Source organism: Actinoplanes sp. NPDC049598, assembly GCF_040675435.1.
In the GTDB taxonomy this organism is placed as follows: domain Bacteria; phylum Actinomycetota; class Actinomycetes; order Mycobacteriales; family Micromonosporaceae; genus Actinoplanes.
The window spans coordinates 420,358-476,542 of sequence record NZ_JBFAOX010000003.1 but is presented as its reverse complement, the minus strand read 5'-3'; the positions used below and the strand labels follow the sequence as shown (position 1 = coordinate 476,542).

Here is a 56,185-nt window from a genome sequence, read left to right as displayed (position 1 = left end):
CGGACCAGCTCGGCGTGCCGCTCGGCCATCATCTCCACCGCGCGGCGGCGCTTGGCGGCGTCGGCCAGCACGGCCATGCGCTCGCGCTCCAGCTCCTCGGCCTCGGCCACCATCCGCTGCGCCCCCATGAGCGAGGCGGCCAGCGACTGGCGGGCCACGATCGAGGCGACGATCGAGCGGGCGGTGCCCTCGGTCGGCGCCTCCGCCCCGACCAGATCGAGGTGGCGGCGCTTGACCAGAGCCTGCGCATCACGGATCTCGGCCCGCGACTGGTTCACGGCGCCCCGGGCGACATCCTCCTGCGCCTTGCGGGCACGCAGAACGGGCGAGAGTCGAAAGAATCGGTTCAAAGTCGCCTCCCTGGCACACGGGCGGGTAGCGCCCTCACTACACCGGTCGGCCCGCCCACCGTTTCGCTGAGCCCCTGCACCCGACTCGCAACCGTGGCAGGCACGCCGTTTCGTCGTGCCGTCGCACCCGTCCGCCGGCACCCGGCTTGCAACCGTAGATCCCGCCGGGCCTCCGGCCTCGCGTTATCCACAGACCCTCCCGTTGTCCACAGGCCGCCGGCGGCGGCCCACGAAGTTCGCAAGGATGGCCTCGTTGGGTGCGGCCCCGTTGGAAGCCGTATTCAAGGGAACGTTGCGCCACCCCTGCCTGCAGGAGGTTGACAATGGTCGAGGACATTGCGGATGGCCCGGTGCCGGGTGATGCCGCGTACGGCGAAGAGAGCCCGTTACAGACAGCGACGCAAGCAGCGCCACGATGCCGCATGGGCGGCAGAGCCGGCCGCTGGAGCCGCCCGTTCAGCGCGGAATCTGTCACAGAACGAGCGGGTCATGATCGCCGACTGGCTCCTGGCCGGGGTGTCGCAGGCCGTCATCGCCGGCGAGCTGGGCCGGCCCCGGTGCACCGCAGCAGATCAGCCGCCGGCCTGAAATCACCGGAAGGTGGTCGCCTGCCTCGGGCGGCCGCGGCGGTCACGTTGCGGCGGCTTGGATGAGGGCGTGCAGCTGGGCCCAGGCCTGTTCGGCGGTTACGCGTTCGTCCAGGCCCTGGCGGAGGAAGGCGTTGATGTGGGGCCAGATGGCGGTGGCGCGGTCGGCGTCCGGGTTGGTGCCGGGCACGTAGGCGCCGATCTCGACCAGTTCGCGGATGTCGCGGTGGGCGGCCATGAGACGGCGGAGCTCGGTCGCGTCGGATTTCTGCTGGGGGGTGGTGATTTTGTTGGCGACGCGGGAGATCGAGTCGAGGGCCTGGATGCTGGGGAAGTGGCCGGCGGTGGCGAGCTTGCGGTCGAGGACGATGTGGCCGTCGAGGATCGAGCGGGCGGCGTCGGCGATGGGCTCGTTGTGGTCGTCGCCTTCGACGAGGACGGTGTAGAGGCCGGTGATGCTGCCCCGGGCGCCGGGCCCGGCCCGTTCGAGCAGCGAGGCCAGCATCGCGAAGACCGACGGGGGATATCCGCGGGTGGCCGGCGGCTCGCCGACGGAGAGACCGACCTCGCGCTGGGCCATGGCCGCTCGGGTCACGCTGTCCATCATCAGCAGGACGTCGGCGCCCTCGTCGCGGTAGTACTCGGCGATCCGGGTGGCCACCGCGCCGGCCCGCAGCCGTACGAGCGGTGGCGTGTCCGAGGTCGCGATCACCACGACCGACCGGGCCAGGCCCTCCGGTCCGAGGTCGTGCTCGATGAACTCGCGGACCTCGCGGCCGCGCTCACCGACCAGGGCGACCACGTTGAGCTGGGCCGACGTGCCTCGCGTGATCATGCTCATCAGGGTCGACTTGCCGACGCCGGAGCCGGCGAAGATGCCGATGCGCTGGCCGCGGCCGCACGGCACGAGCGTGTCCAGGACCCGTACGCCCAGGGGCATGGGCGCGTCGACCAGCTGGCGCTCCATCGCCGAGGGGGGCGCCGCGTCGATGCTGACGAGTTGTCCGCGCAGCGGCGGGCCGCCGTCCATCGGGCGGCCCAGCCCGTCCAGGATCCGGCCTTGCAGGTCGGGGCCGACCGCGACGCGCAGCGGGCCGCCGGTGCTGAGCACGGGGGTGCCTGTGCCGAGACCGGCGATCGGTCCCAGCGGCAAGCAGGACAGCTTCTCGCCGTCGAGCGCGGCGACCTCGGCGAAGATCGCGTCCGGCCCTTCGCCCATCTGGACGAGGTCGCCGACCCGGGCGTCGATGCCGGCCACGGTGACCCGCAGGCCGACCGCGCCGACCACCTTGCCGCGGGTGAGCGGCCGGGCCGCCTCGAGCGCCGCGCCCAGGCGGTGCCGGAAGACGTCGGTCATGGTGCCTCCTCTAGATGCGGAGCGCTTCCCGGGCGCGGTCGACGGCGGCGGCGATCGTCGCGTCGACGGAGCCCATGCCGGTCTCGGCGACCGCGTCCCCGGGGCGCAGCCCGCTGTCGGCCCGCAGGCTCACGCTGCGCCCCTCGTACTCGAAGTCGGCCGCGCCGTCGCCGACCAGGGTCTGGTAGTCGTCCGGGTGCAGGCTCACCACCAGCCGGCCGGCCTCGGGCGCGGCGGCCATGGCCCGGCGCAGCGCGTCCATGCCGCGGCCCTCGGGGTCGCTCACGACCCGGCCCACGATCGCCTCGGCCAGTTCGAAGGCGTGCGCGAGCAGCACCTCCTGGAGCTCGGCGAAGGTCGGCATGAGCTGGTTCTCGAGGTCGGTGACGGCCCGGCCGAGCGCGTTCACGGCCTGGGCCAGGGCGGTCGCCCGGCGCTGCTCGTAGGCTTGCGCGCTGGCCTGGGCCCGGGCCGTCATGGCCTCGGCCTCGGCGGCCGCCTCGCGCTGGCCCTGGGCCCAGCCCTCGGCGTACCCGGCGGTGCGGGCCTGCTGCTTGGCCCGCTCGATGGCCTCGCTGTCGGCCGGCAGCCCGGTGCGCAGGTCGACCGAGAAGCGGGCGGCCGCGGCCGAGTCGGCCATCGAGCCCCGCAGGACGGGGCGGCCCTCAGGCGATGAGCTCATCGGCCTCGCCGCCGCGCTGAACCTCGATCTGACCGGAGTCCTCGAGCGAGCGGATGACCGACACGATCTTGGCCTGGGCCTCCTCGACCATCTTGACCTTGACCGGGCCGAGCAGGTCGATCTCCTCGAGCAGGTTCTCGCGGCCGCGTTCGGACAGGTTCTTGGTGACCTTCTCGCGGACCGTCTCGGGCACGCCCTTGAGGGCCGTGGCCAGGTCGGCCGGCTCCACCTGGCGCAGCACCAGCTGGATGGCGCGGTCCTCGAGGTTGACGATGTCCTCGAACATGAACATCCGGCGCCGGATCTCCTCGGCCAGCTCGGGGCTGCGGGCGTCCAGGGCCTCCAGGATGAGCCGCTCGGTCGTGCGGTCGGCCCGGTTGATGATGTCGACCAGCGGCTGCAGGCCGCCGACGGTGGAGAGCTCGTCCGGCTGGAGCACGGTCGACAGCTTGCGCTGCAGGGCCTGCTCGACCTGGCGGATGATTTCCGGAGAGGTACGGTCCATGACCGCGATCCGGTGCGCGACCTCGGTCTGCACCTCCAGCGAGAGACCGGCCAGGATCGACGAGGCGAGCGCCGAGGGGATGTGCGCGAGCACCAGCGCGATCGTCTGCGGGTGCTCGTACTGCACGTACGAGAGCAGCTGCCGGGGGTCGGCGTGGCTGAGGAAGTTGAAGGGGATGTCGTTCATCGAGGCTTCGAGGCGATCCAGTATCAACGCGGCGCGCTCCTTGCCCAGCGAGGCCTCGAGCAGCTCGCGGGCGTAGTCCATGCCGCCCGACCCGGCGTACCGGGTGGTGGCCATGGCGTAGAACTCGTCCATCACGTCGTCGACCTGGGTCGGGTCGAGCTTGCCGAGCCGAGCGATCTCGGCCGAGATCATCTCGACCTCTTTCTCGGACATCTGGGCCATGATCTGTGCGGATTGTTCCTTGCCGAACTGGACCAGCATTATGGCGGCCTTGCGCACGCCCGTCATCGACATGGTGGTGAGCGCCGGTGTGGGTGTGGTCAACGCGTACTCCCTCGGGGCGTCGGCAGAAAAAGCGGCGGCCGGCGTTCACCGACCGCCGCTGAAAGGCGTCAGTGCGTCGCGTCCGCGGCCAGCCAGCCGCGGAGAAGCACCGCCATCTCGTCAGGTTGATCCTTGACCATCTGCTCGATCTCCCGCTGGCGTTCCTCGCGAGCCTGCACGTTCGTGTCGTCCATGGCGGTTCCCGCCTCCAGCATCTGAGCGGGGATGGCCTGGTTGAGCTCGGCGAGGCGCTGGGCCTCCAGCGCGGCCTGCATGTCCTCCAGGTGCTTGCGCTCCTCAGGGGTGAGCCCGCGGCGCTTCTTGCTCTTGCGGCTGAACCGCCAGGCCAGGAAGAGCAGGGCCACGACGATCGCGCCGAGCGCCCCGGTCTTGATCAGCGACATCTGCTTGGCGTCCTGCGCGGCCGTGGTCGAGGCGCTCAGGGCGTTCTGCGCGGCCTGGGCGGCGCTGGTGTCGAACGGCATGGCGCTGACCGCGATGGTGTCGCCGCGGGTGGCGTCGATGCCGGCGGCCGCGCTGACCAGCTGCTGCACCTGGGCCGGGTCGACGCTGGTGGCGACGCTGCTGTCCAGCAGGACGGCCACGTTGAGCTTGCTGATGCTGCCCGGAGCGCTCTTGCGGGTCTCCTGGGTCTCGTTGATCGCGTTGTTCTTGACCGCCGTGCTGTTCTCGTACTGCCCGGCGTCGCTGCCGCTGCCCCCGGTGGTGCAGCCCGGTCCGGCGACGTTGTCCGGGCCGAGGACGCCGCCGGCGCAGTTCTGCTGCCCGTTGTAGGCCTCACGGCTGTTGCTCTCGGAGAGCGCCGGCACCGACGGGTCGGCGTTGTAGGTCTTGGACTGCGTCTGGGTCTGGTCGAAGTCGAGCTCGGCCGTGGTCGTCACGACGGCGTGCCCGGGACCGACCACGCTCTCCACGAGTTTCTGCAGGGAGCTGTTCATCCGGTTCTGGAAGGCGACGGTCTGGGCCTCGGTGCCGCTGTCACCGCCGGTGCCGATGGCCGCACCGCCACCGGTCGAGAGGATCTTGCCGTCGGCGCCGGCCACGGTGATCTGGGTCGGGTCGAGGCCCTCGACGCTGGACGCCACGAGGTGCACGATCGATTGCACCTGGTCGCTGCTCAGCGGCTGGGTCGAGCTCGACGCGACCAGCACGGAGGCGGTCGGCACGTCCTGGTTGTCGGCGAAGACGTCCTTCTGCGGGATGACCAGGTGCACGGTGGCCGCCTCGACACCCTCGATCGACTTGATCGTGGTGGAGAGCTCACCCTCCAGCGCCCGCTGGTAGTTCGTCTTCTGCATGAAGTCGCTGGTGGTGATGCCCTGCTCGTCGAGCAGGGCGTAGCCGGTGCCGGCGTCGCCGGGCAGCCCCTCGCTGCTCAGCGACAGCCGCAACTCGTTGACCTGGTCCTGCGGCACGAGCACGGTCTGGCCGTCGTTGGCCAGCTCGTACTTGGTGCCGGACTTCTGCAGCGATTCGACGATCGCGCTGGCGTCCTTGTTCGACAGGTTGTTGAAGAGGATCGAGTAGTTCGGCTTCGACGCCCACGTGGCGAAGAAGTACGCACCGACGATGAGCGCGATGACTGCCGCGATCGTGACGGCCTTCTGTCCCGGGGTGAAGGACCGGAACGTGTCCGTGACGCGGCGAACCGGAGCGGGAAGGCGGTCGGTCATGTCAGGCCTGCATCCTCATGATCTCTTGGAACGCTTCCACGGCCTTGTTCCGCACGGCCAGCGTCAGCTGCAGCCCGAGCTGCGCCTCGTTGGCGGCCATGGTGTACTGCGCCGGGTCCTGCAGCTCGCCGGTGGCGGCCTTGGTCGCGAGGTCGGCCGCGTTGTTCTGGCTGGCCTGCACGCTCTCCAGGCCGCGGGAGAGCATGCTGGCGAAGCTCTCGTTGGGGCCCTGGGCCTCGGCCGAGCGGGTGGTGCCGGCGGCCAGCGACTCGGCGCCGCTGATGCCGTTGACCGCGTCGAGACCGGCGACGCTGGTGAAGCCCCCGATCGGGTTGATCGCGGAAGTCATGGCCTACCTCACTTCCCCAGGTTGATCGCCGCTTGGTAGGAGTCCTTGGCCCGGTCCACCACGGACAGGTTGGCCTGGTAGGCGCGCTGCGCCATCATCATCTGGGCCATCTGCGAGCCGAGGTCGATGTCCGGCTTGCGGACGTAGCCCTGCGCGTCGGCGAGCGGGTTGTCCGGCTCGTGCACGAGGACGCCCTCGGCGCTGCCGAACTGCACCCCGCCGACCTGGGCGCCGTTGCCGTCCTGGGCCTCCTGGGCCACGACGTAGCGCGCCTGGAACGCGTTCTCCGAGGTCCGGCTGACGTTGTTCATGTTCGCGATGTTGTCCGACACCGCGTCCAGCCATTTGCGGTAGACGGTGACGCCGGTGCCGGCGACACCGAGGGCGTTGAAGGTGCTCATGATCAGGCTCCCTTGATGGCGTCGCGCAGCATCGAGTACTTGGTGTCCAGCGCCCGCATGGTCAGCTGGTAGCGCATGGTCGTGTCGATGTGGGAGAGGGTCTCCTCATCGAGGTTGACGTTGCTGCCGTTGAGCCGGGTCGGCTCGAGCGAGTTCTGCGTGCTCGGCGCGACACCCAGCGGTGACATGCCCTTGGCGACTGCGCTGCGCAGCGCATCTTCGAATTCGACCTTACGGGCCCGGTAGCCGGGGGTCTCGATGTTCGCGATGTTGTTGGCGATGGCGCTCTGCCGCTGCGCGAGGCCCGCGACCGCGACCTTCAGGGAATTCGTGGAGACGTCGTCGAACACAGCAGCTCCTTGGTGGGTGTTCAAGGTGCCGTTCCGTGGCGGTCCGGGGAGCAATCCGTTGCTCGTACCATGCAGTTCGGCCTGACCGGCGATCCGCTGAGCGCGAAACGGTTGCTGACTGGTTGCACGCAAAAACGTCCCGGGAACCCCGCATAGGGGGTCCCGGGACGCTCGTGGGCAAAACTCTGCGTTTTTACATGGCCCGATCGACGTAGACCGGGCGTTTGACCGCCTCGCCGGTCTCGATCCGGGCCGTCACGGCGATCTGCTGACGGTTGGCGGTCAGCCGCCGGGCGATCTCCTGAGCGGCCTTGAGCTGCCTGGTCAGGATCTCGTCGGCCCGCGGCTTGAGCTCCAGGGGCAGCGCGCCGAGCTCGGTCGGCGGCTTCCACAGGCTGGCCGGTGCGGTCTCGGCGTGGCGGTGCTCGTCGTCGAGCATCGCCTCGACCGCGGCCACGTCGAGCTCCAGCTCGTCGAGGGCCGCGCTCCAGGCGCCCGCCCAGCCCTCAGGCTTCTCGGCGACGCTCAAGGCTCAGCCCGTGACCGCCGAGGCGGCGGCCTCTCGCCAGGCGTCGCGCAGCGGCTCCAGGAAGCCCCGTACGGCCGCGACCCGGCCGGCGTCCTTGGCGATGTTCGCCCCGATCAGCTCGGTCAGCACGTAGCCGTAGAGGTTGGCCAGGCCGGGCGCGCCCGACCAGGCCTCGACGTCGAGGCTGACCTGCAGCTCGATCACGATCTCCTGGGCGTGGGTGATCTTCTCGTGGGCGACCTCGAGCTCGCCGGCCCCCAGCGCCTCCTCGCCCTGCATGAGGTCGAGGATGAGACGGTCGTAGAGCATCATCAGCAGCTTGGCGGGCGAGGCGGTGTTGATCGAGTCCTGCAGGTAGCGGTCACGCAGATTCGGCTGGGGCATGATTCTCCTCGGTCAGGCGCGAATGGGTCAGAGGCCGGAGAGCTGCCCGGCGAGCCAGGTCGACTGCTGCTTCATCTTGCCGAGGGACACCTCGAGGTCGGAGTACGTCTTCTGGAGCGAGGCCTTGCGCGCCTCCAGGCGGAGGTCCCAGTTCTCGATCTGGCTGGTGAGGCTGTCGATCTCGTTCTTACGGCCGGTGACGATCTGGGTGACGTTCTTGGTCTGGTCGACCGACATCTCCCGCATCTGGTCGCCGAAGGCGATGGCCGCGGCCTGGAACTGCTGCGGGTTCTCGTCGTAGTTGGCCTTGAACTTCGTCGGGTCGAACTTGAGCTGGCCGGTCTTGTCGAGCTCGATGCCGAGCTTCGACAGCGAGATGTTGAGCGTCTTGTCGACGCCCGGGTTGGTGGTCTCGTTGTAGACCGGGTTGTCGTAGGAGATACCGAGGCTGATCTTGCTGAGGAACGCCTGTGACATGTTGCGGACCATGAAGTCGCCGGTGAGCGGCGAGCCCTTCTTGGTCGCGGGGTCGTACGCCGTCTGGGTCTTGATCTCGCCGAGCGTGCCGTTGACCGCGTCGACCAGGGCCTGCATCTTGGCCGACATGCCGCTGATGTCGGAGTCGGCGCTGATCGTGACGTCGGATTCCAGCTTCGACACGGTGATCGAGACGCCCGGCATCAGCGTGGTGAAGGTGTTGGTCTTGCTGGTGACGCTGTAACCGCCGTCGACCCCGTCGCCGCCACCGATGTCGAGCCGGGCGTCCTTGGCCTCGGCGACCTGGGTCAGGTCGGTGCCCTCGAGCCCGCTGTCCACGCTGAAGGACGCGTCGGAACCGGTCTTGGTGCCGCTGAGCTGCAGGATGTTGGTGTCGCTGCCGGTGGTGACCAGGACGGCCTTGACGCCGATGCCGGCCGCGTTGATCGAGTTGGCGACGCCCTGGGCGGTCTTGTCCTCGCCGAGGGTGACCGTGCGGGCCTCGCCGCCGACCGTGAACTCGAGCGTGGCGGCCTCGGTGAGGTTGCCGTCCTTGGCCACCTTGGCCGTGTTGATCTGATTGCCGGCCAGGCTGCCCACCGTGAAGATGGTCGTGCCGGAAGCCGTGTTGGTGCCGCCCGTGGCGGTCGCCGTGACCGTGGTCGAGCTCGAGGTCGGCTTGACCGCGCGCCAGGTGGCGAGCTTGCCGACGTCCTCGGCCGCGCTCTTGAGGGCGGCGAGCTTGGCGTTGACCGACTGGTAGGAGGTGACCGCGGTCTGCGCCGTGGACACCTTGCTCTTGAGCCGGTTCTGAGGCTGGGCCTCGACCTGCATGAGCGAGGAGATCACGGACGAGGTGCTGAGGCCACTGACGAGGCCGTCAACCGAGGTGGACACGGGCGCCTGCCTTTCGGTGCGGAAAGAGCCTTGAAACGAAGTGGGGGAGCCGGCATGTTCCGCCGGTCTCCCCCACCTATTCGGTCACGCGGCCGGGAGATTCAGCTCCCGACGGTGGCAATTCGGTTAGCGCAGCAGCGAGAGAACGTTCTGCGCCGACTGGTTGGCCTGCGACAGCATCGACGTGCCGGCCTGGGTGAGGATCTGCGAACGGGTGAAGGAGACCATCTCCTGGGCCATGTCGGTGTCACGGATACGCGACTCCGACGCGGACAGGTTCTCCACCGCCACGTTCAGGTTGTTGATGGTGTGCTCGAAGCGGTTCTGGACCGCACCGAGCGAGGCCCGGCTGTCGGAGACCGACTGGATCGCCTTGTCGATCACGTCGATGGCCGCGTCCGGGTCCTTGGTCAGGTCGAGCACGCCGGTGCCGAGCGACTCCGAGTCGACCGCGCCGATGTTGATGTTGATGCTCTCGGTGCGGTTCGCGCCGACCTGGAACTTGCCGGTGTTTCCGCCCTCGACGGTCTCCATGGCGGTCGAGACGCCCATCGGGGCGCCGGTGGCGGTGAAGTCGCCGGCGCCGCTCAACGAGAAGGTCGTCATGGCCTCGGTGGTGCCGCCGTTGTCGGCCATCTTGGTCTTGGCCGACATGGAGACCTCGGTGCCCTGGAAGCCGTTGGCCTTCAGCGCGGCCGACATCTTCTCATTGACCGCGGCCGCGATGTCCTGGCCGGTCGTGGCGTTCTTCAGGTCCTCGGCCGTGACCGTGACGGTGATCGCCGACGGGTTGCCGCCGGTGCCGTCCAGCGTCTTGCCGGCGACCTTGTCCAGCGTGAACGTCATGTCGGTGCCGTCTTTGACGGCCTTGATGGCGTCCGCGATGTCGCTCGCGCTCTGTGCCGTCGCGCCGGCGGTGTCGGTCTTGGTGGTCGCGCCGAAGGCACCGCCGAGCAGCTTCGACTTGCCGAACGAGGTGGTCTCGCCGATCCGGTCGAGCTCGGCGTTCAGCTGCTGCATCTCCTTGTTCGAGGCCTTGGCGGCCTCGGAGTCGGTGGCGCCCGAGTTGGCCGTCTGCACCGACAGGTCACGCATGCGCTGCAGGATCGAGGTGACCTCGTTCAGCGAGCCCTCAGCGGTCTGGGCGACGCTGACGCCGTCCTGGGTGTTGCGGACGGCGACCTTGAGACCGCCGATCTGCGAGCGCAGGCCCTCGGAGATCGAGAGACCGGCCGCGTCGTCGGCCGCCCGGTTGATCCGGAAACCGCTGGACAACTTCTCCAGCGACTTCGACATCTGGCTGTCGGTGACCGACAGGTTCCGGTAGGCGTTCTGAGCGGCGATGTTCTGATTGATACGAAGACCCATGAGTGGTTCCTCCCTGAGGGGTCTCTGTGCCGGCCCGTCCTTGAGCCGAGGCGTACGCCATTCCGTTCGGCGCTGCGCCGACGGTTCATGAGCAGTCTGCGAGATTTCTTCGCCCTTTTCCGGCGAACCCGAAGAAAGTGGGCGGCCGGAGGAAATGGCCCGATCGGGGGAAATCCCTCAGCGGAGTCGGGGACGTGCCGACCTGTCCGAATGAGCGGGCTCGTCAGCAGGACGTGCCCGGCCCGAGGCGAGACGGAGGTCCAGGGGTGAGTCTGACCGACCTGGCCAGCGTCCTGTGGCGGTCACGTGAGCTGCTCGAGATGCTGTTGTTCAAGCTTGAGGAGGAGCAGCTGCTCCTCGCGGCCAACCGGTCCCGCTGGCTGAGCCACGCCACCCGGGAGGTCGAGGTGGTCCTCGACCAGATCCGGCAGACCGAGGTCATCCGGGCCGCCTACGCCCAGGACTGCGCCGTCGAGCTGGGCCTGCCGGCCGAGGCCTCGCTCGGTGAGCTCGCCGACGCCGCCCCCGAGCCCTGGGGCGACCTGCTGCACCAGCACCGCAAGGCTTTTCTGCTGCTGACCTCCGAGATCAGCGCCCTCGCCGACGTGAACCGGGATCTGCTGACGGCCGGTCAGCGGGCGGCCCGCGAAACCATGCTCGCGTTCACCGAATCTGTGGAAACGTACGGACCGCAGGGGCAGACCGTTTCGGGCGGCGTGCGCCGCTCCAGCCTGGTTGATGAGGCAATCTGATGGCTAGTACCTTCGGCGGTTTGAACACGGCGCTCACCTCGCTCTACGCGCAGCGCCGCGGCCTGGACGTCACGGGCCAGAACATCGCGAATCAGAACACCGAGGGCTACACGCGGCAGAAGGTCCGCATGCAGTCCCAGACCGGCAGCCTGAACCCGGGCGTCTATGCCACGACGACCCAGGTCGGCAACGGCGTCACTGTCTCGTCGGTGGAGCGCGGCCGCAACGCGTACCTCGAGGAGCGCGGGCGCACCGAGCACGCCAACTCCGCGTACCTGTCGACCCAGAAGACGTCGTACGCGCAGATCGAGAGTGTGCTGGCCGAGCCGAGCGACACCGCGCTGCAGGCGCGCATGCACGACATGTGGGACGCCTGGAACGACGTGGCCAACAACTGGCAGGACCCGTCGACCCGGTCGGCGCTGATCGAGCGCAGCCAGACCGTGGCCACCACCCTCAACGACACCCACGCGTCGCTGGACAACCAGTTCACCGCCAACCGGACCCAGGCCCAGGCGTTCGTCAGCCAGGTCAACAACCTGGCGACCTCGATCGCCGACATGAACCAGCAGATCGTGGTGGCGCACTCGGCCGGCCTCGAGGCCAACGAGCTGATGGACCAGCGCGATGTGCAGATCATGCAGCTGTCCGAGTTGACCGGGGCGACCACGCAGAGCAAGACGAACGGCGCGGTCAACGTCTACCTCGGCACGGCCCCGCTGGTCAGCGATTTCTCGACGCGCACAGTGGAGCTGACCGGCCCGCCCTCGCTCGCCGCGTGGACCGCCGACACCCCCGTCGCTCTCAAGTGGAACGACACCGACATGCCCGTGACCACCGGTGGTCAGATGGGCGCGATGCTCGACACGATGAACAACATCATCCCGACCATCTCGGGCCAGCTCGACGACGTGGCCGCCTCGCTCGCCAAGAACGTCAACGACGCGGTCATGGCCGGCTATGACATCAACGGCGACGAGGGGACCGCGTTCTTCCAGGGCACCACCGCCGGCGAGATCAAGGTGCTGGTCACCACGCCCGACAAGGTGGCGTTCTCGGCCGGCAACCCCAAGAACCTCGACCCCGAGCTGGCCGCGCTGGATCACGGCGTGGCCGACTCACTGTCCGAGATGGGCACGTCGTCGACCGGGCCGGACGCGACCTACCAGACCATGATCGGGCAACTCGGCGTGGCCTCGCAGGCGTCCGCGCGGCGCAGCGACATCCAGGACGCGGTCACCGACCAGGTGGACACCACGCGCGAGGCCGAGTCGGGGGTCAACCTCGACGAGGAGATGACCAACATGCTGACCTTCCAGCGCGGTTACGAGGCCGCCTCCCGCGTGCTGACCACCATCGACTCGATGCTCGACCAGCTGATCAACCGCACCGGCCTGGTCGGCCGCTGATCAGCGGTGAGTCTCCAGTGAGGAGGGCAGCATGACGATTCCCAGCAGGGTCACCGACAGCAGCATGTCCCACCGGATGCTCGGTGACCTGCAGCGCAACATGGCCCGCGGGCAGAAGCTGCAGGCTCAGATCTCCAGCGGCAAGGTGCTCAGCAAGCCGTCCGACTCGCCGACCGGCACGGTCACCTCGCTGCAGCTGCGCGGCGAGCTGCGCGCCACCCAGCAGTACACGCGCAACGCCGACGACGGGGTGGGCTGGCTCGGCACGATCCAGGACAAGCTCGGCGCGGCCTCGAGTCAGATCATCCGGGTCCGCGACCTGACGGTGCAGGGCCTGAACGCGGCCTCCACCGACGACGGCAGCCGCGGGGCGCTCAAGGCCGAGATCGACAACATCCGGCAGTCGCTGATCGGCGAGGCCAACACCAAGTACATGGGCCGGCCGGTCTTCGGTGGCACCACCCCGGGCGACACGGCCTTCGACGACACCGGCAAGTACGTCGGCAACACCGCGGAGACCACCCGTACGGTCGGCCCCAACGCCCGGGTCCGTATCGAGGCCAACGGCGTCGACGCGTTCGGCGCCAACGACAGCGACACTCAGCTCTTCAAGGTACTGAGTGACATTTCCACGGCTTTGGACGACAACGACCACGCGGCGCTGGACGATGCGCTGGGTCGACTCGATTCGGCCCACGATTTACTAAAGTCCACCCTTTCGGACGTTGGCGCCCGATATAATCGGATTACGCAGATGAAGCAGTCAGCAGACGACCATCTGCTGTCCGTGACGTCGCAGCTGTCCGATATCGAGGATGTCGACCTGCCCAAGGCGATCATGGAATTGCAGATCCAGCAGACCTCGTATCAGGCCGCCCTGGCCGCCTCGGCCAAGGTGATCCAGCCCTCGCTCATCGATTTCCTGAGGTGACCATGAGTACTCGCACCGCGCACCGACCGATTGAGGCCTCCATGACCGACGCGTCCATGGGCCTGCCGACCATCACCATGGCGGTGCCCATGCCGGGCTTCCCGGCCCACCGGGAGTTCGTCCTGGTGCGGCTGAACGAAGACGGGCTGCTCTACGCGTTCACGTCCATCGAGGACCCGGAGCTGCGCTTCCTCGTCGCGCCGCCGGAGCCCTTCTTCCCGGACTACGCGCCGGAGATCGAGAAGGAGGTCTTCGCGGCCCTGAACAGCAAGGACCCGGACCGCCTGCTCCTGCTGACCGTCATCACGGCCGGCCAGGACGAGACCACGGCGAACCTGCTGGCGCCGATCGTGGTCGACCGGGACAGCATGCGGGCCATGCAGGTCGTGCTGAGCGGCTCCGGTCTCCCGGTCCGCGCGATCATGAACCGGGCCTACTGAACCGTCACGGGCGCGGTCGCGGTCCCCGCGGCCGCGCCGTCTCGCGATGCTGTCCGTCCACGGATGGAGGAGGGCACCGACGATGCTCGTACTGACCCGGCGCGCCGGGGAAAGCGTGATGATCGGCGACGACGTCATCATCACGGTGCTCGAGGCGCGCGGCGACGTGATCCGGCTGGGCATCCAGGCTCCGCGTGACGTGCAGGTGCATCGCGAAGAGGTGTACCGGGAGCTGCGGGCGGCCAACCAGGAGGCCGCGTCGCCCACGGAGGACGAGGTCCAAGCGGTCTCGAAGTTGCTGCAGACGCCGGACACGCCGGCCTGAGCGTGTCCGGCGCCCCCGCGCTCTTGGTAAGAGAGTGCGGGGCGGACGTTGCCGGCCGCGTCTCCGCGCGAGTGCAGAACAGTTGCCAAGGGAGATGCGATGTCGCGACTCGCCCAGCTGGGGATCGCCAAGCGACTGGCGTTGATCGTGGTGGTCGGGGCCGTCATGCTGGCCGCCCTGGCGTCGATCTCGCTGGCCGGGCAGAGCCGGCTCGCCGACCAGGCCGATCTGGTGTCGCGGCTGCAGTCCGGGCAGGCCGCGCTGAACCATCTCGACACCCGGCAGAGCGAGCTCAAGGTGGACGCCTACCGCTCCGCCCTGGGCCAGGACGTCACCCAGGACGTGCTCGACGACGTGCAGTCGTCCACCGACGCGGCCGACGCGGTGGTGGCCGCGAACCTGCCCGGCGACCTGGCGGCCACGTTCGCCGACGACCGGCCCGACTTCGTCGACTTCAGCTCCTTCATCACCGAGTTCACGACCGCGGCCAAGGCCGGCGCCGGCTCGGTGGCCTCGCGCCTGGGCGAGATCTCGGAGCGCAACAACAAGACCGACGACGAGCTCGGCGCCCTGTCGGACCGGGTCACCGCGGCCGTGGCGGCCGAACAGGCCGACATGGCCAAGACGGTTCGCAGCACCCGGACGCTGTCGCTGGTGGTCGCGATCGCCGGCCTGATCCTGCTGGTGGCGCTCGCGATCCCGCTGGCCCGTTCGATCCTGGTGCCGGTGCGCACGCTGGGGGCGGTGATCGACGCGCTGGCCCGGGGCGACCTGACCGGGCGCAGCGGCATCACCAGTCGCGACGAGCTCGGCCGGATGGCCGCCGGCTTGGACGGGGCGATCGAGTCGATGCGGACCTCCATGCAGACCATCGGCCAGGACGCCGACGCGCTGGCCGCGGCCGCGGGGCAGCTCTCCGTGGTGGCGGCGCGGATCTCCGAGGCGGCCGAGAACACCGACCGGCAGTCGCAGGCGGCCTCGGCCGAGGCCGAGGAGATCTCGCGCAACGTGCAGTCGGTCGCCGCCGGCTCGGAGCAGATGGGCCTGGCCATCCGGGAGATCTCCCGCAACACCAGCGAGTCGGCCCAGATCGCCTCGGTCGCGGTCTCCGAGGCGGCCCGCGCCACCGACACCGTCCGCCAGCTCGGTGACTCCTCGGCCGAGATCGGCAACGTGATCAAGCTGATCACCTCGATCGCCGAGCAGACCAACCTGCTCGCGCTCAACGCCACCATCGAGGCGGCCCGCGCCGGGGAGGCCGGCAAGGGCTTCGCCGTGGTCGCCAGCGAGGTCAAGGACCTGGCCCAGGAGACCGCCCGGGCGACCGAGGACATCGGCTCCCGGGTCGCGGCCATCCAGCAGGACACCAGCGGCGCGGTCGAGGTCATCTCGCGCATCTCCGAGGTGATCGCGCAGATCAACGAGTTCCAGACGACGATCGCCTCGGCCGTCGAGGAGCAGACCGCGACCACGGGCGAGATGAGCCGCAGCATCGCCGAGGTGGCCAACGGCTCGGCCCGCATCGCGCACAACATCTCCGACGTCTCCGCCGCCAGCGCCGAGTCGGTGCGCGGCGTCGAGCAGACCCGGCAGGCCTCGGGCGACGTCTCCCGCACCGCCGACGAGCTGCGCGACCTGGTCGGGACCTTCCGGCTGTGAGCACGCGCACCCGGACCGCACCAGCGGCACACCGGGGTTGACAACATCGCTCCCGCACTCTCGACGTCAGATGGGAAGAACCCCCGTCGGCCGATCCAGTCCGGGAGAGAACGTGACCGCAGAGCGGGAATCAGTCATCGGGGGCGTACGCGCCGTCGACGCGCTGGATCTGACGACGGACGCGCATGTGCACACCGGCTTCGCGGCCGGGCGGGACAGCGTCGGTGTCGTGGTGTCCGCGGCCGACCGGGCCGGGCTCACCGGGATCACGTTCGCCGACCAGGCCGGCCCGGACACCACGTGGCTGCCGGCCTACGCCGACGCGATCGCCCGGGCCCGCCGCCGGACCGATCTCACCCTGCGCGTCGCGGCCGAGGTCGAGGTCGTACGCCCCGACGGCTGGCTGGCCCTGCCGGCCGACCTCAGTCACGTCGACGCCGTGTCGGTCGCCGTCTCCGGTCTGCCGCTGGAGCGCGGCGTGCTCGGCCCCCGTGAGGTCCGGGCCCTGATCTCCGGCGGCGAGATGACCGCCGAGCAGGTGGCCGAGAGCCTGGTCGCCGCGACGATCCTCGGCCTGCGGCGGGCCTGCCGGTACGCCCCGACCCAGCTGGCCCGGCCGCTGCGCCTGCTCACCGAGGTCGGCCTGGACGACGCCGTGCTCTGTTCGGACCTGATCGGCGCGCTGGCCGCGGCCTGCCGGGAGACCGGCACGCTGGTCGAGATCAGCGAGGCCTGGCGCAGCCCGTCCGGCCGGATCGTGGCCATGCTGCGTGCGGCGGAGGTGGCGATGGTGCCCGCGAGTGACGCCCGGTACGCGGCCGAGGTGGGCCGGTGGCAGTACGTGCGCCGGGTCTGAACGAAACCCGGATCGTCCGGTAGCCCCATACGTACGCTCAGTGATGCCGATAGTCGGCACGCGCAGGTATGGGGGTATGCGATGAGCATGGTTCAGCAGGCCATCGAGGTGAGTGCACCGTTGCACACGGTGTACGAGCAACTCGCCACGTTCGAGAACTACCCACGGTTCATGAGCGGCGTCCGGGAGGTCACCCCCCTCGGCGCCGATCAGACCCACTGGATCATGGATGTCGAGGGGAAGACCCGCGAGTTCGACGCCCAGATCACCGAGCGCCGGATGGACGAGCGCGTCTCGTGGTCGACGATGGAGGGCCCGCTGCTCGCCGAGACCCTCACGCTGCGCCCGCTGGGCGAGACCAAGACCCAGGTGGTCGCGCAGCTCGAGGCCGACATCGCGTTCCTCATGCCGAACGACCGGCACGGCCAGCAGTCGCTCACCCGCCGGCTCCGCGACGACCTGACCGCCTTCAAGGGCCTGGTGGAGAGCGGTGAGCTCGGCGGCGCCAGCACGAAGCGGCTCGCGCCCTCACCGGCCGCGGTCGCCGCCCGGGCCCGCCACCGCCCGCCGCACCCCGGCGCGGGCTGGGGCACCAGCGCGGCCGAGCGCAGCAACGCCAGCCGCATCGACCTTCCGCATCACGGTGGCCTGGCGGCCAACGCCGGCACCAATGTGGACATCACCTCGGCGCCCGGCATCCGCAGCGCCCACGACCTCGACGACGTGCTGCCCCCGGGGCGCCGGATCGCCAAGTCGGGCCCGATCAGCGGCTCGGCCGGCTCGGCCCGGATGGGCGGGCGCACCCCGCAGAAGGACGCGTGGGGCGACGGCATGATCAACGAAGAGGACCGGGGCAGCGCCCACGACCTCTGACGGGCCTCTCAGACGGGGGCGAGCTCGAAGGCGACGACGAGCCTCGCCCCCTGCGGCACGGCATGCTCGTACCGGACCGATCCGCCGTTCGCCTCGGCCAGGTGCCGGACGATGAACAGGCCCAGGCCGGCGCCGCGCATGAAGCGCCCGAAGAGGTTCGGCAGCAGTTCGTCGGCGATGCCCGGGCCGTTGTCGCGCACGGTCACTTCCACGGTCTCGCCGTGGCGCTCGGCGCTGAGCTCGATCGGCGGCGACCCGTACGCCACCGCGTTGTTGACCAGGTTCTGCAGCACGGCCGTGACGTGACCACGGTCGGCCAGCGCCGACAGCCCGTCGTCGATCGTGACCCGGACGTCGTGCGGGCCGGCCGACGAGGCCGCGGCCACCGTCTCGGCCACCTCGCGCAGCGGGACGGGCGCGCGCCGCGCGGTGACCGAGCCCATGTCGAGCCGGAACAGCAGCTGCAGGTCGTTCATCATCTTGATCAGACGCTGCGTGTTCTTGTCGATCTTCGTGGCGAGCTCGAGCCGGATGTCGTCCGGCAGGTCGTCCCAGTCGGCCTTGAGCAGCTCGGCCAGACTGGCGATGGAGCTGATCGGCTGGGCCACGTCGTGGGTGAGCATGGAGGTCAGGTCGTTCTTGAAGGTGAGCGCCGCCTCCAGGCGGGCGTTGGCCTCGCGCAGCATCGTGTTGCCCTGCTCGAGCTCGGCCGCGTGCTCGGTGAACCTCTCCGCGGAGTGCTTGCGGTCGGGGACGCCGACGGGGCCGGCCGCGACTCCCGCGCGCTCAGCGAGCTCGCCGGCCGACCGCCGCTGGTGGCGTCGAAGCGCCGTGAGCAGGGCCGCGGCGCCGAAGACGGCGACCGCGGCCCCGGCACCCCCGGCGGTCAGCCGGGACAGCCTGCCCACATCATGCGCCGCACTCTGCACCCGGTCCCCTCAAGGATATGAGGAAACGAGCATAACGCGGCGAATGCCTATAAAGCGGTTACTTTCCCGCCCACTCGAAGCCCTGCTCCAGGACGATCCGCTCACCCACGCGGCTGATGTCCTCGTGGTGGCGGTTCGCGTGGTGACCGCAGAAGGCCAGCTCGCCGCCGGTGGTCAGGGTGACCGTCAGACGGGCGGCCGCGCTGCACCGGTCACAGCGGTCGGTCAGCGAATCGACGGTAACGATCTCGGGCGACAGCAGGCTGGACATATCGCTCTCCTTGCTCGGTGGCGGTGTGTAGCGGTACTCCGGGTAGATCGGCCCTCCGCCGCACGGGTTTAGCTCTTCTCTTCGATCTTCCAGGCGGTGAGGGCCGCTGCGGAGGCGTTACAACCCACGTGCAACTTTGCGGGTCCCGTAGGGCTCATCGGTTCCCCGCAACCTTTCCCTCAGTCGCCTTCGGCATGCCTTTCTCCCCGGTGAAGTGGCCGAAGCAACTGAGAGGACGAACCTTTGCGCATCGCCACGACGCTCACCGGCGCCGCCGTCGCGCTCGCCACCGCCCTTCTTCCGGGAACGGCGGTCGCCGCCGGCACCACCGCCACCTGGGGCCTCGACCGCATCGACCAGCGCACCCTGCCGCTGTCGTCGTCGTACGCCGCGCCCGCGGCGGCCGGCGTCACCGTCTACGTGGTCGACACCGGCATCCGCACCTCCCATCGCGAGTTCGGTGGGCGGGCCACCGACGGCTACGGCGACGACGGCGACTGCAACGGCCACGGCACCCACGTGGCGAGCACCATCGGGGGCGCCACCCTGGGCGTCGCCAAGGACGTCAAGCTCGTGGGCGTACGGGTCCTCGACTGCAAGGGCAACGGTTCCTACAAGTCGATCATCGCCGGGATCGACTGGGTCGCCCGGCAGACGGCCCGCCCGGCCGTGGCCAATCTCAGTCTCGGCGGCACCACCAGCAAGGCGCTCGACGACGCGGTCGACCGGGCCGTGGCCAAGGGCATCACCGTGGTGGTGGCGGCGGGCAACGACAACCGCAATGCCTGTACGCAATCACCCGCGCGCACCCCGTCCGCCATCACCGTGGGCGCGACCGACCGGAACGACACCCGATGGTCGTCGTCGAACTACGGCTCCTGCGTCGACATCTTCGCCCCCGGTGTCCGGATCGAGGGCGCCTCGACCGCGTCCAACACCGCGACCAAGCAGATGAACGGCACCTCGATGGCGAGCCCGCACGTGGCCGGGGCGGCCGCGCTCGTGCTCGCCGCCCACCCCTCGTACACCCCGGCCCAGGTCCGCGACGAGCTGGTGGCCCAGGCCGCGACCGGCACGATCCGCAATCCGGGCCCGGGCACGCCCAACCGGATGCTCTACACCGGCTACCTCGCCCGATGAACCCGGTGAAAGGGCCTCAGTCGCTGAAAGGCCGGACCGTGCAACTTCGCGCGGATAGCGTGAATCCCGGCTCGGTTCGTTAGTCACAGGAGGACCCATGTCGCAGGCGCCCGAAACCGATACGCGACCCACAGTCCTGGTCGTCGACGACGAGGAGGACCTCCGCGACATCATGCGGCGCATGCTGGAACGGCGTGGCTTCGACACCCTGATCGCCGGCGACTCGACGCAGGCCATCGAGGCCTGCCGGCAGCATCCGGGCGACATCGACATCCTGATCACCGACCTCGGCCTGCCCGGCGTCTCCGGCGGCGAGCTGTCCCGCTCGGCCACCGAGCTGCGCCCGGAGATGCGGGTCGTCTACATCTCCGGCCTGCCCAAGGAGATCGCCGTGGCCGACGGCCTGATCGCCGAGGACGCCCTGCTGGTGAAGAAGCCCTTCAGCAGCGAGGCCCTGGTCGAGACGTTGCGCTCCGTGCTCTGACCCGTCCCCGAGAGCGCCGCCGTCCCCAAGGACGGCGGCGCTTTTCTTTCATCCGGTTTCTTTCATCCGGGCCAGGGCAGGGTGAGCTCGCCCAGGCGCCAGCGGGCCGGGCCGTGCTGGACCGGCCAGCCCTCGTCACGCAGCCGGCGGACGGTGGCCAGCCAGCGCTGGCGGGGGCCGAACGGGGTGGCCTCGGTCTCCCAGGCCCGCCCGAGGGCACGCAGCAGCTCGTGCACCGGCCGCCCCGGGACGTTGTGGTGGATCAGGGCCTTGGGCAACCGCTCAGCGAAAGTCGCGGGGTGATCCAGATCGGACAGGCGGGCCGAAAGCGTGAGAGTGGCCGGCACCCCGTCCTCGACCACGGCCCAGGTGGCTATCCGGCCCAGCTCGTCGCAGGTGCCCTCGATCAGGACGGCGCCGGTCGCGGTCATTTGACGCCAGGCGGCGGCCACCTCGTCCTCGGCGTACTGGCGGAGCACGTTGAAGGCCCGCACGACGACCGGGCGCAGGCCGGCGAGCTCGAAACCGCCGCGGCGGAACTCGAGCAGCGGGGGCGCCGCGTGCGGCTGCGCGGCTACGACGCGTACCGGATCGATCTCGAGACCGACCACCGTGACGTCCGCCCGGACCGCCGCCGCCAGGCGGCTCCGAAGCTCGACCGCGGTGACCGGCGTGGCGCCGTAGCCCAGATCGATGACCAGGGGCTGCGGCGCGTTCCGGAGCAGGTCGCCGCAGCGGAAGGCGATGAAGTTGTCGACGCGGCGCAGCCGGTTGGGATTGGTCGTCCCCCGGGTGATCGCGCCGACCGGTCGCTGAGCCATCTTTGGCATGCCCTCCTGGCCCTACGCCCCTTCGTCCGCTCCGGTGCAGTCGGTCATGCCGGCAACTTCCTACTTCTCCCGGTGGACCTTGTGCTGGGCGGCCTGGGCGATCGGCCGGACCACGATGCGGTCGAGGTTGACGTGGTGCGGGCGGGTCGCGGCGAAGGCGATGATGTCGGCGATGTCCTCGGCGACCAGGGGCTCCTTGACACCCTCGTAGATCGCGTCGGCCTTGGCCCGGTCGCCGCCGAACCGCTTGAGCGAGAACTCGTCGGTGCGGACCATGCCCGGGTCGACCTCGATGACGCGGACCGGCTTGCCCGACAGCTCCAGCCGCAGCGTGCCGACCAGGGCGGTCTGGGCGTGCTTGGCCGCCGTGTACCCGCCGCCGCCCTCGTAGACCGTGAAGGCCGCGGTCGAACCGACCGTCACGATCGTCCCGGCGCCGCTGCGCTCCAGGGCGGGCAGCAGCGCCTTGGTCATCCGCAACGAGCCGAGCACGTTCACGTCGTACATCCACTGCCAGTCGTCGACCGCGCCGGCCGCCACCGGGTCGAGCCCGGCCGCCCCGCCCGCGTTGTTGACCAGCAGCGTGACCGGGCCGCCGAGCCCGGCCACCGTGGCCGCCAGGGCCGCCACCGACTCGTCCGAGGTGACGTCGCACGCGACCGCCGTCGCGGCCGGGCCGATCTCCTTGACCAGCTCCTCGAGCCGCTCGGCGCGCCGGGCCGCCGCCACGACGTGGAACCCCTCCGTGGCGAGACGGCGGGCGGTCGCCGCCCCGATGCCGCTGGACGCGCCCGTGACCACTGCGATGTTCTGCATGCCCCCCATCCTTCCCGATGAGATGGGTCACCCCCGGTGGGCTGCATAGTGGTTCGGCCCACGACGGCGGGGAAGATTAATGACTGCGCAACAATCCCCGCGCTTCTGTCGGACACTGGAGGACCAACCGTGGCAGAATGGCCGACCCCGCGGCGCATCGCCACCCTCTCGGTGCACACCTCCCCCCTCGAACAGCCGGGCACCGGCGACGCGGGCGGCATGAACGTGTACATCGTCGAGGTCGCCAAGCGCCTCGCCCGGCGCGGCGTCGAGGTGGAGATCTTCACCCGGGCCACCCGCAGCGACCTGCCGCCCTGCGTCGAGATGGCCCCCGGCGTGCTGGTCCGGCACGTCACCGCCGGCCCGTACGAAGGCCTGGAGAAAGAGGAGCTGCCGGCCCAGCTCTGCGCCTTCACCAACGGGGTGCTGCGGGCCGAGGCCGCGCGCCCGCCGGGCCACTACGACCTGATCCACTCGCACTACTGGCTCTCCGGGCAGGTCGGCTGGCTCGCCCGCGAACGCTGGGGCGTGCCGCACGTGCACACCGCGCACACCCTGGCCAAGGTCAAGAACAGGCTGATCGCGGCCGGCGACCGCCCCGAGCCGCGGGCCCGGGTGATCGGCGAGGAACAGGTGATCGCCGAGTCCGACCGGCTCGTCGCCAACACCCGGTTCGAGGCCCGCGACCTCGTCGCCTACTACGACGCCGACCCGGCCCGGACCACGGTCGTACAGCCGGGGGTCGACCTTGAACGGTTCCGCCCCGGCCCGGTGGACCGGGCCCGTTTCGATCTGCCCACCCACGGCAAGATCATTTCCTTCGTCGGCCGGATCCAGCCGCTCAAGGCGCCCGACGTGCTGATCTCGGCGCTGGGCGCGATGCGCTCCGAGGACGTCACCGTGGTGATCTGCGGCGGGCCCAGCGGCACCGGGCTCGACCGGCCGACCTCGCTGATCGAGCTGGCGGCCTCCCTCGGCGTCAGCGACTCGGTCCGTTTTCTGCCGCCGCAGAACGGCGACGGCCTGGCCGCCCTCTACCGGGCGTCGGACGTGGTGGCGGTGCCGTCCTACAACGAGTCGTTCGGGCTGGTCGCCCTCGAGGCCCAGGCGTGCGGTACGCCCGTGGTCGCGGCCGCGGTCGGCGGCCTGGTCACCGCCGTTCGCGACGGGGTCAGCGGCGTGCTGGTCGACGGGCACGACCCGGCGGACTGGGCCCGGGTGCTGGACGACCTGCTCGACGCGCCGCGGCGCCGCAAACTGCTCTCGGCGGGCGCGGTCGCGCACGCGTCCGACTTCTCCTGGGACCGTACGGCGGAAGGCCTGATCCGGGTCTACCGTGAGGCCGTCACGGAGCACCGCGAGCTGATCCGACAACGCCTGGAGGCGTACGCATGGTGACCGCCCTGATCGAGAAGGCGCTGTCCGAACGGGAGCTCGAGTGGGAGGCCACCGGCCCCGGCTCGTACGTGGTGACGCTGCCCGGCACCCACAAACTCAAGACCGCCTGCAACCTGATCGTCGGCGAGCACGCGCTGCGCGTCGAGGCGTTCGTGATGCGCCGGCCGGACGAGCGCCACGAGGAGTTGTGGGCGTGGATGCTGCGCCGCAACGCCCGGATGTTCGGGGTGGCGTTCTCCATCGACGCGGTGGGCGACGTCTATCTCACCGGACGGGTGTCCCTCAAAGGCCTGGACGAGGACGAGTTGGACCGGCTGCTCGGCTCGGTGCTGACCTATTCGGACGAATCCTTCGACACGATGCTGGAGATCGGCTTCGGCTCGTCGATCCGCCGCGAATGGGAGTGGCGCGTCAAGCGCGGCGAGTCCCTGGCCAATCTGCAGGCGTTCAAACACCTCGCTCCCTCGGAGGACTCCTGACCTTCGCCGGTGTCGGCATGGATCGTCCGGGTACTGAAAGAGACGATCGGACAACGCCGATGTAATGGTGAGGTGAACCGGGCATGGCCAACGACACTCCGAATACGCCGGGCGTCAGCGAAAGCAAGATCGCGCGGATGAAAGCGGACGACCTGCGCCGCGAGCTGAAGAAACGCGGTGTCAAGAACACCGACGAGCTGAAGAAGCCGGAGCTCGTCAAGAAGATGGTCAAGGCGTCGCTCCGGGAAACCAAGAAGAATCCGACGAGCCGCAACGACACTCCGAACACACCGGAGGTCAGCGAGTCGAAGATCGCCCGAATGAAGGCCGACGACCTGCGCCGGGAGCTGAAGAAGCACGGCGTGAAGAAGACGGACGAGCTGAAGAAGCCCGAGCTGGTCAAGAAGCTGGTCAAGGCCCTGACGTCTTCTTCGGATGGCAAGCGCACGGCGTCTTCTTCGGATGGCAAGCGCACGGCGTCGTCGGGTGGCAAAGGCACGGCGTCGTCGGGTGGCAAGCGCACGGGCAAGAAGGCGTCGAAGTCCCTCGACTACTCGCAGGAGATCAAGTCGACCAGCGACAAGCCGGAACGCGCCGGCCGCTCCCTCGTCACCACCGACCACGAGGTGATCCGCCAGTGGGCCAAGGCCCGCAAGGCCGTCCCGTCCACCGTCGCCGGCACCCAGCACGACGGCCACCTGGGCGTGCTGCGCTTCGACTTCCCCGGCTACGACGAGAGCGACCGCCTCGTCGAGGTCAGCTGGGCCGAGTGGTTCGAGGCCTTCGACAAGCGCCGGCTCAACTTCATCTACCAGCAGCAGCTGACCAGTGGCAAGCGAAGCAACTTCTTCCGGCTGGAGAACCCGGACGAGTGACCGGCCCCGCCATTGGGCTGTTCAGCGGGACTTATGTGGGATTGGTCATCCGCCGATCGGCCAAAAGTCGGTGACTGTGACGGTCCAGACAGATGGCAGACAGCCAAGTGGCTTGTAAGCCTTGACCGGCCCAACTAGCGTAATCAATGGACGCCGGACCGTTAGTTCGGGGAACTGGTTGACCGGAGACGGTCACCGCGGCCGGCGTTTGGGGACGGGTGGCATATGCCGTTGGGGGACGGCGCGACCCGAGACCGGCGGTTAGTGCGGGCGACGCCTATGGGGATGGGCGTCGTCCGCCGCCGCCGGTGCAACAGCTCTCGACTTTTTCTCGCGGCCACTGCGGCTGTACGCAGTCACGCCCGCGCTCACCGTGGCGCACCCTGGTCCTTGCTCAGCGTGCTGACCGCGGCTTGCCCAGCCAGGCCCGCGCTCACCGTGGCGCACCCTGGTCCTTGCTCAGCGTGCTGACCGCGGCTTGCCCAGCCAGGCCCGCGCTCCATGTGCTGCCAGCGATCTCGCCTGCCCCCGGCCCGCGCTCCGCCGGGTGCCCATAACCTTGCCCGCCCCGGCTCGCGAGGGCGCCGCCCGGAAGCTTGGGCAACTCGAGACGAGGGCGCTGCCCTGGGCTCAAGCGAGGCGACTCGAGGCGAGGGCGCTATCCCGGGCTCAGGCAGCTCAAGGCGAGGGCGCTGCCTCGGGCTTAGGCGACTCGAGGCGAGGGCGCTGCCTGGGGCTCAGGCAGCTCAAGGCGAGGGCACTGCCTCGGGCTCAGGGGACTCGAGGCGAGGGTGCTGCCCCGGGCTCAGGCAGCTCGAAGCGAGGGCGCTGCTCGAATCTCGGGCGACTCGAGATCCGCGGCCGAGGCCTTCTCAGGGGGCGGGGACTGTCTGCTCGGTCTCCGAGCGGAGGGCGGCGACGCGGCGTTCGCGGGCGGGGCCGGCTAGCAGGTGCAGGGCGGCTGCGGTGGCGCCCAGGGCGCCGACGATGAGCCAGTGGGCGTCGCCCAGGTATTGCAGGCCGGCGCCGCCGAGGGCGGGGGCCAGGAACGAGGCGGCGGGGAAGGCCAGGAAGAACACCGACTGGTAGCGGCCGCGCAGCTCCAGCGGGGCCAGCTCCGAGTTGATCTCGGCGTTGGGTGGGGCGGCCAGCATGCTGCCGATCGTCCAGATGACGGCGGCCGCGAGGTAGAGCGGCAGCTGGTCGGCTAGGGCCAGCACGGCGAAGCCGTTGCCGTTGACCAGCAGCGCGACGGCCAGGACGCGGTCCTTGCGGTGGCCGTCGATGACCTTGGGCACGAAGAGCTGGCCGGCCACGATGAGGGCGGCGCCCAGGGCGACCACGACGCCGTAGGCCGAAGGGCTCAGGTCGTCGGCCTGCATCGCCAGCGGCACGATCGTGCTGGCCTGCGTATAGATCAGCGCCTGCAGCAGCGTCAACCCGACGAAGACCAAGAAGATCCTGTCCGTCAGCACTGCACCAAGCCCTCGCGGCCCAGTCTTCCCGCCCGGCCGCGAAGGCAAGTCCGGCCGCGAGAGCAAGTCCGGCCGCGAAGGCAAGTCCGGCCGCGAAGGTCCGTCCGGCCGCGAAGGCAAGTCCGGCCGCGAAGGTCCGTCCGGGCGGGAGCCGCCCGCGCCGTAAGCATTGGGCTGCCCGATCGGGCCGGCGGAGACGGCGCGGCGGGGCAGAGTCTCGGGGATCTTCCAGGCGATCAGCAGGGCGGTGGCCAGGGTGCTGGCGGCATCGATCAGGAAGAGGCCGACGTAGCTCCACGTGGCCAGCACGCCGGCGATCAGTGAGGCGCCCGCCATGCCCAGGTTGAAGGCCCAGAACTGCAGGTTGAAGGCGCGGGAGCGGCGTTCGGCGGGGACCACGTCGATGATGGCGGCGACGAAGGCGGGCTGGGGCATCGACTGGAACAGGCCGAGCAGCAGGCACAGGGCGGCGATCACGGCCAGGTCGGCGCTGAGGGCCAGGCCGGCCAGCGTCGCCACGACGACGAAGTGGGACAGCAGCAGGGTGCGGCGGCGGCCCCAGCGGTCGGTCAGGACGCCGCCGGTCAGGGTGCCGAGGATGCCGCCGATGCCGTAGGTGCCGACGATCAGCCCGGCCTGCGCGGTGCCGGCGCCGCGCTGGGCGGTCAGGTAGAGCGAGAGGAACAGGACGGCGAAGCCGCCGACCCGGTTGATCAGGATGCCGGTCCAGAGATACCAGTAGGTCGCCGGGAGCCCGCCCGCCGTGTCCCGTAGCCAGCTCCGCACAGTACCCCCGGGTAGGCAACCTTCTTAACAGTTGAAGGCTAGCGCCGGGCGGTCTCCTCGGCCACCGGGGGTGGGATGTCGGCCGCGGGCTCGGCCTCGGCCGGCGGCAGGTTCGTCAGGGCCGAGGTGGCGGCGACGGACGGCGCGGTCGCGGCGGCGCCCGCCATGGCCTCGATGCGGCGACGCCGGCTGGGACCGGCCAGCAGGTGGCCCACGGCGACCAGGGCGCACACGACGAAACAGCCGAGCCACAGCGCCGCGTCGCCCAGATGCTCCTGCGTGTAGCCGCCCAGGATCGGGGCCAGGGCGGTGCCGGCCGACCACATCAGTGAGTTCAGCCCCTGGTAGCGGCCGCGCAGCGCGGAGGGGGAGAGGCCGGCCACCGTCGCCGCGTTGGACGGGGACTGCAGCATCTCGCCGAGCGTCCAGATCACCACGGTCAGCGCGAAGAACCAGGTCGCGTCGGCGAAGGCGGTCAGCCCGAAGCCGACCCCGACGATCAGCGAGGCCACGGCCAGCACCCGGGCGCTGTCGTGATTGCCGATCAGCTTGGGGATGAACAGCTGCCCGAGCACGATCAGCACGCCGTTCACCGCGATGACCCCGCCGTACGTCGCCGCCGAGAGCCCGTCGGAGGTCATCGCGATCGGCAGCGTCGACAGGTGCTGCATCATCACGACGATGCCGCCGAGCGAGATGAGCAGGTAGCTGACGAAGACCCGGTCGCGCAGGACCGTGCCCATGCCGCCGCCCGAGCGGGTCTGCCGCTTGGCGGCGGAGCGGGCGGGCCGGGTCTCCTTGACGAAGATCAGGAAGACCGTCGCGGTGATCAGGGTGCTGGCCGCGTCGACGATGAACAGCAGCAGGTAATCGGCCTTGGCGGCCAGGCCGGCGCCGACCGAGGAGAGCGCGAAGCCCAGGTTGATGGCCCAATAGTTCAGGCTGTACGCCCGTACGCGATCCTTCTCCGGCACGACGTCGACCAGCATGGCCGAGAACGCCGGCCGCACCGCCTCGCTGAAGAACCCCAGCAGGAACGTCGTGGCCAGGATCTGGCCGTACTCGTGGGCGAAGCCGAGGGCGAGCATCAGCGCCGCCGCCGTGAACTGGGCGGTCAGCATCGTCGGCCGGCGGCCCCACCGGTCGGCCAGGACCCCGCCCGCGGTCGTGCCGAGGGCGCCGCCCACCCCGTACAGCCCGATGACCAGACCGGCCTGGCTCTGGGAGAAGCCCCGATCGGCGGTCAGGTAGATCGCCAGGAAGATCACCACGAACGAGCCGAGGCGGTTGATCAGCGTGCCGGTCCAGAGCAACCAGAACTGCCGCGGTAGACCGCCGATGGCCTGGTTGTACCAGTTCCGCACGCCGCACCCCGTCCGAGTGGTAAGTAGTGATCAAGCTCCATTCCCTTACAACCTAGGTGGCCGCGCAACTCGGTTTCCATGTGGTGGTCGCCACTGACGGGTCCGCGCCCGGCCAAAACCGGCCTGCGGCAGGATGGAGGTCATGACAGGGACTTTGGTGCTGCTGCGACACGGCAACAGCGAGTGGAACGCCAAGAACCTCTTCACCGGCTGGGTCGACGTCGACCTGGACGCCAAGGGTGAGGACGAGGCCCGCCGCGGTGGCGAGCTGCTCAAGGCCCAGGGCGTGCTGCCGGACGTGGTGCACACCAGCGTTCTGCGCCGCGCCATCCGGACCAGCGAGATCGCGCTGCACATCACCGACCGCCACTGGATCCCGGTGAAGCGCTCCTGGCGGCTCAACGAGCGCCACTACGGCGCTCTGCAGGGCAAGGACAAGAAGCAGACCCTCGAGGCGTACGGCGAGGAGCAGTTCATGCTCTGGCGCCGGTCGTACGACGTGCCGCCGCCGCCGATCGAGGCCGGCTCCGAGTTCGCCCAGTTCGACGACCCGCGGTACGCGCTGCTGCCGCCGGAGGCCCTGCCCAAGGCCGAGTGCCTCAAGGACGTCCTGGTCCGCGCGCTGCCGTACTGGTACGACGAGGTCGTCCCCGACCTGCGGGCCGGCAAGACCGTGCTGGTCGCCGCGCACGGCAACTCGCTGCGGGCCATCGTCAAGCACCTCGACGACATCTCCGACGAGGCGATCGCCAAGCTGAACATCCCGACCGGGATCCCGCTGCGCTACGACCTCGACGACAACCTGCGCCCGATCACCAAGGGCGGCACCTACCTCGACCCCGAGGCGGCCAAGGAAGCGGCGGCCGCAGTCGCCAACCAGGGCCGGTAAACAGCAAACGGCCGGGACGCCCCCGTGGCGTCCCGGCCGTCAGCCCCTTTCAGGCGAGCGCAACCGCTCAGCTCTGATCGGCCACCTGCTCTCCCGTGATCAGGTAGACCAGCTGCGCGCCGACGTTCACCGCGTGGTCGGCGTAGCGCTCGTAGAACCGGCCCAGCAGGGCGCCGTCGATGGCGGTCTCGGCGCCGTACGGCCAGTCGTCGGCGAGCATGATGCGGAACAGCTCACGCTCCTGCTCGTCGATCTTGTCGTCGTCCTTCTCGAGGCCCCGGGCCAGCTCGGCGTCGGGGTTGGCCAGCAGCTTGGCGATCTCCTCGGCCATCTCGTCGGCCACCTCGGCCATCCGCTTGAAGACCGGGCGCAGCTCGGCCGGGACGGCCGGCGACGGGTGACGGCGCTGGGCCGTCTTGGCCACGTGCTCGGCCAGGTCGCCCATCCGCTCGATGTCGGCCGAGATGTGCAGGGCGGTGATGACCATCCGCAGGTCGGAGGCGACCGGCGCCTGGCGGGCGATCGTGTCGGCCACCTTCGTCTCGACCTGGCTGTAGATCGCGTCGATCTCGGCGTCGCGCTCGATGACCGACTCGGCGGCCTTGAGGTCGGCGGTGAGCAGCGCGGTGGTCGCGTTCCGCAGCGCGGTCCGCACCCCTTCTGCCATGGTCACCAGCAGGCGGGTGACCTCGTTGAGATCGGCCTGGAACTCCTCGCGCATGTTGTCTCGTCCCCAGGGGCTCGCGGTCGCCCCGAAACAGGGCGCGACCTTGGTTGTCGTCCAGGCTAGGCGCGGCCAGCAGCGGTCACGTGAACGGCGATGAACGACGCCGGGCGCAGTGGTGAACATTATTCGACACGCGCCCGCTTTGTCCGGATCGCCCTAGGGTCCAGGTAAACAATGACCCTACGATCGCAGCGTGGACCTGGTGTACGGCATTCTCCTGACCCTCGTCGCGCTGGCCGCCGGCGTGGCGGCGGGAGTCTATTTCGCCCGCAGGTCGCCCAAGCCGGACGTCACCGACTCCCGGCAGCATGAGGGAGGACGTGCCATCGACAGCGAGACCGGCAAGCACGGCATGAAGGGGCTCGGCCGCAAGAGCCTCGACTCGCTGCGCGTCGGCGTGGTGGTCCTCGACGCCGAGGATCACCCGGTCCTGGTCAACCCGGCCGCCCGGGCGATGGGCCTGCTCCGCTCGGGCGGGGCGCCGGGCACCATCGCCGCCCATCCCATCCTGCGCACCCTGGCCGGCCAGGTGCGGCGTACGGGCGTACGGCGGGAAGTGGAACTTGATCTGCCCCGAGGGCGAGCCGGAGGGGCCGAGGCGCCGCTGGGGTTGCACCTGAGGGCGGTGGCGCTCAACTCGACGCATGTGGCGGTCGAGGCGGCCGATGTCACCGAGTCGCATCGGCTGGCGCGGGTCCGCCGCGACTTCGTGGCCAACGTGAGTCACGAGCTCAAGACCCCGATCGGCGCGCTCCAGCTGCTGGCCGAGGCCCTGCTGGACGCGACCGAGCTGCCGGCGGCCGAGGCCGTCTCGGGCGACGAGCAGAACGAGGACCTGCTGGCCGCCCGCCGGTTCGCCGAGCGGATCCACCACGAGTCGGCCCGGATGGGCCGCCTGGTCAACGAGCTGCTCGAGCTGACCCGGCTGCAGGGCGCGGAGCCGCTGCCGACCCCGGAACCGGTCGCGCTCGACTGGGTCATCGCCGAGGTGGTCGACCGCACCCGCACCACCGCGTCGGCCAAGAACATCGAGGTCGTCTACTCCGGTCCCAAGGGAGCTACCGTTTACGGCAGCGACAGTCAGGTGGCGACCGCGGTGACCAACCTCGTGGAGAACGCGATCGCGTACTCCGGTGATGACACGAAGGTCGAGCTCACTCTGCGTCAGGATGACGACTGGGTCGAGATCGACGTCGCGGACCAGGGCATCGGCATCGCCCCGCACGACGTCGACCGGATCTTCGAACGGTTCTACCGAGCCGATCAGGCCAGGTCCCGCTCGACCGGCGGCACCGGTCTGGGCCTGGCCATCGTCAAGCACATCGCCACCAACCACGGCGGCCGGGTCGACGTGACCAGCAGCCTGGGCGACGGCTCGACGTTCACCCTGCGCCTACCGGCGCGTCCCCCGGAAGCCCCTCTGCCGTTACCGACGGCGATTGAGATCGAATCCGGTGCGGGCGGACGATGAGTCTCGCCAGCCGGAAGATGGAAGGAACCACATTGGCCCGCGTGCTCGTGGTCGAGGATGAGGAGTCGTTCTCCGACGCCCTGTCGTACATGCTGCGCAAGGAGGGCTTCGAGGTCTCGGTCGCCCCGACCGGAACCTCGGCTCTGACGCAGTTCGACCGGACCGGTGCCGACATCGTGCTGCTCGACCTCATGCTTCCGGAGATGTCCGGCACCGAGGTCTGCCGTCAGCTGCGTCAGCGCTCGGCCGTCCCGATCATCATGGTCACCGCCCGGGACAGCGAGATCGACAAGGTCGTCGGTCTCGAGATCGGCGCCGACGACTACGTGACCAAGCCGTACTCCCCGCGTGAGCTCGTCGCCCGGATCCGGGCCGTGCTCCGCCGCCAGGGCACCGAGGCGGCCGAGGTCTCCACCCCGACGCTGGCCGCCGGCCCGGTCCGGATGGACGTCGAGCGGCACGTCGTCACGGTCGACGGCAGCGGCGTGCAGCTTCCGCTCAAGGAGTTCGAGCTGCTCGAGCTGCTGCTGCGCAATGCCGGCCGGGTGCTCACCCGCGGCCAGCTGATCGACCGGGTCTGGGGCGCCGACTACGTCGGCGACACCAAGACCCTCGATGTCCACGTGAAGCGGCTGCGCTCCAAGGTGGAGCCCGAGCCGTCCGCCCCGCGCTACATCGTCACGGTGCGCGGCCTCGGCTACAAATTCGAGCCCTGACCCCTCCAACCACCCCACCGCCGCCCTTGAGCGGCCTGAAGGCGGTTACAGGCTCTCGGGAGGCGCGGCGGGCTCACGTCCGCCGCGCTTCCTCGGCGCCCCGGCCTTGACGGTGGCCGGGTGCACCGCGGTCAGGCCCTTGGCCAGCCGGTCCGCGCAGAGCTCGGCCAGCTTGTCGTACGCGGCCTGACCGACCAGGGCGATCAGCTCCGGGGCGTACGAGACGTACATCGGCTCGGTGCCGACGTGCGCGTCCGGCGACGAGGTGCACCACCAGTCGAGGTCGTGCCCGCCCGGCCCCCAGCCGCGCCGGTCGAACTCGGTGAGCGTGGACTGCAGCACCTTCGTACCGTCCGGCCGCTTGATCCAGTCCTGCTCGCGGCGCACCGGCAGCTGCCAGCAGACGTCGGGCTTGTAGGTCAGCGGATGGACGCCGTCGCGCAGCGCCTGGGCGTGCAGCGCGCAGCCGCCACCACCGGCGAAGTCGGCGTCGTTGAGGAAGACACACGGGCCGTCCTGGGCCTGGACCGCCGTGCGGCGGGCCGGCTTGGCCCCGTCGATCGTGTCCATCTCGGTGTAGTTCTTGAAGCCGCGACGGTAGTGCTGCCAGTTCTCCGGGGTGAGCTTGGCCGCGGCCGCCTTCACCCTGTTCTCGTCGTCGGCGTCGGTGAAGAAGGCGCCGTGCGAACAGCAGCCGTCCTGCGCGCGCCCGGCCACGATGCCGTGGCAGGCCGAGCCGAACACACATGTCCATCTCGACAGCAACCAGGTCAGATCGGCCCGGACCAGGTGCTTGTCGTCATCGGGGTCGAGAAACTCGATCCACTCGCGAGGAAAGTCGAGGTCGACCTCGGCGGCTCGGGCGGCTGCCGCAGCGTCGAGGACGATGCGGATCTGTTGACGGCGGCTCACCCGGCTCAGCGTACGCGCGCGGGGGACCGCCACCGTGTCGCCGCCCGGTATGGCCGTATATACCCGCTAGAGGAGAGGGCGTACGCGACGAACGGGTCTACGCTTGATGACGTGAGTTCCCGCGTTCCCGTGCTCTTGTCCAGCTCGTCGGTCTTCCCCGAGCCGACCGCGGCCGCGTTCGAGCTGGCCGCCACGACCGGCTACGACGGCCTCGAGGTCATGGTCTGGACCGACCGCGTCAGCCAGGACGCCGGCGCGCTGAAGGGCCTGGCCGATCACTACAACGTCCCGGTGCTCTCGGTGCACGCCCCGTGTCTGCTGGTGACCCAGCGGGTCTGGAGCACCGACCCCTGGGAGAGGCTGAGCCGCGCCGCCCAGCTGGCCGAGACGCTCGGCGCCCCCACGGTCGTCGTGCACCCGCCGTTCAGCTGGCAGCGCGACTACGCCAAGAACTTCGCGGCCGGCCTCGCCAAGATCCAGGCCCGGCACCCCGACCTCGACTTCGCCATCGAGAACATGTTCCCGGTCAAGATGGCCGGCCGCTGGTTCGTTCCGTACACACCCGGCTGGGACCCGACCGAGACCGGCTTCGACGCCTACACGCTCGACCTGTCGCACTGCGCCGCGTCCCGCATCAACTCGCTGGCCATGGCCGACAAGATGGGGGCCGGTCTCAAGCACGTGCACCTCGGCGACGGCACCGGTGAGGGCCGCGACGAGCACCTGGTGCCCGGCCGCGGCAATCAGCCCTGCGCCGAGCTGCTGCGCTCGCTGTCGGCCCGCGGTTTCACCGGCTCGGTCGCGCTGGAGGTGTCGACGCGCAAGGCGCCGAGCCGCGCCGCCCGCGAGGCCGACCTGCGCGAGTCGCTGGAGTTCGCCCGCCGCCACCTCGCCCCTGCCGACTCGGCCACACCCGCGATCACCAGGGCCTGAACCGCCACGGCAATCGCCTGTCATCTCAGCGGTTACAAGGCGATTGCCTCGCGGAGCGAAGCGGAGCCAGCCAGCTCAGCCCTCTTGCGGGCGCGGTGGGCGGCCACGTGGGAGCGGGTGGCGCAGCGCTCGGAGCAGAAGCGGCGGCAGTTGTTCGACGACGTGTCGAGGTAGACGTTGCCGCAGCGCTCGTCGGCGCAGATGCCGAAGCGGGCGCTGCCGTACTCGCACAGCCACACCGACAGGCCCCAGGCGGCGCCGGCGAGGTACTCCGAGCTGACCGACGAGCCGCGGCTGGTCACGTGCATGTGCCAGTCGCCGGCGTCGTGCCCGGAGATGCGCGGCTGCACGGGAAAGACCTCGAGCAGCGAGTTGAGCTCGGTGACGGCCTCGGCGTCGCGGCCGGACGTGCCGTACTCGAAGACGTCGCGCAGGCGCTTCTGGGCGCGGCGGAAGACGGCGACGTCCTTCTCGGCCACCTCCTCGCGCATCCAGCCCTGATCGTCGGTGAACAGGGCCCGCAGCGCGGCGAGATCACTCACCTCGGCGTTGACGAGGTCAACGGCGGTTCGGGCGTACGCATCGAAGTCCACCCGACAACGGTAGCCGCACCGGCCGCCGACCAACACGGACGAAGGGCCCACTTGTCCCCCGTGCGCGCGGGCCGCTCCCGCGACCGCGGGTGGCCCGGGCGATACGCTCGGGACATGCTCCGCTCCCTGTTCCTGGCCGCCGCCGGATCGGACCGCCTCGGGCGCCTCGCGGCCGCCGTCCCCGTCAGCAAGAAGGTCGCCGGGCGCTACGTCGCCGGTGACGGCGTCGACGACGCGGTCCGGGCCGGCCGGTCCCTGGCCGACGACGGGCTCGGGGTGATCTTCGATCATCTGACGGAGGAGACCCGGAGCGCGGAGCAGGCGGTCGCGGTCCGCGACGAGTACCGCGATCTGCTCGGCCGGCTCAAGGCGGCCGGGTTGACGCCGGGGGCCGAGGTGAGCCTGAAACTGTCGGCGCTGGGGCTCGGGCTCGACGAGCGGCTCGCCTACGAGCACGCCCTGGCCGTCTGCGCGGCCGCGGCCGAGGCGGGCACGACCGTGACCCTGGACGCCGAGGATCACAGCACCACCGACGCCACTTTGGAGATCCTGGCCGAGCTGCGCAAGGACCACCCGGCGACCGGGGCGGTGCTGCAGGCGTACCTGAGGCGCACCGAGGGTGACTGCCGCGAGCTCGCCACGGCCGGCTCGCGGGTGCGGCTGTGCAAGGGCGCCTACGCGGAGCCGGAGTCGGTGGCCTTCCAGTCTCCGCTCGACATCGACAAGTCGTTCGTCCGCTGTCTGAACATCCTGATGTCGGGCGAGGGCTACCCGATGGTGGCGACCCACGATCCGCGGCTGATCGCGATCGCCGAGGACCGCGCCCGCTGGTTCGACCGCACTGGCGAGGAGTACGAGTTCCAGCTCCTCTACGGCGTGCGCCCGGAGGAGCAGGCCCGGCTGGCCGCCGCGGGCAACGTCGTGCGGGCCTACGTCCCGTACGGCCCGTACTGGTACGGCTATGTCATGCGCCGGCTCGCCTTCGGCCGGGCCTTCGGCGGACGGTAGACAGGCTGTCCGTCCCAAAAGCAACAATACGGTCGTAAACGGCTCAGAACCAGCGTGTCAGCCTTGACTTTTTCCGGCCTTTTTCACGGAACGCATCGCGTTGGTCACAGCCGTATCGATACCGTTCTGATGACACGCACGTTCTCCGCCGCGTCGCAACCCTTCGCCCTCGCCGCGGCCCGTGCCTGCGAAAGGATCGGTGCGACGAGATGACGGGTCCAGCCCAGACCGAGGAACGGCTCTCGGAGGTGCGGTTCCTGACCGTGGCCGAGGTGGCCTCTCTGATGAGGGTCTCCAAGATGACGGTCTATCGGTTGGTGCACGGCGGTGACCTCACCGCCGTCCGGGTCGGCCGGTCCTTCCGGGTGCCCGAGCACGCCGTGCACGAGTACCTGCGCGGCGCTTTCTCCCAGACGGCCTAGGGCCGTTTTGGCCCGGCCCCGGCCGGGCTTGTACGCTGGTGCGGTTGGCTCCGGGCTGCTCGCGCGCCTGGGCCCCCGTTCAGCTCGGATGCGGGACGTGCCACCGCGCACGCGCCGGTCCGATCCACCAGTTTCGAGAGGCATGTCGTATGGGCTCCGTGGTCAAGAAGCGCCGCAAGCGTATGGCGAAGAAGAAGCACCGCAAGCTGCTGCGTAAGACCCGCGTCCAGCGTCGCCGTCTGGGCAAGTGACGGCGGGCCGGGGTCTCTTCCCGGCCTTCCCGTCGCTTGCCGCAGGCATCGCACCCGTACGCATCGGAAGGTGCGCCTGACGTGACCTCTCCGCCCAGCGTCGTCGTGGTCACCGGAGTCAGCCGATTCCTCGGCGCCCGGGTGGCCGCTCGCCTCGCCGCAGATCCCCGGGTCGACCGTGTCGTCGGCCTGGATCCGCACGACCCGCCGGCCGCCCTGCGCGACCTCATGACGGATGTCGAGCTGATCCGGGCCGATGCCCGCGCGGCCTCGGGCGCCATCGCCGAGCTGGGGGCCGAGGCTCTCGTGCACCTGGCGGTGACCAGCGCGCCCGACTCGCAGCACGGCGGCCGGGCGGCGATGAAAGAGCAGAACGTCATCGGCACGATGCAGCTGCTCGCCGCCGCCCAGGGCGCGTCCCGGCTGCGCAAGCTCGTGGTGCGCTCGTCCACGGCCGCCTACGGCGCGTCGTTCCGCGACCCCGCGGTCTTCACCGAGGACACCGAGCCCCGGGCGGTCCCGCGGGGCTCGTTCGCCCGCGACATCCTCGACATCGAGGGCTACGTGCGGGGTTTCCGCCGTCGCCGGCCCGAGGTGGCGGCCACCGTGCTGCGTTTCGCGCCGTTCATCAGCTCGACCGCCGACACGACGCTGACCCGCTACTTCTCGCAGCCGCTGGTGCCGACCGTGTTCGGCCGTGACGCCCGGCTGCAGTTCGTGCACGTCGACGACGCCCTCGAGATCCTGCACCGTTCGGTGATCGAGGATCACCCGGGCACGTACAACGTGGCCGGGGCCGGCGTGCTGGCGCTGTCGCAGGCCGTCCGCCGGGCCGGGCGCATCTCGCTGCCGCTGCCCGAGGGCACCCTCTCCACCTTCGCCGGGCTGGCCCGCAACGTCGGGATCGGCCAGATCGGCTTCGATCAGATCGACCTGTTCGTGCACGGCCGGGTCGTGGACACCACGCGGCTGGTCGGCGAGTTCGGCTTCACGCCGCGGAGCACGGCCGAGGCGTTCGACGACTTCATCCGGGGCCACGCGGGCGGCTCGCTCACCGACGACCGGCTGGCCGCGGCCGAGCAGGCCATCCTCGACGGCATCCGGCGGGTTCGCGGGGGCGCCGAGGCCGCCGCGGTGACCGGCGGGAGCGAGCTGTGAGCCAGGACGAGTTCCGCGACATGCTGCCCGGCAACGCCGACTTCGTCCTGCCCCGGCCGGCCGAGCCGGTGCGGGTCAACGGCCGCCGGCCCATCCCGGAGGAGCCGGTGAACAACGGGCATGCCGAGCCGGCTGTCCCACCGGCCGAGCCGCCCGCCACCTTGGACGTCTGGGATCAGCGGGTGGCCGGCGGGCTGGCCTTCCTGCGCCGGCGGCTGGCCGGGACGTACGAAGTGGACGAGTTCGGCTTCGACCCCGAGCTCACCGATGCCGTCTTCCACCCGCTGCTGCGGGTGCTCTACCACGACTGGTTCCGCACCGAGGTCTTCGGCATCGACAACGTGCCCGACACGGGCGGCGGCCTGGTGGTGGCCAACCACTCCGGCACCCTCGCGCTCGACGCGCTGATGCTGTCGGTGGCGATCCGTGACCAGCACCCCCGCGAGCGGCACCTGCGCCTGCTCGGGGCCGACCTGGTGTTCCGCATGCCGGTGGTGAGCGAGCTGGCCCGCAAGTCGGGCGTGACCGTGGCCTGCAACCCGGACGCGGAGCGCCTGATGAGCACGGGCGAGCTGGTCGGCGTCTTCCCCGAGGGCTTCAAGGGCATCGGCAAGCGCTTCGCCGACCGGTACAAGCTGCAGCGCTTCGGCCGGGGCGGGTTCGTCTCGGCGGCGCTGCGCACGGGCACCCCGATCGTGCCGGTGGCGATCGTCGGCGCCGAGGAGATCTACCCGATCCTGGCCGACATCAAGCCGCTGGCCCGGCTGCTCGGCGTTCCGTACTTCCCGGTCACGCCGACCTTCCCCTGGCTGGGGCCGCTGGGCCTGGTGCCGCTGCCGAGCAAGTGGATGATCCAGGTCTGCCCGCCGATCCCGACCGCGCATCTGACCGAGCTGGCCGACGACCCGATGGTCGTCTACAACCTGGCCGACCAGGTGCGCGAGACGATCCAGGCGACGCTGTTCGAACTCCTGGAGAAGCGGCCCGATCCGTTCGCCCGCTGATCGCACGGAAACGGCCGTTGAGCGACAGCTAGGCCGTTCGTGGGCGGAATTGGCCTATAATGACAGTGAGGGGCGGTCCGGTAACTCCCGGCAACCGCCCCTCGCCATGTCCTCTTCCGCGTGCTACCCGCCGAAGATGCCGTCCAGCAGGCCGCCCAGCGGGCCCTTCTCCTTGGTCTCGCCGGTGTCGCCGTCGGTGGTGTCGCTGGTGCCGGCACCCGGGTCGAGCAGCGGCGTCTCCGACGGCACCGGCGTGCCGCCGAGCGGCAGCTCCGGGGTCGTCGACGGAGCGACCTGACCGGTCACCCCACCCTTGGTCCTACCGGTGCCGGCCGTGGTGCCCGGCTTGGCCGCCGGGTCCTCGGCCGGGTCGGACTGCTGCGGCTTGACCTTGGCGTCCTTGCCCGGCTTGGACGTCGTCTTGCTGCTCGGCCCGGTGGACGGGCGCGACGTGGTGGCCGGCTCGTCATCGGCGCAGCCGCGCAGCTTGGGGCCGAGCGTGTCCGCGCCGTTGGGCGTGACCGGCGTGCACTTCAGGCCGGCCCGCAGGTCGGCCGAGCGCTTGCTCACCGACTCGAGCAGCGAGAGCGAGCTGGTGGCCCGTTCCCGGTTGCTCGCGTTGAGGTGGTCGAGCTTCGGGGTCAGCACGCCGCGCTGCCGCTCGACGAAACCGTCGATCGTGGCCAGCGGCTTGCTGTCGCGGTTGGCCACGACCGCCGTGGTGAGCTGCTTGACGCCCTTGCGGGTGTCGGCGTCCATGTCGTCGAGCACACCGGCGAACCCGGTGTCGCCGGCCTTCATCGCGGCCGCCTCGGCGAGCCGGTTGCGGGCGAAGTCCAGGGACAGCTGTCCCCGGCTGACGTCCGAGCCGGCCATGGCCAGCTGGGCGCGTTCGGTCGAGCGCTTGACCCCGTACAGGGCGTCGCCCGGTGATGCGTTCTCGCTTGCCGCGGAGATCCCGGAGACCGCCATCGCGCCGGCGGCGACGCCGATCACGATCGCGCCGCGCGCCCGGATGCGCCGGCCGTGCCCCAGCAGGCCGGTCCGGGCCGTCGACACGGACCCGGAGGCGGGCTCCTTCTCGACTGCGGTGGCGGTCCGGCCGATGCCGTCCCGCTCGGCGGTGGCCACCAGCATGGCGCGCAGGCCGGAGCGGAACTCGGAGTCCACCCGGACCCCGGGCCGTGCGCCGGACAGGCTGTTGCCGATGGCGACCAGCTCGGCGAGCTGCTCATCGGCCTGACCGCGACTGTGATGCCGGCGGCCGCCGGTGTTCTCGTCGAGAAGCTCCGCGAAGCGCTCGGCGCTCCGCCGGTCCAGGAAGTCGAACTTCACCGCGGGCACCTCCCCTCGCTCGTGAGTGTCTCGTCGGCGACGTCGCCGACGGTCGCGACGAAATCGGGGGCTTCGAGGGCCGCCCGGGGTCGCACTCGGACAAACGCGCGACACGCGTCCCCGGTTACGGGGACGAGCGCCCGGCATCGGGTATTGGAGGTGGCCCCCGTCATACCTGGAAGCCTTCCGGCAGGAGGCGGGCCAAAGCTCGTACGGCGCGGTACTGCAGGGCCTTGATGGCGCCTTCGTTCTTGCCCATGGTCTGCGCGGTCTCGGCCACCGAGAAGCCTTGCAGGAAGCGCAGCACGATGCACTCCTGCTGCTCCGGGTTGAGCTGCTTGACCGCGGTGAGCAGGGCGACGTTGGTGATGTGGTCGACCACGGCCGACTCCGGGCTGCCCTCGGGCCCGCGGTCCTCCCGGTCGGCGTCGAGCACGTCGCCGGTGGTGACCTCGAGCCGGTACCGGCCCGACTTGAAGTGGTCGGCGACCAGGTTGCGGGCGATGGTGACCAGCCAGGCCCCGAGGTCGCGGCCCTGCCAGGTGAAGCTGCCGATGCGCTTGAGGGCGCGCAGGAACGTGTCCGAGGTGAGGTCCTCGGCGAGCTGGCGGTTGCCGACCCGGAAGTAGACGAAGCGGAAGACGGTGTCGACGTACCGGTCGTAGATCAGCCCGAACGCCTCGGCCTCGCCGGCCTGGGCCCGCTCGACCAGCGCCCACACCTCGGCCGCGGCGTCGCCCGGATCGGGCCGGGCCGGGTATTTCGGCTGCTGCGAGGGCTCGGTCGGCGGGCTGGTGGTGCTCTGCGCGGGCACCACGACGGTCTGCTCGCCGGGCGCGGCGTCCGGCAGCTGGCTGCGCTGGCCGGCGGTCGGCTGCGGCGGGGGCATGCCGGGCCGGCCGGGCACGGCCACCCGCCCGCCACCGGCGACCGGCTTGGTGTTGCCGCTGGGCGACGTCCACTGGCCGGGCGACTCGTTGACGTGGGGGCGGTTGCGGGTCCGCTTGGGGCCGTCGCCCCGGATCGCGTTGACCACCATGTCGTTGACGGAGCGGCGCAGGACGGTCAGGCCGTCGGTGAATGCGAGGTTCGGATCCCCGGCGTACGCATGAGTCACTGCGCCTCCTTCACCTTCACCCGGCGGGCCTGCTGAGACTGCTCATCCGTCCCGCCAGACAGGGATGGGCAGTAGTGGCGTGCTTTTTGTGGCACAGCGGCCTCCTCGGGATGAGGGGTGATCACTCATAGCAAAAGGGGTGGGGTGGCCTAAAACGTCAGACCGACCTCACCCAGGGCTGTGGAGTCCGTTACACAGACGCGAAGTATCACGGACCCCGGACACGCGGAGTCGCACACCGTGTGCGCTGCGCGAAAAGTGTACGAAGTGGCGCAGAGGCGACACAAGGAACGTCTGCCACCATGGCCGACACGGGTCGGCGCGCGACGGACAACTTGTCCGGCGCACACGTCCGTGGCGGTTTGTGCCAGACTCGTGCCTCGTGGACGAAGCAGCCCGCGACCCGGTCGCCCGGGCCGCCGCGCGCCGGCCCGGCGGCCTGGCCCTGATCACCAACGACGCCGCTCTGACCTGGGCCGAAGTCCACGCACGGGTGGACGAGACCGCGCGGGACATAGCCGCCCGGACCGCGCCCGGCGACCGCGTCGCCATCGTGCTCGGCACCTCGATCGCGTTCGCGACGACGTATTTCGGGGTCTTGCGGGCCGGGCGGGTGGCGGTGCCGATCAACCCCGCCTACACGGCCGGCGAGCGTCAGTTCGCGATCGAGGACTCCGGCGCCACCCTCGTGATCGCGGCGGCGGGTGACGTGCGGACGGGCGTACAGGCGCAGTTGCCCTTGATCAAAGCGGACGATCTCGCGGTGCTGCTCTACACGTCGGGGACGAGCGGGCGGCCCAAGGGCGCCATGCTGACGCACGCGGCCCTGGCCGCCAACCACGACCAGCTCGACGCGATCGACCCCGCGGTGATCGGCCCGGACGACGTGGTGCTGCTCGCCGTGCCGCTGTTCCACGCCTACGGGCTGAACACCGGTCTCGGCTCGGTCGCCCACCACGCGGCCACGGGGGTGCTGATCGACCGGTTCGATCCGGCGGCCTCGCTCCAGACGATCGCGGACCGCGCGGTCACCGTCGTCGTCGGTGTCCCCGGGATGTACGCGGCGTGGTCGCAGCAGCCCAGCGCGGGCATCGCCATGCGCTCCGTGCGGACGGCCGTGTGCGGCGCCGCGCCGCTGCCGCCGGACGACGCGGCCCGCTTCGGCGCCGCCACCGGCAAGAGCGTCCTGATCGGCTACGGGCTGACCGAGACGGCCCCGGTGCTGACCACCACCGCCGTCAGCGACCGCGGCAAGCCGGGCTCGATCGGGCGGCCCCTGCCCGGTGTCTCGCTGCTGCTGCGCTCGGCCGCCGGGCAGGTGCTGTGGCGCGACGGCACCCCGTCTCCGGACGAGGATCTGGCCGAGTTGGACCTGTCGGTGGAGGACTCGGCCGGCACCGACCCCGGCGAGATCGTCGTGCGCGGGGCCAACCTGTTCTCCGGCTACTGGCCGGACGGGCGGGGCGGCCCGGACGCCGACGGGTGGTGGGCCACCGGCGACGTGGCGTACGCCGACGGCGACGGCGACCTGCACCTGGTCGACCGCGTGGACGAGCTGATCCTGGTCCAGGGCTTCAACGTCTACCCGGCCGAGGTCGAGCGGGTGCTCGGCGGCCATCCCGGGGTGGCCGAGTCGGCCGTGGTCGGTGTGCCCGACGCGGAGACCGGCCAGCGGCCGCACGCGTACGTCGTGGCCGCCCTGGACCCGCCGCCCACCCCGGCTGAGCTGCAAGTCTTTTGTGCCGGGCACCTGGCCCGGTTCAAGGTGCCGTCGATCGAGCTGGTGCGTGAGCTTCCCCACTCGGCGACGGGCAAGGTACGCAAGAGGGAGTTGTCATCGTGAGCCGAGTGACCCTGATCAGCCGGGACGGCTGTCACCTGTGCGAGGTCGCGGAGACCGCGCTCGACCGGATCATCCCTGGTCAGTGGAGCCGGGTCGACGTCGAGTCGTCGATCGAGCTCGAGCGGGACTACGGCGACCGGGTGCCGGTGGTGCTGCTGGACGGGGCCGAGCACGGCTACTGGAAGGTCGAGGAGGACCGGCTGCTGCGCGATTTGGCCAGGCGGCCGGGGGAGCCGCGCCTGTAGTTTGTCTGCCGTGACGCGCAAGCACCTGGTCTGGGACTGGAACGGCACCCTGCTCGACGATCTGTCGCTGGTGGTCTCGTCGACCAACACGGCCTTCGCCGCGGTCGGCGGGCGCGAGGTCGACGCCGACGAGCACCGGTCCCGGTTCCGCCGCCCGGTGGCCGAGTTCTACGCCGAGATCCTCGAGCGCGCGGTCGACCAGGAGGAGTTCCAGGAGCTCGACCGGATCTTCCACGACGCGTACCGCCTGGGTCTGACGAACATGACCCTGGCCGCCGACGCCGCCGAGGCGCTCCGGTCCTGGCCCGGCACCCAGTCGCTGCTGTCCATGTGGTTCCACACCGAGCTCGTGCCGGCCGTCGAGACGTACGGGCTGACCGGCGTCTTCACCCGGGTCGACGGACTGCGGACCGAGATCGGCGGTCACCTCAAGGCCGGTCATCTGGCCGAGCACCTGGCCGAGCTGGGACTGACCGGGGCGGACGTGGTGCTGATCGGCGACTCGCTCGACGACGCGGCAGCGGCCGATGCGGTCGGCGGGGTTTCGGTGCTCTACACCGGGGGATTCACCGATCCCGTCCGATTGCGGGCATCCGGTCGCCCGGTGGCGGACACTTTGGTGGAGGCTGTCGAGATCGCCCGGACGCTGGCATAATCACTTAGCACCTAGATGGATCTTTGTCCAGCCATCCGATCAAGATCGCGATTTGTGCACGCCTTCACAAGCGCCTACTCTTTGACTCGAAGAGCCCCGCTAGCACAGCCGGTTCAACCAGGCGTTCGTGGGTTCCCCGCAGGTTCGCAAACCTCGTCGGCACGGAGTCAGATGAGTCAGCAGCGTCACGGAAGCACGCCCGGGCATCGCCCCGGCGACGGTGCCGCCCAGGCCTTCCCGGAGTTGCCGGAGGCGACCATCGCGCGCCTTCCCGAGTACCTTCGCGCCCTGCACAACCTGGGCGAGGCCGGCGCGGACACCGTGTCCAGCGAGGGTCTCGCGGCCGCGGCCGGCGTCAACTCGGCCAAGCTCCGCAAGGACCTCTCCCACCTCGGGTCGTACGGCACCCGCGGCGTCGGCTACGACGTCACCCTGCTCATCGAGCAGATCGAGTACGTTCTCGGCCTCGACCAGCGCCGCGCGGTCTGCCTGGTCGGCCTGGGTAATCTCGGTCACGCGCTGGCCGGTTACGACGGCTTCGCCAGCCGCGGCTTCAAGATCGTCGCGCTCTTCGACGCCGACGAGTCCAAGGTCGGCGAGCGCATCCACGGCCTGCCGGTGCGGCACATCTCCGATCTGGGCCGGGTCGCGGTCGAGGAGAAGATCGCCATCGGCGTGATCTCCACCCCGCCCGGCGCCGCCCAGGCCGTGGCCGACGTGCTGGTCGACGCGGGCGTCACCAGCATCCTGAACTTCGCTCCCTGCGTGCTCTCGGTGCCCGCGAACGTCGACGTGCGCAAGGTCGACCTCGCCATCGAGCTGCAGATTCTCTCATTCCACGAGCACCGCAAGGCATCGCTGACCGCGCTGCCGGGCGGCCGGTCCGCCGCGACGGCGGGCAATCAGGAGGCGGTCGGGTCGTGAATCTCCTCAGCGTCGGTGCGTCCTATCGCACCGCCGATGTCGCCACGCTGGAACGCCTCGCCATCCCCGACTCGTCGGTGCCGGGCCTGCTGCAGAAGCTCGTCGCCCAGCCGTACGTCGGGGAGGCGGTCGTCCTCTCCACCTGCAACCGGGTGGAGATCTACGCGGCGGTCACCACCTTCCACGGTGGTCTCGGTGACATCTGCAACGTGCTCGCCGAGGTCTCCGGCATCCCGGCGACCGAGCTCGCCGGGCATCTCTACGTGCACTACGACGAGGCCGCGGTCCAGCACTCGTTCAAGGTCTCGGCCGGACTCGACTCCATGGTCGTGGGCGAGTCGCAGATCCTCGGGCAGCTGCGCGACGCGTACCACGTGGCCACCGAGTCCGACTCGGCCGGCCGCCTGCTCCACGAGCTCATGCAGCAGGCCCTGCGGGTCGGCAAGCGGGCCCACGCCGAGACCGGCATCGACCGGGCCGGGCAGAGCGTCGTCACCGCCGCCCTCGAGGTCGCGGAGAGTCACCTGGGCGCCCTCGAAGGCAAGAAGGCACTCGTGGTCGGGGCCGGCGCGATGGGCGCGCTCTCGGTCGCCACGCTGACCCGGGCCGGGGTCGGCCCGCTGCGGATCACCAACCGCAGCGCCGAGCGGGCCGACCGGCTGGCCGAGGCGTACGGCGCCGTGGCCGTGCCCTTCGGCGAGCTGGACCAGGCCCTGAGCGAGGCCGAGCTGGTCATCACGGCCACCGCGGCCACCGAGCCGGTGCTCACCCGCGAACGGCTCCAGGCGGCGGCGCCGCTGATCGTGCTCGACCTGGCCGTGCCGCGCGACGTCGCCCCCGACGCCTACGGCGTGCCCGGCGTCGAGATCATCGACATCGACAGCCTCGCCTCCTCCCGCCGCTCGGCCCCGGCCGCGGCCGAGACGGCGGCGGTCGAGCAGATCGTCGCGAGCGAGGTTGATCACTTTCTCGGCTGGCTGCGCGGGGCGGAGATCGCCCCGACGGTGGCCGCGCTGCGTACCCGGGCCGAGGACGTGGTCAGCGCCGAGATGCGCAAGCTGTGGGGGCGTCGCCCCGACTTCACGGAGGAGCAGCGGGGCGATATTTCCCGTACGCTGCACCGGGTTGTTCAGCAGCTGCTGCACTCACCGACCGTGCGCGTGCGCCAGCTGGCCGCCGAGCCCGGCGGCGATCAGTACGCGGCCCTGCTGCGCGAGCTGTTCGACCTGGACGTGCCGCACGCCACGCAGGCCGATGCGGTGCCGGAGATCGGAGGAAAAGCGTGAGTACCCCGCTGCGCCTCGGCACACGAGGCAGCGCGCTGGCGCTCGCCCAGTCCCAGCAGACCGCGGACGCGCTGACCGCGGCCACCGGCCGCCCGGTCGAGCTTGTGCGCATCGTCACTTCGGGTGACCGCTCGTCGGCCCCGGTCGCCCAGCTCGGCGTGGGCGTCTTCGTCTCCGCGCTGCGGGACGCGCTGCTCGCCGGCGAGATCGATTTCGCCGTGCACTCCTACAAGGACCTGCCCACGGGCGAGCACGCCGGCCTGCACATCGCGGCCGTGCCCCCGCGCGAGGACCCGCGCGACGTTCTGATCACCAAGGGCAACCGTACCCTGGCCGAGCTCCCGCCGGGGGCTCTCGTCGGAACCGGCGCGGTGCGCCGAATCGCGCAACTGCATGCTTTGGGCCTAGAGTTGCAGGTCACGCCGATCCGCGGGAACATCGACAGCCGGATCGCCCGGGTTCACGGACCCGAGGCCGACCTGGACGCGATCGTGATCGCGCGAGCCGGCGTGGCTCGCATCGGCCGCACGGCCGAGATCAGCGAGACGCTCGACCCGATGCTCATGCTGCCGGCCCCCGCCCAGGGCGCGCTGGCGGTGGAGTGCCGGGCCGACGACGCCGATCTGGTCGAGCTGCTGGCCGCGCTCGACCACGCACCGTCCCGGGCCGCCGTCGTGGCGGAGCGGGCGATGCTGGCCACGCTCGAGGCCGGGTGCTCGGCTCCGGTCGCGGCACATGCCGAGCTCGCCGAGGGCGAGAACGGCGACGAGATTTACCTGCGCGGTGCGGTGATCAGCCCGGATGGGGTTCGAGCCATCCGGCTGTCGCGCACCGGAACGCCCGCCGACGCGGCGGAGATCGGCAAGGCGCTCGCCGCCGATCTCCTCGACAACGGCGCCGATACCCTGATGGGGAGCACAGAATGACCACCCGCACCGCCCGCAAGCCAGCCGGACGCATCGCGTTCGTCGGCGCCGGACCCGGCGACCCCGAGCTGCTGACTCGCCGCGCCCACGCCGCGCTCACCGAAGCCGACCAGGTGGTCTACGACCGAGGCGTGCCCGAGTCGCTGCTGACCGCGATCCGCGCCGAGGCCAAGGACGACGCCCAGTTCAGCCCGGCCGAGGGCGCGCCCGGCGACGTCGCCAAGGTGCTGCTCTCCGCGGCCAAGTCCGGCCTCGCGGCCGTCCACCTCGTCTCCGGCGACCCGTTCGGCCACGAAGCCGTGGTCAAGGAGGTGCAGGCGGTCGCCCGCACCGCGGTGCACTTCGAGGTCGTGCCGGGTCTCGGCCAGGCCGAGGGCGTCGCCACGTACGCCGGTGTCCCGCTGCCCGGCGTCCGCGTCACCGCCGACGTCGACGACGTCAGCACCCTCGACTTCGACGCCCTGTCCGCGGCCGCCCTCAAGGGCTCGTTCGCGGTGGCCGTCGACGCCGGTGACCTCGCGGCCGTCCGCGACGGCCTGCTCGCCTCGGGCGTCGAGCCCGGCACCACGGTCGCGGTGACCGGCGACGGCACCGGCGAGACCCAGTACACGACGACGTCCACGGTCGACAGCTTCGTGGCGGCGGCCCTCGGCTTCACCGGCCGGGTCGTGCTCACGGTCGGCGGCGACGTCGCCGAGCGCGACGCCATGAGCTGGTGGGAGAACCGCCCGCTGTACGGCTGGAAGGTGCTCGTACCGCGGACCAAGGAGCAGGCGGGCGCGATGAGCGCGCGGCTGCGGGCCTACGGCGCCATCCCGTGCGAGGTGCCGACCATCGCGGTCGAGCCCCCGCGCACCCCGGCCCAGATGGAGCGCGCGGTCAAGGGCCTGGTCGACGGCCGGTACGCCTGGGTCGTGTTCACCTCGGTCAACGCGGTCCGCGCGGTCTGGGAGAAATTCGACGAGCACGGCCTCGACGCCCGCCACTTCGGCGGCGTGAAGATCGCCTGCATCGGTGAGGCCACGGCCGACGCCGTCCGCGACTTCGGCATCCAGCCCGAGCTCGTGCCCGCGGGCGACCAGTCCAGCGAGGGCCTGCTGGCCGAGTTCTCGCCGCACGACGAGATCCTCGACCCGGTCGGCCGGGTGCTGCTGCCGCGGGCCGACATCGCCACCGAGACGCTGGCCGCCGGCCTGATCGAGCGGGGCTGGGAGGTGGACGACGTCACCGCGTACCGCACGGTGCGCGCCGCGCCGCCGCCGGCCGAGATCCGCGACGCGATCAAGTCGGGCGGCTTCGACGCGGTGCTGTTCACCTCGTCCTCGACCGTCCGCAACCTGGTCGGCATCGCCGGCAAGCCGCACGCCCGCACGGTCGTCGCGGTGATCGGCCCGAAGACCGCCGAGACGGCCACCGAGTTCGGCCTGCGCGTCGACGTCCAGCCCCAGCACGCCTCCGTGCCGGACCTGGTCGAGGCGCTCGCGTCGTACGCGGTGGAGCTGCGCGAGAAGCTGGCCGCGATGCCGGCCAAGCAGCGCCGTGGCTCGAAGGTCCAGGGACCCACAGCCCTTCGCTTCCGCTAAGGATTTTTCCGATGTCGTACCCCGAGGTTCGTCCCCGCCGCCTGCGCCGCTCGCCGGCCATGCGGCGGCTCGTGGAGGAGACCCGGCTCTCGCCGGCCGAGCTGGTCCTGCCCCTCTTCCTGAAAGAGGGGCTGACCGAGCCCCGCGCGATCAGCTCGCTGCCCGGCGTGGTCCAGCATTCGCGGGAGTCGCTGCGCAAGGCCGCCCACGAGGCGGTCTCGGCCGGTGTCGGTGGCCTGATGCTGTTCGGCGTCCCCACCAACCAGCACAAGGACGAGACCGGCTCGGCCGGCCTCGACCCGGACGGCATCCTCAACGTCGGCATCCGCGACCTGATCTCCGAGGTCGGCGACTCCACCGTCGTGATGGGCGACCTGTGCCTGGACGAGTTCACCTCGCACGGCCACTGTGGGGTGCTGGCCGCCGACGGTTCGGTCGACAACGACGCCACGCTGCCCCTTTACGCCCAGATGGCCGTGGCCCAGGCGGACGCCGGCGTCCACATGGTCGGGCCGTCCGGGATGATGGACGGGCAGATCGGCGTCATTCGCTCCGCCTTGGACAAGGCGGGCTATCAGGACGTGTCGATCCTGGCCTACGCGGCCAAATATGCGGGCGCCTTCTACGGCCCGTTCCGCGAGGCCGTCGAGTCCACGCTGCAGGGCGACCGCCGGCAGTACCAGCAGGACCCGCCGAACCTGCGTGAGGCCCTGCGCGAGGTCGACCTCGACATCGCCGAGGGCGCCGACATCGTCATGGTCAAGCCGGCCCTGCCCTACCTCGACGTGGTCGCGGCCATCCGTGAGCGGGTCACCGTGCCGGTCGCGGCCTACCAGGTCTCCGGCGAGTACGCGATGGTCGAGGCGGCCGCGCAGAACGGCTGGATCGACCGCGAGCGGGTGATCCTCGAGTCGCTCACCTCGATCAAGCGGGCCGGCGCGCAGATCATGCTCACCTACTGGGCCACCGAAGTCGCCTCTTTGATCCGGAACCGCTTCTAGTCGTCGTTGACGATCGTCCCGGCGCCGCTTCCGTCGATCAGGCGGACGGCGTCGAGGGCGACCGCCTCCAGCGTCAGCGTCTCGTCCGACTCGCGGAGCCGGTCACCGCGCACCTGCACCGGGAAGTCGGCGCGCACCGCGCCGGCCGCGATCATGCGGCAGCCCAGGTACGGGTCGAAGTCGGCCAGCGGCAGCGTCGTCGGGCCGGGCACGGTCGTCGCGCAGACGGTGATGGCCCGGCTCAGCGGCCTGCTCAGCGTCACCGGGAAGACCAGCGCCACCTTGCCCGAGTCGCCCTCGGTCACCCGGGCGTCGCCGACGCTGAGACCGGCCCGGGCCTGGAAGCGGGCCACCTGCGGGTCGTGGTCGCTGGTGCCGTCGGTGACATCGGCGTTGATGTGGGCCGCGCGCATGTCGATCAGGTCGCGGTAGAAGCCGTCGTTGACGAAGAGATGGTCGAGCGTCTGGGCCTGGCCGTCGAAGACGTACGAGTAGGCGGCCTCGGGCGCCTTGGCCACCAGGTCGTCCCAAAGGTTGTGCAGGCCGATGGCGTAGAGCGGTCCGAGCTGGTCGCCCGGATCGGCCGGGACCGGGTCGTCCGGGCGCGGGAAGACGTTCAGGTCGCCACCCAGGACGACGCGCGCGTGCGGATCGGCGGCCTCGATGGCGTCGGCGATCGCCGCGGCGTACGCGGCCTGCTCGCGCCGCTGCCCGACACGGGTGTCCGGGCCGGACGAGAAGTGGTTGCTGACCGCCCACAGCGTGCCGCCCGGGGCCGCGGTGACCTCGAAGAGCGCGACCTGGGGAGCTCGGGTGTAGACGTTGACGCCGTCGACGCCGGTGGACCGGTCGACATCGGCCGGGAGCACGGCGTTCAGCGTCTTCGGATTCGACACGTCGGCGTTGCTCGGCAGCGGGGCGCCGCGATAGGTGACCTGCGGCAGTGCGCCCAGGATGGGGTCGGTCGCGCCGGCCGCCGGGAGACGCAGCCGGTCCGTGCGGTAGAGGAACCCGGAGACGATGCCGCGCGCGTCGGCGCCGCTGCGGTCGAACGCGGCGTCGTAGTTCCGGCCCACCTTCAGAGCCAGCTCCTGCAGCGTGTCCGGTTTGCCGTCGGCGGCGTCGCATGCGAGCGCGTTCTTGACGACCCGGCAGATGTCCTGGTCCTCGGCCTCCTGGGCCAGGATCAGGTCGGGGCTGTGCAGGTTGTCGCGGATCTGGGCGGCGATCCGGGTCAGCCGCGTGTCGTACGCGGCCTGGCTCGCCGGGACGTAGTCGAAAGGCGGCTGCACGCCCGGGCAACCGGCGTTACCGGCGAAGTCGCACCCGTCGGACGGGTCGTCGCGGAAGTCGTACAGATTCTCCAGATTGAAGGTGGCGACGGCCAGGTCGCGGGTCGGCCGGGGCGGATGGTTGGCGGCCGGGTCCGGGCCCGGGTTGTACGCGATCTGGCCGACCTGGATGCCGTACTTGTTGAACGCGTAATAGAGGCCGCCGACCGCGTCGGCCCGCACGGTGTCGAAGGTACGGGCCGCGGGTAGCACCACTGTGCTGTCACCGGCGGCCGCCTTGACCCCCATGGGGCCGATCATGATCCGGTTCCCGTTGCCGTTGTCCACGGTGCCGGGCAGGTCGTCCAGCGGGTGGGCGTCGCGGAAGACCCTTCGGGCGTACGGATCCGGGCGCGCCAGCAGCGGATCGTCGCGGTCGATCAGCCAGGTCTCGGCGTCGTCGGTCGAGGCGTACGTCTTGGTGTTGGAAACGGCGGCCGAGCCGGCCCGGACCCGCAGCTGAGCGCCCTCGTGGCGCTCCCAGAAGAGATCGGCGGCCGCCTTTTCGGCCGGCGGGACCGCGTCGTCGACCTGGACCTGGGCGCCGGCGCTCAAGGTGGTGACCCACTCGGCGCTGGTCAGCTCGGTGAAGTTGAAGTACTCGGCGACACGGGCGTTGACGACGATCTCGTCGCCCACCCGCGGGACGTAGCCGCCGATCAGCGTGCTGAAAGAGCCCGTGTAGACGAAGACGCCGTCCGAGGTGGCCGGGTCGTTGTCGGTGTCACCGGTGCGGCTCTGCAGGAAGAAACCGTACTGCTGGACGCCGGTGTCGGTGTGCGAGAGTGCGAGCTGGGCCACGACGCCGCGCACCTGATATTTGGCGCTGCTCGAGCCGTTGCCGCTGACCGGCGCGTACGGCGAGCGGGGCCTACTGCCCTGGACGGCGCCGACGGTGAGGGTGTCCGCCGCCGCGTGGGCCACGCCCGGGAACAGCAGCCCGGCGGCGATCAGGGGCGCGGTGAGGAGGGCCGAAATCCGGTGACGTCGCACAGATCCTCCACAGCGGACCGCCTACAGTACGTCCGACAGTAGAGGAGAGGTAGAACCTAGTCGATGGGTTCGAGGCTTTGTACGAGTTGTGACACGTCGGCGCCGTACTCATACCAGTCCCGATCGGGCAGATAGCCCAGCTCGGCGTTGACCTTGAGCATCGACTCGTTGTGCTGCGCGTTCCACGTCTGCACCTCGGACAGCCCGGGCTCGGCCCGCCGCAGCTCGAACAGCATGCGTGCCTTGATCGCCCGGTCGATGCCGTAGCCGCGGTGGTCCCGCACGACGATGGTGTCGTACTGGTCGGCCCGCTCCGGATGCTGCGCCGGGACGACCACCTCGGTGAGGCCGGCCACGACCCCGGTCGACTCGTGGATGGCCAGCACGATGTACGGCTTCAGACCGCGTTTGTGCAGCGTCTCGAGCGAATCACGCAGCCGCTGCGGATCGGAGGACCGCGGCGCCAGGTCCAGATCGTCGTCCTCGTCCTGGGCTTCGAGCTTGGCCTGCGCATACGCCTCGAGCAGGTGGTCGGGCGGGCCGCCCGGGTGGTACTCGACCCGGTACCCGCTGCCGATGGCGCCGGACATGGCGTCCAGGGCCGGCCAGTCCACCGCGGACAGGGTGAGCACGCTGCGGGTTTCCACATACTCCCGCTCGAAGCCGAGCGACTCGTAGAAGGCGATGGCGGGCGTGCCGCCGATGGCCTCGACCCCGATCGTGGAGAAACCCTCCAGGTAGGCCCGGCGGGCGGCGACGGCGACGAGCTGCCGCCCCAGACCCCGGCGCCGCAGCCGCGGATGCACCATGATCTCGAGGACGCCGATGTCGCCCAGCAGCAGCATGCTGACGTGGGCGAAGATCTCGCTCTCGCCCTCGGGCAACCGGTCGTCCTCGGCGACCCAGCTGATCCGGCGCTCACCCGGCATGGTCTCGGCGAGGTAGTCACGGACCTGAACGTCCTGCCACGGCGGGTCGTTGGGAAGATCGGTGGCCAGCACCTCGTTCACCGTCTCAACGAGCGACCGGATCTCCGCCGCCGAGGCGGTCCGGGGATCCCACTCACGCACCCTCACTCGTACAGCTTGCCGGTAACGATGCCGTCTGGGAAGGTCTGAGCGCGTAAATGTGTAGGTATCGTCACTGTGCGTGCAAGATTGCGCATCAACTGCGGCTGCGCCGCCCGTAGTCGTTGGCCGCCTCGAAGACCTTCTGCGCGTACGGCCGGACCGCGTTGTACGAGAAAATCGCATCCCACCAGGCATCCGACCGGGACAGATCACGCCCGCCCTGGCAGAGATAGGTGCCCGCGGTCAGTGACGCATCGTCGATGTCACTGGGGTTCGCGTCGCCGTTGTTGTCGGCGTCCACCTTGAACTGATTCCACGTGGCCGGGATGAACTGCAACGGCCCGACGGCCCGGTCGTAGGTCGTGTCCTGATCCAGCGCGCCACGGTCGGTGTCCTGAATGAGCTGCCGCCCACCCTTACCGTCCAGGGGCAGCCCGTAGATCGTCGGCGTGACCATGCCGTCGGCCCCCAGCACCGCCTTGTTGGCACTGCCGTGATCGGACTCGACCTTCGCGATGGCGGCGATGGTGGTCCAGCTCAGGTGACAGTTCGGCATGGTCCGGGCCAGCACCAACTCGGCATACCCGTAAGCCTGGACGGCCACGACCGGAATGCCGACCTTGGTGCCCACCTGCCCCGCCCACCCGGCCAGCGCATCCGCCGGCCGCCCACCCGTATCCACCGGCGACGTCGGCGCCACGGTCGGCGCGGTCGTGACCACCCCCGTAGGGGCCGGCAAACCGGTCGGCCCCGCCGTGGGCAGCCCGCCCCCGACCGGCGCACTGCCGACCGGCAGCCCGCTCGGCCCACCGCCCGGCAGACCCGCGGACGGCGCCACTCCACCCGCCTCCAGCGGAAACCCGGGCGTCGCGCTGGGCTCGGGCGCCGCCTTCAGCGCCTCGGGCACCAGATAGGCCCCCGCCGTGCCCGCCGCCCCCAACAGCAGAACCGCCACCACCGCCGGCACGATCAGCCGCCCACTCGGCCGCTTGGCCCAGGCCGCCGTGCTCCGCCCGACCCGCGCCGCCACCCGGACGGGCGCCGCCTGCCGCAGCCCGCGCCGCTTGCCCGGCACACTCCCCGCCGCCGGTTTGGCCCCTTCGGCCTTCGCCGCCTCAGCGCTTCCGCCACCCGCAGGTTCGCCGTCGCCCTTACCGGCGCTGTCGGTCTTGCCTGGGTTGTCGGCCTTCATTGCGCTGTCGCTCGTGCTGCTGTCCTTGCTCGTGCTCTCGGCCTTGTTCAGGCCGTCGTCTTTGCCGGCGCTTTTCGCTCGGTCGGCACTGTCGGCCTTGCCGGCGCCTTCACCCGTGGAGGCGGTGCCGGTTTTGTCGGCCTTGCCGGCCTTGCTGGCGCTTTCATCCATGGAGGCAGTGCCGGTCTTGTTCGCGCCGTCGGTCTTGCTGGTGCTCGAAGCGATGCTTGCTGTTGTGGCCTTACTGCCCTGGCTCGAGGGGGACGCCGGTGGCTCGGCGGACGCGGCCGTGCCCTTGGGTGAGTCTGTTGTGGCCGCCCCGGCCGTGGCGGAGCCGACTGTCGTAGCGGTCGCCGTGGTGATCGAAGGAGTCGCGCCGACCGACGCGACAGTGCTGTCCGGCTGGGCGGCCGGCGTCGCCTCGGCCGATCGACCGGACGCGCCGCCGGAGTCGCCGAGGGGGAGCGCGCTGACGTCACGATCGCCAGCCGAGCCGCTCAAGGCGGACCCCGCCGATGGCCCGGCCTTCCCGCTCGACTCGGCCGCAGCGGGCTTGTCTGTCTTGGCGGCCGCGGGCGAGGCGCTCACTGACTCATCCGAAGCCGCGGACTGGCCAAGGGCGACAGATCCACCGGGCGCGGTCGGCTGGCTGGGTGTGGCGGCACTGCCGGACGCAGGCTCGTCGGGGGCCGCGGTGCCGGGGGCCGCGGTGCCGGGGGCCGCGCCGTTGGGAGCCGCGCCGGAGCTGGCCAGCGGACCGCCCTGGTGCGGCGCCGATGCGCGCCGCTCGGGCTCGGTCACCTGGTCCTTCTGCCGCTTCACCACGCGGACGACACTACCCAACCGAAGCACCGCCGCGAGTGCCCGCTTCGAGGCCTGTGGATAACTCCCAGCTGGCTGTCCACAGGGTGAATTTCTGTCGGCCGGAGGCCCTACGCTTCTCCCATGCCTCGTTACGAGTTCCGGTGCCGCGCCTGCGGTGACACCTTTGAAGTCAACCGTCCCATGCGCGAGGCCGCCGAGCCCACCAGCTGCCCCCAGGGCCACGCCGACACGGTCAAGCTCCTGTCCACGGTCGCCGTCACCGGCCGCAGCGGCAGCACCCCCACCCCACGCCCGTCCACCGGCGGCGGCGGCGGAGGCGGCTGCTGCGGTGGGGCCTGCGGCTGCTGACCATCCACGCCGGCCCCGGCCGACGCAGGCCCTCACCTCACGCGCCGACCCGCCGCTGAGCCCGCCGGCCCCCGCGCCGCCGCAGACCGGCCACGCCACCGAACGAAACAGCGCACCCGACCGGCACCACCAGCCTCGGCGTTAGCCTGTCCGCGACAGCCCGGTTGGCTCGCCGCTCGACTCGTCCGGCTGCCCCGCCCGGCCCTGCCTCGTCTCCCGGCTCATCCAGTCCGGGGGCCCGCCACTGGGGTCGTCGGCCTGCCTTGCCACGCAAGCCTGTCCCTGCCTGGCCGGCCCAGCCCGCCGCTCCGCAGGCCTGATGCATCGCGAGCCAGCTCAGTCGCGCCCGCGTCCGCTGGTGCTCGCGTCCGGCTCGCCCGCGTCCCGGCCGACCGCGTCCCGGCCGACCGCGTCCGGGCCGACCGCATCCGGGCCGCCCGCGTCCGGTTCGCCCGCGTCCGGGTCGACCCCACCTGGCTCGCGTCCGGCTGGGGCCGCGTCCGGCTGGACTGGGTGCCAGCCGGACCTTGCCCGTGCCAGATCGGACCCGCCCGACCGTTTCGACGGCCCGCCCTCGGCGATCTGGTCGCGCTCATGTCGGTTGGCCTGGCCGGCTGCCTTAGGTTCTCTCCCGGGCGGTTCTGGTCGCGCTCATGTCGGTCAGCGCGGGCGCGCTGCCTCAGCTTCACTCCCGCGCGGTCCAACTACGCCCGACTGGTCTGATTCGGCCGTCCGTGCCCGGCTCGCTTGTCCCGGTCTGGCGTGAAGCCCCTCTAGCCTTCCCTGGCCTGCTCCGCGCTGGCCTGCTCCGCGCTGGCCTGCTCCGCGCTGGCCTGCTCCGCGCTGGCCTGCTCCGCGCTGGCCTGCTCCGCGCTGGCCTGCTCCGCGCTGGCCG

The 56,185-nt window shown here is 70.7% G+C and carries 56 protein-coding genes and 2 pseudogenes (1 of these 58 cut by a window edge); 32 read left to right on the top strand and 26 right to left on the bottom strand.

What is annotated here, in order from left to right; all coding sequences use genetic code 11:
- From AB0J66_RS10965 to AB0J66_RS10910, 12 genes are all read right to left on the bottom strand, one after another.
- Positions 1-350, bottom strand: partial view of a cell envelope biogenesis protein TolA gene (locus AB0J66_RS10965; protein ID WP_364658450.1) — the 5' portion only. It extends 97 nt beyond the left edge of the window; the window shows 350 of its 447 coding nt (coding positions 1-350); it begins with the start codon at positions 348-350; its stop codon lies beyond the left edge, outside the window.
- A 630-nt stretch (positions 351-980) separates the two neighbouring features.
- Positions 981-2,294 (bottom strand): FliI/YscN family ATPase, encoded by a 1,314-nt coding sequence (locus tag AB0J66_RS10960; protein ID WP_364658447.1) that lies wholly within the window; start codon positions 2,292-2,294, stop codon positions 981-983.
- 10 nt (positions 2,295-2,304) lie between these two features.
- A complete protein-coding gene (locus AB0J66_RS10955) occupies positions 2,305-2,976 on the bottom strand; it encodes a FliH/SctL family protein (RefSeq protein WP_364658444.1) in 672 nt (223 codons plus the stop codon).
- Positions 2,960-3,991 (bottom strand): flagellar motor switch protein FliG, encoded by a 1,032-nt coding sequence (gene fliG, locus AB0J66_RS10950; RefSeq protein ID WP_364658441.1) that lies wholly within the window; start codon positions 3,989-3,991, stop codon positions 2,960-2,962. The genes AB0J66_RS10955 and fliG overlap by 17 nt, the downstream gene beginning before the upstream one ends.
- Positions 3,992-4,059: 68 nt before the next feature.
- Positions 4,060-5,685, bottom strand: a complete 1,626-nt coding sequence (fliF, locus tag AB0J66_RS10945; protein ID WP_364658438.1) for a flagellar basal-body MS-ring/collar protein FliF — start codon at positions 5,683-5,685, stop codon at positions 4,060-4,062.
- 1 nt (position 5,686) lies between these two features.
- Complete coding sequence (fliE, locus tag AB0J66_RS10940) at positions 5,687-6,034, bottom strand: flagellar hook-basal body complex protein FliE (protein ID WP_364658435.1); 348 nt, start codon at positions 6,032-6,034, stop codon at positions 5,687-5,689.
- A gap of 8 nt (positions 6,035-6,042) precedes the next feature.
- A complete protein-coding gene (locus AB0J66_RS10935) occupies positions 6,043-6,435 on the bottom strand; it encodes a flagellar basal body rod C-terminal domain-containing protein (RefSeq protein WP_364658432.1) in 393 nt (130 codons plus the stop codon).
- A 2-nt stretch (positions 6,436-6,437) separates the two neighbouring features.
- Entirely contained in the window at positions 6,438-6,785 is a 348-nt protein-coding gene (flgB, locus tag AB0J66_RS10930; RefSeq protein ID WP_364658429.1) for a flagellar basal body rod protein FlgB, read from the bottom strand.
- A 193-nt stretch (positions 6,786-6,978) separates the two neighbouring features.
- Entirely contained in the window at positions 6,979-7,314 is a 336-nt protein-coding gene (locus AB0J66_RS10925; protein ID WP_364658426.1) for a hypothetical protein, read from the bottom strand.
- 3 nt (positions 7,315-7,317) lie between these two features.
- The gene (gene fliS / locus AB0J66_RS10920; protein ID WP_364658424.1) at positions 7,318-7,698 is read right to left on the bottom strand and encodes a flagellar export chaperone FliS; all 381 of its coding nucleotides are present in this window, start codon (positions 7,696-7,698) and stop codon (positions 7,318-7,320) included.
- A gap of 27 nt (positions 7,699-7,725) precedes the next feature.
- On the bottom strand, positions 7,726-9,072 hold the full coding sequence (gene fliD, locus AB0J66_RS10915) for a flagellar filament capping protein FliD (protein ID WP_364658422.1): 1,347 nt from the start codon (positions 9,070-9,072) through the stop codon (positions 7,726-7,728).
- 126 nt (positions 9,073-9,198) lie between these two features.
- Positions 9,199-10,440, bottom strand: coding sequence for a flagellin (locus AB0J66_RS10910; RefSeq protein ID WP_364658419.1), 1,242 nt, complete (start codon positions 10,438-10,440; stop codon positions 9,199-9,201).
- 266 nt (positions 10,441-10,706) lie between these two features.
- Here AB0J66_RS10910 and AB0J66_RS10905 point away from each other — a divergent pair, with 266 nt between their 5' ends.
- The 8 genes from AB0J66_RS10905 to AB0J66_RS10870 all read left to right on the top strand — a co-directional run bounded on the left by AB0J66_RS10905 (position 10,707) and on the right by AB0J66_RS10870 (position 17,685).
- The gene (locus tag AB0J66_RS10905) at positions 10,707-11,192 is read left to right on the top strand and encodes a flagellar protein FlgN (RefSeq protein ID WP_364658417.1); all 486 of its coding nucleotides are present in this window, start codon (positions 10,707-10,709) and stop codon (positions 11,190-11,192) included.
- Positions 11,192-12,601, top strand: a complete 1,410-nt coding sequence (gene flgK / locus AB0J66_RS10900; RefSeq protein WP_364658414.1) for a flagellar hook-associated protein FlgK — start codon at positions 11,192-11,194, stop codon at positions 12,599-12,601. Before AB0J66_RS10905 ends, flgK begins: the two co-directional genes overlap by 1 nt.
- A 31-nt stretch (positions 12,602-12,632) precedes the next feature.
- Entirely contained in the window at positions 12,633-13,532 is a 900-nt protein-coding gene (gene flgL, locus AB0J66_RS10895; protein WP_364658411.1) for a flagellar hook-associated protein FlgL, read from the top strand.
- A gap of 41 nt (positions 13,533-13,573) precedes the next feature.
- Entirely contained in the window at positions 13,574-13,972 is a 399-nt protein-coding gene (locus tag AB0J66_RS10890) for a flagellar assembly protein FliW (protein ID WP_364658408.1), read from the top strand.
- A gap of 82 nt (positions 13,973-14,054) precedes the next feature.
- Positions 14,055-14,297 carry a carbon storage regulator CsrA gene (csrA, locus tag AB0J66_RS10885; RefSeq protein WP_364658405.1) on the top strand — a complete coding sequence of 81 codons (243 nt, stop codon included), beginning with the start codon at positions 14,055-14,057 and terminating at the stop codon, positions 14,295-14,297.
- Between the two features lie 99 nt (positions 14,298-14,396).
- The gene (locus AB0J66_RS10880) at positions 14,397-15,956 is read left to right on the top strand and encodes a methyl-accepting chemotaxis protein (protein WP_364658402.1); all 1,560 of its coding nucleotides are present in this window, start codon (positions 14,397-14,399) and stop codon (positions 15,954-15,956) included.
- Positions 15,957-16,068: 112 nt separating this feature from the next.
- The gene (locus tag AB0J66_RS10875; RefSeq protein WP_364658401.1) at positions 16,069-16,812 is read left to right on the top strand and encodes a hydrolase; all 744 of its coding nucleotides are present in this window, start codon (positions 16,069-16,071) and stop codon (positions 16,810-16,812) included.
- Positions 16,813-16,893: 81 nt separating this feature from the next.
- Positions 16,894-17,685, top strand: coding sequence for an SRPBCC family protein (locus AB0J66_RS10870; protein WP_364658398.1), 792 nt, complete (start codon positions 16,894-16,896; stop codon positions 17,683-17,685).
- A gap of 8 nt (positions 17,686-17,693) precedes the next feature.
- Here AB0J66_RS10870 and AB0J66_RS10865 read toward each other — a convergent pair whose 3' ends face one another.
- Together AB0J66_RS10865 and AB0J66_RS10860 are read right to left on the bottom strand one after the other, a co-directional pair.
- The gene (locus tag AB0J66_RS10865) at positions 17,694-18,593 is read right to left on the bottom strand and encodes a HAMP domain-containing sensor histidine kinase (RefSeq protein ID WP_364658396.1); all 900 of its coding nucleotides are present in this window, start codon (positions 18,591-18,593) and stop codon (positions 17,694-17,696) included.
- A 79-nt stretch (positions 18,594-18,672) separates the two neighbouring features.
- Positions 18,673-18,885 carry a hypothetical protein gene (locus AB0J66_RS10860; RefSeq protein WP_364658394.1) on the bottom strand — a complete coding sequence of 71 codons (213 nt, stop codon included), beginning with the start codon at positions 18,883-18,885 and terminating at the stop codon, positions 18,673-18,675.
- Between the two features lie 243 nt (positions 18,886-19,128).
- Between AB0J66_RS10860 and AB0J66_RS10855 the strand changes: the two genes are divergently transcribed.
- Positions 19,129-20,025 (top strand): S8 family peptidase, encoded by an 897-nt coding sequence (locus AB0J66_RS10855; RefSeq protein WP_364658392.1) that lies wholly within the window; start codon positions 19,129-19,131, stop codon positions 20,023-20,025.
- A gap of 97 nt (positions 20,026-20,122) precedes the next feature.
- Positions 20,123-20,509 carry a response regulator gene (locus AB0J66_RS10850; RefSeq protein WP_360246887.1) on the top strand — a complete coding sequence of 129 codons (387 nt, stop codon included), beginning with the start codon at positions 20,123-20,125 and terminating at the stop codon, positions 20,507-20,509.
- Positions 20,510-20,571: 62 nt separating this feature from the next.
- Here the strand turns inward: AB0J66_RS10850 and AB0J66_RS10845 are convergent, their stop codons facing one another.
- Entirely contained in the window at positions 20,572-21,339 is a 768-nt protein-coding gene (locus AB0J66_RS10845) for a class I SAM-dependent methyltransferase (RefSeq protein ID WP_364658390.1), read from the bottom strand.
- Between the two features lie 60 nt (positions 21,340-21,399).
- Positions 21,400-22,155 (bottom strand): SDR family oxidoreductase, encoded by a 756-nt coding sequence (locus AB0J66_RS10840; RefSeq protein WP_364658387.1) that lies wholly within the window; start codon positions 22,153-22,155, stop codon positions 21,400-21,402.
- Positions 22,156-22,284: 129 nt separating this feature from the next.
- Here AB0J66_RS10840 and mshA point away from each other — a divergent pair, with 129 nt between their 5' ends.
- From mshA to AB0J66_RS10825, 3 genes are all read left to right on the top strand, one after another.
- Positions 22,285-23,553 carry a D-inositol-3-phosphate glycosyltransferase gene (gene mshA, locus AB0J66_RS10835; protein WP_364658384.1) on the top strand — a complete coding sequence of 423 codons (1,269 nt, stop codon included), beginning with the start codon at positions 22,285-22,287 and terminating at the stop codon, positions 23,551-23,553.
- The gene (locus AB0J66_RS10830) at positions 23,547-24,032 is read left to right on the top strand and encodes a YbjN domain-containing protein (protein ID WP_364658382.1); all 486 of its coding nucleotides are present in this window, start codon (positions 23,547-23,549) and stop codon (positions 24,030-24,032) included. The genes mshA and AB0J66_RS10830 overlap by 7 nt, the downstream gene beginning before the upstream one ends.
- A gap of 83 nt (positions 24,033-24,115) precedes the next feature.
- Complete coding sequence (locus AB0J66_RS10825; protein WP_364658379.1) at positions 24,116-24,907, top strand: hypothetical protein; 792 nt, start codon at positions 24,116-24,118, stop codon at positions 24,905-24,907.
- An 872-nt stretch (positions 24,908-25,779) separates the two neighbouring features.
- On the opposite strand, the gene AB0J66_RS10820 is transcribed toward AB0J66_RS10825, so the two are convergent.
- Together AB0J66_RS10820 and AB0J66_RS10815 are read right to left on the bottom strand one after the other, a co-directional pair.
- Positions 25,780-27,168 carry an MFS transporter gene (locus AB0J66_RS10820; RefSeq protein WP_364658378.1) on the bottom strand — a complete coding sequence of 463 codons (1,389 nt, stop codon included), beginning with the start codon at positions 27,166-27,168 and terminating at the stop codon, positions 25,780-25,782.
- 38 nt (positions 27,169-27,206) lie between these two features.
- Complete coding sequence (locus tag AB0J66_RS10815) at positions 27,207-28,532, bottom strand: MFS transporter (RefSeq protein ID WP_364658375.1); 1,326 nt, start codon at positions 28,530-28,532, stop codon at positions 27,207-27,209.
- 142 nt (positions 28,533-28,674) lie between these two features.
- On the opposite strand from AB0J66_RS10815, the gene AB0J66_RS10810 reads away from it, so the two are divergent.
- The gene (locus tag AB0J66_RS10810) at positions 28,675-29,421 is read left to right on the top strand and encodes a phosphoglyceromutase (protein ID WP_364658372.1); all 747 of its coding nucleotides are present in this window, start codon (positions 28,675-28,677) and stop codon (positions 29,419-29,421) included.
- A gap of 67 nt (positions 29,422-29,488) precedes the next feature.
- On the opposite strand, the gene phoU is transcribed toward AB0J66_RS10810, so the two are convergent.
- A complete protein-coding gene (phoU, locus tag AB0J66_RS10805; protein WP_364658370.1) occupies positions 29,489-30,142 on the bottom strand; it encodes a phosphate signaling complex protein PhoU in 654 nt (217 codons plus the stop codon).
- Positions 30,143-30,365: 223 nt separating this feature from the next.
- Here phoU and AB0J66_RS10800 point away from each other — a divergent pair, with 223 nt between their 5' ends.
- Entirely contained in the window at positions 30,366-31,619 is a 1,254-nt protein-coding gene (locus AB0J66_RS10800) for an ATP-binding protein (RefSeq protein WP_364658701.1), read from the top strand.
- Between the two features lie 32 nt (positions 31,620-31,651).
- Positions 31,652-32,335 carry a response regulator transcription factor gene (locus tag AB0J66_RS10795; RefSeq protein WP_097317745.1) on the top strand — a complete coding sequence of 228 codons (684 nt, stop codon included), beginning with the start codon at positions 31,652-31,654 and terminating at the stop codon, positions 32,333-32,335.
- 45 nt (positions 32,336-32,380) lie between these two features.
- On the opposite strand, the gene AB0J66_RS10790 is transcribed toward AB0J66_RS10795, so the two are convergent.
- Positions 32,381-33,247, bottom strand: coding sequence for a hypothetical protein (locus AB0J66_RS10790; RefSeq protein ID WP_364658367.1), 867 nt, complete (start codon positions 33,245-33,247; stop codon positions 32,381-32,383).
- 111 nt (positions 33,248-33,358) lie between these two features.
- Between AB0J66_RS10790 and AB0J66_RS10785 the strand changes: the two genes are divergently transcribed.
- A complete protein-coding gene (locus AB0J66_RS10785) occupies positions 33,359-34,180 on the top strand; it encodes a sugar phosphate isomerase/epimerase (protein WP_364658364.1) in 822 nt (273 codons plus the stop codon).
- Between the two features lie 32 nt (positions 34,181-34,212).
- Here the strand turns inward: AB0J66_RS10785 and AB0J66_RS10780 are convergent, their stop codons facing one another.
- Entirely contained in the window at positions 34,213-34,773 is a 561-nt protein-coding gene (locus tag AB0J66_RS10780; RefSeq protein WP_364658362.1) for a CGNR zinc finger domain-containing protein, read from the bottom strand.
- Between the two features lie 114 nt (positions 34,774-34,887).
- Here AB0J66_RS10780 and AB0J66_RS10775 point away from each other — a divergent pair, with 114 nt between their 5' ends.
- The 5 genes from AB0J66_RS10775 to AB0J66_RS10755 all read left to right on the top strand — a co-directional run bounded on the left by AB0J66_RS10775 (position 34,888) and on the right by AB0J66_RS10755 (position 38,616).
- Positions 34,888-35,781 carry a proline dehydrogenase family protein gene (locus tag AB0J66_RS10775; RefSeq protein ID WP_364658361.1) on the top strand — a complete coding sequence of 298 codons (894 nt, stop codon included), beginning with the start codon at positions 34,888-34,890 and terminating at the stop codon, positions 35,779-35,781.
- 209 nt (positions 35,782-35,990) lie between these two features.
- Entirely contained in the window at positions 35,991-36,203 is a 213-nt protein-coding gene (locus AB0J66_RS10770; RefSeq protein ID WP_097317749.1) for a helix-turn-helix domain-containing protein, read from the top strand.
- Between the two features lie 149 nt (positions 36,204-36,352).
- Positions 36,353-36,454: an AURKAIP1/COX24 domain-containing protein gene (locus AB0J66_RS10765; RefSeq protein ID WP_007465623.1), complete on the top strand. Its 102-nt coding sequence runs from the start codon at positions 36,353-36,355 to the stop codon at positions 36,452-36,454.
- Positions 36,455-36,535: 81 nt separating this feature from the next.
- On the top strand, positions 36,536-37,612 hold the full coding sequence (locus tag AB0J66_RS10760; RefSeq protein WP_364658358.1) for an NAD-dependent epimerase/dehydratase family protein: 1,077 nt from the start codon (positions 36,536-36,538) through the stop codon (positions 37,610-37,612).
- Positions 37,609-38,616 (top strand): lysophospholipid acyltransferase family protein, encoded by a 1,008-nt coding sequence (locus AB0J66_RS10755; RefSeq protein WP_364658356.1) that lies wholly within the window; start codon positions 37,609-37,611, stop codon positions 38,614-38,616. Before AB0J66_RS10760 ends, AB0J66_RS10755 begins: the two co-directional genes overlap by 4 nt.
- 489 nt (positions 38,617-39,105) lie before the next feature.
- Here AB0J66_RS10755 and AB0J66_RS10750 read toward each other — a convergent pair.
- Positions 39,106-39,951, bottom strand: a pseudogene (locus AB0J66_RS10750) (DUF5667 domain-containing protein); the annotation flags it as partial.
- A 169-nt stretch (positions 39,952-40,120) separates the two neighbouring features.
- Positions 40,121-40,990, bottom strand: coding sequence for an ECF subfamily RNA polymerase sigma factor, BldN family (locus AB0J66_RS10745; protein ID WP_364658699.1), 870 nt, complete (start codon positions 40,988-40,990; stop codon positions 40,121-40,123).
- 460 nt (positions 40,991-41,450) lie between these two features.
- On the opposite strand from AB0J66_RS10745, the gene AB0J66_RS10740 reads away from it, so the two are divergent.
- From AB0J66_RS10740 to hemB, 8 genes are all read left to right on the top strand, one after another.
- Positions 41,451-42,911, top strand: coding sequence for an AMP-binding protein (locus AB0J66_RS10740; protein WP_364658353.1), 1,461 nt, complete (start codon positions 41,451-41,453; stop codon positions 42,909-42,911).
- Positions 42,908-43,156: a glutaredoxin family protein gene (locus AB0J66_RS10735; RefSeq protein WP_364658350.1), complete on the top strand. Its 249-nt coding sequence runs from the start codon at positions 42,908-42,910 to the stop codon at positions 43,154-43,156. The genes AB0J66_RS10740 and AB0J66_RS10735 overlap by 4 nt, the downstream gene beginning before the upstream one ends.
- Positions 43,157-43,166: 10 nt before the next feature.
- A complete protein-coding gene (locus tag AB0J66_RS10730) occupies positions 43,167-43,811 on the top strand; it encodes an HAD hydrolase-like protein (protein ID WP_364658348.1) in 645 nt (214 codons plus the stop codon).
- 171 nt (positions 43,812-43,982) lie between these two features.
- Positions 43,983-44,735 carry a redox-sensing transcriptional repressor Rex gene (locus AB0J66_RS10725; protein WP_364658345.1) on the top strand — a complete coding sequence of 251 codons (753 nt, stop codon included), beginning with the start codon at positions 43,983-43,985 and terminating at the stop codon, positions 44,733-44,735.
- A complete protein-coding gene (locus AB0J66_RS10720) occupies positions 44,732-46,021 on the top strand; it encodes a glutamyl-tRNA reductase (protein ID WP_364658343.1) in 1,290 nt (429 codons plus the stop codon). Before AB0J66_RS10725 ends, AB0J66_RS10720 begins: the two co-directional genes overlap by 4 nt.
- Positions 46,018-46,947 carry a hydroxymethylbilane synthase gene (hemC, locus tag AB0J66_RS10715; protein WP_364658340.1) on the top strand — a complete coding sequence of 310 codons (930 nt, stop codon included), beginning with the start codon at positions 46,018-46,020 and terminating at the stop codon, positions 46,945-46,947. Before AB0J66_RS10720 ends, hemC begins: the two co-directional genes overlap by 4 nt.
- On the top strand, positions 46,944-48,530 hold the full coding sequence (locus tag AB0J66_RS10710) for a uroporphyrinogen-III synthase (RefSeq protein WP_364658338.1): 1,587 nt from the start codon (positions 46,944-46,946) through the stop codon (positions 48,528-48,530). Before hemC ends, AB0J66_RS10710 begins: the two co-directional genes overlap by 4 nt.
- Before the next feature lie 11 nt (positions 48,531-48,541).
- Positions 48,542-49,531 carry a porphobilinogen synthase gene (gene hemB, locus AB0J66_RS10705; protein ID WP_364658336.1) on the top strand — a complete coding sequence of 330 codons (990 nt, stop codon included), beginning with the start codon at positions 48,542-48,544 and terminating at the stop codon, positions 49,529-49,531.
- Here hemB and AB0J66_RS10700 read toward each other — a convergent pair.
- The 3 genes and pseudogenes from AB0J66_RS10700 to AB0J66_RS10690 all read right to left on the bottom strand — a co-directional run.
- Positions 49,528-51,741: pseudogene (locus tag AB0J66_RS10700) on the bottom strand (endonuclease); the annotation flags it as partial. The gene hemB and the pseudogene AB0J66_RS10700 overlap by 4 nt on opposite strands.
- A gap of 170 nt (positions 51,742-51,911) precedes the next feature.
- Positions 51,912-52,931, bottom strand: coding sequence for a GNAT family N-acetyltransferase (locus tag AB0J66_RS10695; RefSeq protein WP_364658334.1), 1,020 nt, complete (start codon positions 52,929-52,931; stop codon positions 51,912-51,914).
- A gap of 88 nt (positions 52,932-53,019) precedes the next feature.
- Complete coding sequence (locus AB0J66_RS10690; RefSeq protein ID WP_364658333.1) at positions 53,020-54,288, bottom strand: murein transglycosylase; 1,269 nt, start codon at positions 54,286-54,288, stop codon at positions 53,020-53,022.
- Here AB0J66_RS10690 and AB0J66_RS10685 point away from each other — a divergent pair.
- Positions 54,287-55,003 (top strand): hypothetical protein, encoded by a 717-nt coding sequence (locus AB0J66_RS10685; protein ID WP_364658330.1) that lies wholly within the window; start codon positions 54,287-54,289, stop codon positions 55,001-55,003. The two genes, AB0J66_RS10690 and AB0J66_RS10685, sit on opposite strands and share 2 nt — an antisense overlap.
- Positions 55,004-55,062: 59 nt before the next feature.
- A complete protein-coding gene (locus tag AB0J66_RS10680) occupies positions 55,063-55,290 on the top strand; it encodes a zinc ribbon domain-containing protein (protein WP_364658328.1) in 228 nt (75 codons plus the stop codon).
- Positions 55,291-56,185 lie beyond the last annotated feature (895 nt).

What these genes read in the sequence shown, in the direction of transcription:
- AB0J66_RS10960 (WP_364658447.1), bottom strand. Translation starts at nt 2,294, where the DNA reads ATGACCGACGTCTTCCGGCACCGCCTGGGCGCGGCGCTCGAGGCGGCC.
- AB0J66_RS10955 (WP_364658444.1), bottom strand. Translation starts at nt 2,976, where the DNA reads ATGAGCTCATCGCCTGAGGGCCGCCCCGTCCTGCGGGGCTCGATGGCC.
- fliF (WP_364658438.1), bottom strand. Translation starts at nt 5,685, where the DNA reads ATGACCGACCGCCTTCCCGCTCCGGTTCGCCGCGTCACGGACACGTTC.
- fliE (WP_364658435.1), bottom strand. Translation starts at nt 6,034, where the DNA reads ATGACTTCCGCGATCAACCCGATCGGGGGCTTCACCAGCGTCGCCGGT.
- AB0J66_RS10935 (WP_364658432.1), bottom strand. Translation starts at nt 6,435, where the DNA reads ATGAGCACCTTCAACGCCCTCGGTGTCGCCGGCACCGGCGTCACCGTC.
- fliS (WP_364658424.1), bottom strand. Translation starts at nt 7,698, where the DNA reads ATGCCCCAGCCGAATCTGCGTGACCGCTACCTGCAGGACTCGATCAAC.
- AB0J66_RS10910 (WP_364658419.1), bottom strand. Translation starts at nt 10,440, where the DNA reads ATGGGTCTTCGTATCAATCAGAACATCGCCGCTCAGAACGCCTACCGG.
- flgK (WP_364658414.1), top strand. Translation starts at nt 11,192, where the DNA reads ATGGCTAGTACCTTCGGCGGTTTGAACACGGCGCTCACCTCGCTCTAC.
- flgL (WP_364658411.1), top strand. Translation starts at nt 12,633, where the DNA reads ATGACGATTCCCAGCAGGGTCACCGACAGCAGCATGTCCCACCGGATG.
- AB0J66_RS10890 (WP_364658408.1), top strand. Translation starts at nt 13,574, where the DNA reads ATGACCGACGCGTCCATGGGCCTGCCGACCATCACCATGGCGGTGCCC.
- csrA (WP_364658405.1), top strand. Translation starts at nt 14,055, where the DNA reads ATGCTCGTACTGACCCGGCGCGCCGGGGAAAGCGTGATGATCGGCGAC.
- AB0J66_RS10880 (WP_364658402.1), top strand. Translation starts at nt 14,397, where the DNA reads ATGTCGCGACTCGCCCAGCTGGGGATCGCCAAGCGACTGGCGTTGATC.
- AB0J66_RS10870 (WP_364658398.1), top strand. Translation starts at nt 16,894, where the DNA reads ATGAGCATGGTTCAGCAGGCCATCGAGGTGAGTGCACCGTTGCACACG.
- AB0J66_RS10860 (WP_364658394.1), bottom strand. Translation starts at nt 18,885, where the DNA reads ATGTCCAGCCTGCTGTCGCCCGAGATCGTTACCGTCGATTCGCTGACC.
- AB0J66_RS10850 (WP_360246887.1), top strand. Translation starts at nt 20,123, where the DNA reads ATGTCGCAGGCGCCCGAAACCGATACGCGACCCACAGTCCTGGTCGTC.
- AB0J66_RS10845 (WP_364658390.1), bottom strand. Translation starts at nt 21,339, where the DNA reads ATGCCAAAGATGGCTCAGCGACCGGTCGGCGCGATCACCCGGGGGACG.
- AB0J66_RS10840 (WP_364658387.1), bottom strand. Translation starts at nt 22,155, where the DNA reads ATGCAGAACATCGCAGTGGTCACGGGCGCGTCCAGCGGCATCGGGGCG.
- AB0J66_RS10830 (WP_364658382.1), top strand. Translation starts at nt 23,547, where the DNA reads ATGGTGACCGCCCTGATCGAGAAGGCGCTGTCCGAACGGGAGCTCGAG.
- AB0J66_RS10825 (WP_364658379.1), top strand. Translation starts at nt 24,116, where the DNA reads ATGGCCAACGACACTCCGAATACGCCGGGCGTCAGCGAAAGCAAGATC.
- AB0J66_RS10810 (WP_364658372.1), top strand. Translation starts at nt 28,675, where the DNA reads ATGACAGGGACTTTGGTGCTGCTGCGACACGGCAACAGCGAGTGGAAC.
- phoU (WP_364658370.1), bottom strand. Translation starts at nt 30,142, where the DNA reads ATGCGCGAGGAGTTCCAGGCCGATCTCAACGAGGTCACCCGCCTGCTG.
- AB0J66_RS10775 (WP_364658361.1), top strand. Translation starts at nt 34,888, where the DNA reads ATGCTCCGCTCCCTGTTCCTGGCCGCCGCCGGATCGGACCGCCTCGGG.
- AB0J66_RS10770 (WP_097317749.1), top strand. Translation starts at nt 35,991, where the DNA reads ATGACGGGTCCAGCCCAGACCGAGGAACGGCTCTCGGAGGTGCGGTTC.
- AB0J66_RS10765 (WP_007465623.1), top strand. Translation starts at nt 36,353, where the DNA reads ATGGGCTCCGTGGTCAAGAAGCGCCGCAAGCGTATGGCGAAGAAGAAG.
- AB0J66_RS10745 (WP_364658699.1), bottom strand. Translation starts at nt 40,990, where the DNA reads ATGGTGGTCAACGCGATCCGGGGCGACGGCCCCAAGCGGACCCGCAAC.
- AB0J66_RS10725 (WP_364658345.1), top strand. Translation starts at nt 43,983, where the DNA reads ATGAGTCAGCAGCGTCACGGAAGCACGCCCGGGCATCGCCCCGGCGAC.
- AB0J66_RS10710 (WP_364658338.1), top strand. Translation starts at nt 46,944, where the DNA reads ATGACCACCCGCACCGCCCGCAAGCCAGCCGGACGCATCGCGTTCGTC.
- hemB (WP_364658336.1), top strand. Translation starts at nt 48,542, where the DNA reads ATGTCGTACCCCGAGGTTCGTCCCCGCCGCCTGCGCCGCTCGCCGGCC.
- AB0J66_RS10685 (WP_364658330.1), top strand. Translation starts at nt 54,287, where the DNA reads ATGGAGGCAGTGCCGGTCTTGTTCGCGCCGTCGGTCTTGCTGGTGCTC.
- AB0J66_RS10690 (WP_364658333.1), bottom strand. Translation starts at nt 54,288, where the DNA reads ATGGATGAAAGCGCCAGCAAGGCCGGCAAGGCCGACAAAACCGGCACC.
- AB0J66_RS10680 (WP_364658328.1), top strand. Translation starts at nt 55,063, where the DNA reads ATGCCTCGTTACGAGTTCCGGTGCCGCGCCTGCGGTGACACCTTTGAA.